Genomic DNA, 57,671 nt, shown 5'->3' with positions numbered 1-57,671 from the left:
GCAGTGCGCAGCTGTTCGTGAACCCGCCCGACGGCGAGCCCTTGCGCGTCTTCGTCGACCCTGCGAACGCCACCGTGCTGGGTTCCTTCGTCTATCCGAAGACGCTGGTCGGGTTCGCCGACATCGCCCATGGGTCGCTGTTTCTGGGCGACGTCGGCGATGCGATCGTGGAGGTGGCTTCGTGCTGGGCCGTGGTGCTGGTCGTGACGGGGCTGTATCTCTGGTGGCCACGTGGACGGGAGCGCATCGGCGGCGTGCTGGTGCCGCGCCTGGGCGCCAAGGGCCGCAAGTTCTGGCGCGATCTGCACAAGGTCACCGGGCTCTACGCCGCCGCGTTGATCCTGCTGTTGCTGCTGACCGGATTGCCCTGGGCCACGGTCTGGGGCGACCAGTTCTTCCGACCCATCGTCAATAGTCTCGGCTGGGCCTACGCGCCGGGTGATCGCCACAACGGCGGCAGCGTCAGCCGCTTGCCGGCGACGCCGATCAGCGAGGCCGAAGGCGCGCCGTGGACCGTGCAGCAGGCGCCGCATCCGCAGTCCCGTGTGCCGGCCGTGGCCGCGGGGCATGAAGAACATGCGGGACATCTGCACATGCAACCGCAGGCCGCGCTCGCGCCGGGCATCGACGTCGACACCGCCGCTCGCGTGCTGGCCGAGAACGGCTTCGACGGGGCTTATCGACTGTCGCTGCCGCAAGGACCGCTCGGTACCTATTCCGCATACACCTACCCGGCGCAGCCGCAGGGGCAACGCAACATCCATATCGATCGCTACAGCGGCGCGGTCATCCATCAGGCCGGATTCGGCGACTACGGACCGGCTGCCAAGCTCATCGAGTTGGGCACGGCGATTCACCTCGGCAACTACTTCGGCCTGCTCAACCAGATCGTGATGCTGCTGACCTGCATCGCGATCACTCTGCTCGTGGTGACCGGACTGGTGATGTGGTGGCGGCGAAGACCGGCGGGCGGCCTGGGCGCCCCGCGCACGCTGGCTCCGCTGACGCTGCGTGCGGTGGCGCTCATTACGATCACCATGGCGATGCTGTTTCCGCTGGCGGGCGCGAGCCTCGTCGTCGTTCTCGTGCTGGACAGGCTGTTCAAGCCAGGCGCCAGCCGGCAGGCGGCCTGATCGGCATGGCACGACGTGCTTCGGCCCGCTGCAACGACTGCTCCGAGATCTTCGGAGCATGCGGATGAGTCGGTTGCGCGGGCTGCTGCTGCCGAGGCTGCTGGGCGTCTTCGCGCTCATCTGTCAGCTTTTACTGCCTCAGGCGCATGCCGCAGCGTGGGCACAGCGCCATCGCGATCCGCTGCTCTATGCGTTTTGCGGCAGCTCGCCGGAAACCATCGCACGCTTGCGTGCCAGCGCCGCTGATCTTCCCTGGGTACAGCCGCAGAACTCCAAGCCAGACGCCAAGCTCGACTGCAAGTTCTGCAGTGGTTTGGGTGGCCCCCATCTGGCGGGGGCAACGTCTCAGGCGCTTCATTCATGGATCGTTGAACGCAGCGTAAACCGCACTTATCCAATCGCGGCTCCGAGCGCGCGGAATACGGGCGTCATCGCCGAACCTCGCGGGCCACCAGGCTCCCAGCCTCAATAGAAAAGCAGCGGCCTTCCCAGGCCTGGATTTTCAATGGGCCACGATATCGGTGGCTGGGAGTTTCACGTGAATACTTTCAATCGGACCTTCGGTGGTCCGGCGCTTGCGGCCGCGTTGCTGTCGGCCGCATCTCAACCCGCAATGGCCTGTTCCACCTGCAAATGCGGCGACTACACCATCACGCTCATGGGAACCGAGAAACCCTACGGCGGGCGACTGCGCTTCGCATTGGATTACCTGCATCGATCCGAATCCCAGGGCTCGGGAGTCAACCGGCAGGAGACCGACGAACAGCGCGCCTTGTTCGGCGTTTCGTACAGCGTCAGTGAAGACCTCGCGCTGGCGATTCAGGTGCCCTGGGTGCGCAAGGAGATCGAGCTCGGAAACCTTGCGCGACAGGAAGCCAGGGGTCTCGGCGACATCGACCTGAGCGCTCGCTGGGTTCTGTATCGCAGCGACGAAGGCGTCAGCGGGCGCCATCTGGCGGGCCTGCGCGGCGGCGTTCGTCTGCCGACGGCCGAGCAGATCAAGGACAGCGCAGGACAGCGTCTCGACATCGACGCCCAGCCGGATGCCGGCGCGACGGTTCCAAGCCTGGGCGCCTGGTACGGCTACTACCGCTTCCCGTGGTTCGCCACCGTTTCGGCGACCTACTTCAAGTACGGCGAGGGCCACCAGAACTTCCACGGCGGCGACGTCGGCCTGGTATCCGCGCTCGCGCAGTACGGGCTGACCACTTCGTTCGCGCTGCAGCTTGGAGTCGACGCCCGGCACACCGCGAAGAACGAGTTCTCCGGCGCTGCGGACCCGAACTCCGGCGGCACGCTGGCGATGGCATTCGTCGGTGTCGCCAACCGGTTCGGCGAAGACTTTCTGCTCAGCGCGGGCGTGCAACTGCCCGTCATCAAAGACCTCAATGGCGCACAGACGGAAGACGCCAACTTTCGCATCGGCATCGCGTACGACTTCTGACGCCTGAAAAACAATCAAGGGATATGCAATGAACGCTACGACATTCAACACGCTGCGGGCCGGCGCCATCGCCTGCTTCGCCGTTCTGGGGCTCAATGCCTGCTCCGACACGGGTGAGCGCGAGGAAGGTATCTCGATCGCCATCAAGGCCACGCCGCTGGCCACGGCGCACACCCACGGCCATGACGCGGCGGATGCCGCCATCGCCAAGCACAGCGAGGCGGCGTACGCGACATTCCGCCGCAGCGACGGAGTGCGGATCGATCTGCAGCTCGGGCTGCTCAACCTGGTTCCCATCGAGCTGGAGGCTTGCCCTTCTTCCGCCGCCGCCAGACTGCTGCAGGTCGCCCGGCAGCTGAGTCCGATCGCCAGTGCGCAGGCCCACGCGGGCCACGACGGTGAGGCCCCCGAAGGCGCGATCAGCGTGACGCAGGGAGAGGACACCGATCTTGGCACCCTGATTGCCGCACCGGGCCGCTACTGCGCGCTGATCGTCGAACTGCAGCCGGGTGCCGCCGCGAAGAACATCGCCAAGCACGGCGATGAACTCGACGCCAGCCTGGCGGGGGCATCGATCAATGTGGCGCCCTGTTATTACCCGGCAACGGTCGGGCTGTCCGACGCCGAAGCCAATGCGGCGACCGCACACGCGTGCACGCAAGCGAAGTACACCGGTGAGGCGCGCCGTGTCCGGCTTCCGTTGATGGCGCCGATCACGCTCGGAGCCGACCAGCGTGCTGCCGATCTGACGATCGCGGTGCGATTCGAAGAGTGGTTCGAAGGAGTGGACTTCGCCACCTTGAGCGGAAGCGCGACCCAGCAGGCCCGGGTCGCGGACAACGTGGCGGCATCGCTGCAACTGGTCTCGAATGCCGAGAACCTGGTCAACCTCGCATTCAAGCTCGAGGTGGGCGGGCAGGAAGCCAAGTGCGGCGGCATCTACCACGGCCTGGGCAGCACCTCTCAAGCGCTGAGCATGCAGGGCTTTCGCTTCTACGCAAGCGAGTTCGCGCTCGAGAATGCGGCGGGCAGCGTGCCGGTGACCCTGGCCACCAAGCCGAACGGAACGGTTTATCAGGGCGCCGACGCGGGCGTCGTACTGCTCGGCCACGCACAGGGCTGCGACAGCACCGTACCGGTTCGCAATCTGGCTTTGACCGGCACTGCGCCGGCCGGAGAGTACGAGCGCCTGTGCTTCACGCTGGGAGTTCCGTTCGAGCTGAATCACAGCGACGTCGCCACTGCGCCGACTCCCCTCAACGTCACCGGGCTCGGGTGGAACTGGCTGTACGGCCGCATGTTCCTGCGCTTCGATTCGCTGGTCGCAGGCGGCGGAGACGGCGGCGCTCACATGGAGATGGCCACCGCCAGCGTCGGCTCCAAGCATGGCGAGGGCGGGCACGAGCCCGAAGCAGAAGCCGAGACCCCCGAGCTGACGCAGAATTTCTTCGTGCACCTGGGCAGCACCGGGTGCAGCAATGGGGCCAGCGAGTTCGGTGCCGCGCCGGACAGCGAGTGCGTCTATCCGAATCGCTCCCGCATCTGCCTGAGCTATCCGCAAATCGCCGCAGGGCATCCGATCGTGGCCGACATCGCGCCGGTGATCTCCGAACTCGACATCACGGTCAACACCGCCGACACGGCGCCGGGCTGCATGTCGTTTCCGGGCGATCCGGAATGCACGACCATCATTCCGAAGCTGGGGCTGGACTTCGCACTGTCGCCCGACAACTTGATCCCGCGTCGGGAACAAGCGCTGTTCACTGTCGGCGAATGAAGACCTCACTGCTCAAGATCGGCGGCCTCGCCGCCGCAGCGCTGCTCGTCAGCGCCTGCGGCGGTGGAGGTGGCGGCGACGAGTCTACGGTGGTGATCCCGCCGGAGGACTACGTGTTCGACCTGCCCGCCGGATTCCCAGCCCCCAAAGTGAGCGCTGACGCGCCTATTTCGCAGGCCAAGGTCGATCTCGGCCGGCACCTGTTCTACGACTCGCGTCTGGCGCTGACCGGCAACGGGAGTTGCGTGAGTTGCCATGAGCAGCGGCTGGCATTCACCGATGGCCGCGCCAGAGCGCTCGCGCCGGGAGGAAGCGCTCATCCAAGGAACTCCATGAGCCTGACCAACGCGGTTTACAACGCGAGGCAGAACTGGGCCAATCCGAATATCAGGACACTACGCGAGCAGGCGAGCCTGGTGCTCTTGAACCAGGATCCCGTCGAGCTCGGCTGGGCAGGACACGAGGTGGAGATTCTCGGCCGCTTCCGCGCCGACGGAGACTATGTGGCGCGTTTTGCCGCGGCATTTCCGGACCAGGCCGATCCCTACACCCTGAACAATGTCGCCATTGCGCTGGCCGCATTCACGGCGACCTTGATTTCAGGAGATTCGGATTACGATCGGCGGGTGTTGAGCGATGCCGCGCGGCGTGGCGAGGTGCTTTTCTTCTCCGAGCGCCTGGAGTGCAACCATTGCCACAACGGGTTCAACCTCGCCAACTCGGTGGTGCACGCCAACACCACGTTGGACAACATCGAGTACAAGAACAACGCGCTCTACAACATCCCAGGCCCTGCCAGCGGCTATCCGCTGGCTTCCGGAAACTATCCGGCAGGCAACCAGGGGCTCTACGGGTTCACGTTCAGAGCCGGTGACATGGGCCGCTTTCGTCCGCCCAGCCTTCGCAACATCGCGCTGACGGCACCGTACATGCACGACGGCTCGATCGCGACGCTACGAGAAGTCGTCGTCGATCATTACGCCAAGGGAGGACGCACGATTGCCGAAGGCCCGTATGCCGGAAACGGAGCGACGAGCCCCAGCAAAGATGCGCTCATGATCGGCTTCACGATCTCCGACGCCGAAACCGATGACTTGCTCGCGTTCTTCGACAGCCTGACCGACTGGCGCTTCATCTGCGATACCCGCTTCAGCGATCCGTTCGGCCATGTGCCGATGCATGAGCGCTGTGCCACGCACTGATCCCGGGCGGGCTGCACCCGTGCATGTCGACGGGTGCATCGTCGGCGGCTGTCGGGCCGCCTGTGTTCTCCGGCAGCGGGTTTTCGCTCTTGGCGCCCCATCCTGCGCGAGCGCATGTGCAGGGCGATTGCCCCACGTGCCTGCCGAAGGCGACGCTGCAAGCGCGGGGCGCTCCATGGTCCCCGCGCTCGCAGGCTTCGAGAATCGACAGATGGCGATCGCGGAGCTGCGGCCGGCATCGGCGCCGGCTGCGCGATTCGCCTGGCGCGAGAGGGCATCGCGGTCGGCATCCGGGATCTCGACGTGGAGCGCTGCGCCGACACCGTGGGGCGTCTCCAGGGCGCGGGCGGACGCGCGCTCGCCCCGGGAGCCGATATTTCGGAGCGCATGCAAGTCGAGCGAGCTGTATATCGGCTGCAAGCGATGCTCGGCCCCATAGATATTCTCGTGAACAACGCCGCGATCACGGCCTGCCATCCGTTTCTCGACATGACCGAGGCGCAGTGGGAGAGAAATCCTGCGGATCAACCTGACCGGCACCTTCATCGTGACGCCGCTCGTGCTGCCCGGCAGGGTCGCCGCTCAATGGGGCCGAATCATCGACATCGCTTCCTCGGCCGTGCAGGCCGGAGCGAAGAACATGGCGCACCACGCCGCGTGCAAGGGCGGGGTGATCGTGCTGACGCGCACGTTGGCGGTGGGGCTCGGGCCTGGTGGCATCACGGCAACGTGATCCCGCCGCGGTTCATCACCGGTACCATCATGTCCGAGCCTTCGTTTGCCGAGTCGCGCCAGCCGATGAATCCCGAGGCGCTCGCGCTAGCGGGCCCGATCCGGCGTGAAGGCCGGCCCGAAGACATCGCAGGCGCGGTGGCCTGGCTCGCGTCGGATGAAGCAGGCTTCGTCACCGGGCAGGTCATCGCGGTCAAGGGTGGCCGCGACATCTGAACCGGGGAATCCTGCCCAGGCCTCGTGAGCGGACGCGGCTCGCGACGAAGCGTCGCCGGGGACGTTCATAGCGAGCTGCAGAGATGCCCGCCGTCGACGACGATTTCCGATCCGGTCATGTAGGCGCCCGCGTCCGACGCGAGCAACAGCAGCGGGCCATCGAGGTGCTCGTACTGGCCGAAGCGGCGCACCGGAATGCGATTGCACAGCTTGATGCCCGCGTCGCTGGCCAGGAAATCGCTATTGAGCTCGGTGGCGACGTAGCCCGGTGCGAGGCTGTTGACGCGAATGTCGTAGCGCGCGAGTTCGAGCGCGAGCGCCTGCGTGAGATGCTTGAGCCCGGCCTTCGACGCGCAGTACGGCGAGACGCCGCCGGCCGTGCGATTGGCGAGGATCGAAGTGACGTTGATGATGCTGCCGGGCTTGCGGGCCGCCGTGAGTCGCCTCGCGACTTCTTGCGCCACGATCCACGAGCCGGTCAGGTTGGTACCGACGATCGAGTTCCAGTCGTCGTCGCCGTAGTCGAGCGGACGCTTGGTATCCGAGACTCCCGCATTGTTCACGAGCACGTCGACGACGCCGACCTCCGAGGCGATGGTATCGAGCGCTGCGATGACGCTGTCGCGGCGGGCAACGTCGATCGACACCGCGAGCGCGCGTCCGCCGTCGGCGTTGATCTGCGCGACGACCTCGGCGAGCTTGTCGGCCCTGCGTGCTCCGGCCGCGACGATCGCTCCGGCGCGTGCCAGCGTCTGCGCGAAGTGGCGCCCGAGCCCGCTCGATGCGCCGGTGACGAGTGCGATGCGACCTTCGAGGCTGAACGTCGGAAGCGCAGAGGTCATGGCATGTCCTCAGTGCTGGGCCGCGAGCAGCTTGCGCGCGATGCTGTGCCGATGCACTTCGCTGGGGCCGTCGTAGATACGGAAGGAGCGGATGTCCCGGAAAATGCGCATGACCACGGTTTCACTGGTGACGCCGCGGCCACCGAGAATCTGCACGCTGCGATCGACGATGCGCCAGACCGCTTCGGACACCGCGACCTTGCTCATGCTCGATTCGAGATTGCCCTTGTGGCCCTGGTCGAGTACCCAGGCCGTGTGCCAGATCGACAGTCGCGAAGATTGAATGTCGAGCTCGTTGTCGGCGAGCTGAAAGCCGACGCCCTGGTGCTCGCCGAGCGTCTTGCCGAAAGCCTCGCGCTCGCGTGCATAGGCGAGCGCGGTGTCGTGCGCGCGACGTGCCTGGCCGAGCCAGCGCATGCAGTGCGTGAGTCGCGCGGGGGCGAGACGAACCTGCGCATAGCGAAAACCCTTGCCGATTTCGCCGAGCACGTCGCTCGCCGGCACGCGCAGGTTCTCGAAATGCAGTACGCCGTGGCCGCCCGCGAAGGCGGTGTCGAGCGAATCCATCAGGCGTTCGAGCCGAATGCCGGGCTTGTCCATGTCGGACAGGAACATCGTCGCCGATCCGTCTTCCATCTTCGCCATGATGATCGCGAAGCTCGCGCCTTCGGCGCCGGTGATGAACCACTTGGTGCCGTTGATGAGGTAGTCGTCACCGTCGCGAACGGCGGTGGTCTTGAGCATCGACGGATCGGCGCCGGCGCCGGGCGCTGGTTCGGTCATCGCAAAGCAGGAGCGGGCTCGGCCTTCGACGAGCGGCTTGAGCCAGCGCTCCTTCTGCGCATGCGTGGCGACCACTTCCATCAAGTGGATATTGCCTTCATCGGGCGCGTGGATGTTCAGCGCGGCAGGGCCCAGATGCGAGTAACCGGCTTCTTCGAAGACGATGGCCTTCTCGATGTGGGTCAGCCCGAGCCCGCCGAGCTCGGTCGAGGCATGCGGCGTGAGCAGGCCGGCCGCGCGCGCTCGGCTCACGAGTTCTTCGCGCAATGATTCGGTGATGCCGTGCGAGGTCTGCCGCGCATCGCCTTCGAGCGGAATCACGTCGTCGAGAATGAACCGGCGGGTGCGCTGCTGAAGATCGAGCAGCCTGGGGGAGAGCGAGAAGTCCATGATGGGATCGTGATGAGGTGAAATCAGAAGCGGCGCTGTGCCGCGATGTCCTGCGCGAATTCGAGCAGGCCTTCGGCCTGGCGCCGTTTCCGCTCGTCGCGGCCTACACCGCGAGCAAGACCGCCATCGAAGGTTTCTCGGCTTCTCTCGAACTCGAGATGAGGTCCGTCGTAATCGGCGTCAAACTCGTGGAGCCCGGTTATGGTCCTTCGACCCGTTTCACCGAAAACGGGCAGCAACGCATGCAAGGGCTGGTTCCCGAGGCGTATGCGCCGTTTGCCCGGAGCGCGTTTGCGGCGCTCGCCGTGAACAAGCAAACCACCGCGGCAGCGGATGTGGCGGAGGCGGTATGGCGCGCCGTGCACGACGTTTCGGGGCGGCTGCATTTTCCCGCGGGCGCCGATGCGCTTGCGCTGGCGAGTCGACGATCGACTTCGAACGAGACGGCCGTCTGAACTCGCCCGTGCGGTCAGTCTTCGGTCCGAACGCCAGTCTGGATTGAAGACGGTCGCCGGGCGTTAGGCATGCAGACAGGTGCGGCGGGCAACATCGGCGCTCACGAGTTCAATCATGAGGAAGCTGCCCGTACGTGACTCCAATCGTTCGCCCCCAGGATCGACAGGCGTGGCTCGATCGCCAGCGCCAGTTCAAGATGGCGCGATCGGCACACGCCTACGTGCGTGGCAACACCGCCAGGTTCTACGATTGGCTGACGCAGGTCGATACCGCGCGCCTGCCATCCGGGCCTCCGGTCTGGATCTGCGGTGACTGTCATAGTGGCAACATCGGCCCGGTCGGCGGCATCAGCGGTGACATCGAAATCCAGATCCGGGATCTGGACCAGACCGTCATCGGCAATCCGGCTCACGATCTGATTCGCCTGGGGCTGTCGCTGGCGATGGCGGCACGTGGTTCGGATCTGCCGGGCGTGACGACGGCGCAAATGCTGGAGCAACTGGTCGACGGCTACGAGGCCGCGCTGAGCGCCGACGGCGAGGACGAAAAGATGCAGCCGCCTGATGCCATACGCGTCGTCATGAAGGACGCGCTGAAGCGTCGCTGGAAGCATCTGGCGAGAGAGCGATTGAAAGCATCCAAGCCGCGCATCAGGCCGGGAGGCCGCTTCTGGCCCGTTCTCAAGAAAGAACGCCATGCCATCGACGCGCTGTTCTCGACCGAGGCGGTCCGAACGCTGATCACGCGCCAATGCCATCGCGACGCCGACGCGCAGGTCGAAGTGCTCGACGCCGCATTCTGGGTGAAGGGCTGCAGTTCGCTGGGCAACCTTCGTTTCGCCGTCCTGGTACGCGTGGGCGGCGAGCTCGATGATCCCTACTGCATCATGGATATCAAGGAGGCCGTCAAGGCGGTTTGTCCTGGCTACGCGGATGCGCAAATGCCGAAAGGCCACGCGGATCGAGTCGTCGAAGCGCCCGAAAGCTGTCTCCACATCTGGGCGAGCGCATGCTGTCCGCACAGTTCCTGGACCGCGACGTATTCGTGCGCGAGCTGTTTCCACAGGATCTCAAGTTCGATCTCGACAGGCTGACTCAGAGCGAGGCCGGGTTGATTGCGGGCTATCTCGGCGGCGTCGTGGGGCGCGCTCATGGTCGCCAGATGGACGCTTCGACGCGAAGCCGGTGGCGCAGCGAGTTGAGTCGAAACTGGTCGCGCACGCTCGAGGCGCCGTCGTGGCTGTGGACCAGCGTGGTCGAACTCGTCGCCACCCATGAAGTGGGCTATCTGACCCACTGCCGGAAGTTCGCCGTCGAGCGAGCCGGATCCTGAGTCCGCAAGACCGCGGCTTCCGTGACCGGTGTTGCGAGGCACGAGGGCGACGCTCGTATCCCCTCCTTATTTATATAGACATAAATCCCGGTGGCCGGACAGGAAGGGGTGCGCCGTCCGGGCGATCGCGGGCGCGCACCTTAAAAGGTGTGCTCATTAGGTGCGATCGGTATCGGCAGGCTCCAAAAGTGGGCACGGCAGCTTCGATCGAGCCCGTCGTCTGAGGCAGGAATCCGGTCTCAGGCAGTCTCGCGACGCCGGACTTAAGTAGAAGAACGTAGAACCTCCCGGCGATTCGGGCGGGCAATGTCATCGGAAGGCTCCGGAACATTGCCTTTTCTTTATGAATAGACTTTTGGCACTTCTTTTGTATAGAAGAAATGGACGCCGCAGACCGTGCTGTTTCGGTTCGAGGGAAGGCGACAGCGCGGCGCTCTCCAAAGTGCCATCGGCTGCTCGCTTCGACCCTCTGGCGGTACGCACTTTTCTTAGGGAGGGAGTCGAGCTCAATGGTTCCGGTCAATTCGAAGTTGTTGAAGCAGGGCGGTGGGTCGCTCGTGGCGGGCTTGCTGGGAGTGGCATCGCTTTCGGTGCCGCAGTCGGCGCTGGCGCAGTCGGCGCCCGCGGAAAGCGAGGCGGTCGAGGTTGCCCAGGCGGCGGCGCCGGCTGCCGCCACCGCCGCGGAATCCACGGCGGCGATAGAAGAAGTGGTGATCACCGGTACGCGCGTCGTGCGCGACGGTTACCAGGCGCCGACTCCGGTCAGCGTGATCGGCGTCGAGCAGATGCAATCGTTCGCCTCGCCGAACATCGCCGATGCCGTGCGCACGCTGCCGGCCATTTCGTCGGGCTCCTCGCCGACGACCTCGGTCTCCACGGCCAGTACCGGCAACTCCAACATCAACGCGCTCAACCTGCGCTCGCTCGGCGAGAACCGCACGCTGGTGCTCGTCGATGGCCAGCGCTCGGTGGCCTCGTCGCTGTCCGGCCTGGTCGACGTCAACCTGATCCCGCAGGATCTCGTGCAGCGTGTCGAAGTGGTCACCGGCGGTGCGTCCGCGCAGTACGGTTCCGATGCGCTCGGCGGTGTCGTGAACTTCGTGCTCGACAAGAAGTTCACCGGGCTCAAGACCAACACGCAGTACGGCGCGACCACGCATGGCGATGGTGACAACGCGCTGGCCAGCCTCACCTACGGCACGCCGTTCGGCGAAGGTCGCGGTCACTTCATCTTCAGTGGCAGCTACCGCTGGCAGGACGTGATTCCGGTCAACACGCGTGACTGGAACCTCGAAGGCTGGCAGTTCATGAACAACCCGACCTACAGCGTCGGCGGAGTCTTGACGGGCCAGCCGCAGCGCCTGTTGCTGGACCGGGTGTCGTGCAGCACCTGTATCGCGGGCGGCATCATCGTCGGTGGCCAGCAATGGCAGACCAACGCGCAGGGAAATCGCGTTCGAGTCAACGTCCCGACTTCGCTGCGCGGCACGGCCTGGGGCCAGGGTGGCACGCCCTACCAGTTCGAGTTCGGCGACCTGGTGTCCGACCCCGACATGCGCGGTGGCGACTGGCAATCCACGCAGGTTCGCGGATCTCCCGCCGGCACCAGCCTGAGCGGCGGTTCGCGCACGGCCAGCCTGTTCACGCGTGGTTCGTGGGCGCTCACGGACAGCATCAACGTGTTCGCACAGGCCGCCTATGCGCGCGACAAGAACCGCAACTACTCGTTCTCGACCGAAGACACCGGTGGCATCACGCTGGCGCGCGACAACGCGTTCCTGAGCGACGAGATCAAGTCGGTCATGGCGGCGCAGAGTCTGGACTTTATCCGCATCGGTTCGCAGCATCCCGACATCCCGATCACCCAGCCGACCAATACGCGTGAAGTGACGCGCCTGGTGCTCGGGGCCGACGGCAAGTTCGGCGATGGCTGGAGCTGGGATGCCTACTACCAGCACGGCATCTCCAAGCTCGAGAACGTGGCGAAGTACATCACCGCCAACGCCAACATGACGCGGGCCTATGACGCCGTCATCAACCCGGCCAACGGTGCCATCGTCTGTCGCTCGACGCGCGATGTCGATCCCAACAACGGTTGCAAGCCGTACAACCCGATGGGCTTCGGCGTGAACACGCAGCAGGCCATCGACTACGTCACCGGCGACGGCCAGCAGATGTGGCGCGAGCAGCAGCTGACGCAGAACGTCGCGGCCTTCGCCGTCAGCGGTTCGCCGTTCTCGACCTGGGCCGGTGACGTTTCGGTCGCCACCGGTATCGAATGGCGTCAGGAAGAGGTCGGCAAGGGCAAGAACGACGCGATCTCCAACACCGGCCCGGCTGGCGGCTGGTGGGTCGGCGGTTACCGTCCCTCCAAGGGTGGCTATACCGTTCGCGAAGCCTTCGTCGAAACCGTGGTGCCGGTGCTCAAGGACTTGCCGCTGTTCCAATACGTCGATCTGAGCGGTGCGGTGCGTGCGACCGACTACAGCACCTCGGGCAACGTCGAAACCTGGAAGGTGGGCCTCAACTGGACGCTGATCGACGATCTGCGCTTCCGTGGCTCGCTGTCGCATGACATCCGCGCTCCGAACCTCGAAGAGCTGTACAGCAACGGCAGCGGCGGCGCGCCGGCCATCACCAACCCGTGGATCCTGGACAACGGCGCTCCGATCACCGAGTCGATCTCGTCGCCGCGTATCGGCAACCCGGAGCTGACGCCGGAAATCGCCGACAGCTACGGCCTGGGCTTCGTGCTGTCGCCGCGCTTCCTGCCGGGCTTCAACTTCTCGGTGGACTACTGGCACATCGACATCGAGGATTCCATCGGCTTGCCGACCACGCAGGACATCATCAACGGCTGCTTCAACGGCCAGACCGATTTCTGCTCGGCCATCAGCTTCGCCGACGGCTCGCGCAACATCCTCGCGGTCAACCGCACGCCGTTCAACTACACCTCGCAGGTGGCCAGCGGCATCGATCTCGAGGCCAGCTACGTGTTCGACCCGAGCGCGATCATCGCGAGCATCCCGGGCACGGTGCAGCTGCGTGCGATGGCGACCAACTACCGCAAGAACGCGACGACGATCAATGGCGTGGTCAATGACACCGCCGGCGAGAACACCTCGGTCGGCCCGCCGAACTGGAAGTGGAATGCCTCCGTCAACTACTCGCTCGAGAACATCCGTGCCTCGGTGATGGCGCGTGGCATCAGCGCCGGTGTCTACGACAACGACTGGATCGTCTGCAGCAGCAACTGCCCGGCGTCGGATCCGAAGTTCGTGACGGTCAGCGACAACCGCATCCCGTCGGCGATCTTCTGGGATACGTCGTTCACCTACGGCTTCGACTACGGCAGCAGCAAGATCGAGGCTTACCTCAACATGCGCAACGTGTTCGACCGCGATCCGCCGATCGTCGCGGCTGCCCCGGGTGGCTTCAGCTACACGATCGCCCCGGCCAACGCGCAGCTCTACGATGTGCTCGGCCGCACCTTCACGGTCGGCTTCCGTACCAGCTTCTGAGTGATGCGGTCCTGACGGATGCAGGTGGCGAAGGCCGCCTGCATCCGGCTCTTTTGTGCTTGCGCGGACGCATCATGCGTTTGCGCCGCTACCGAGAAACGCTTGTTATGAGACGCTCGACGATCCGATCGACACTGTGTTGGCTGGCGCTGATGCTGGCGCCCCTGAATGTGCAGGCCGCTGCGCCCGCGGCGGAAAAAGTGCCCGAGTACGCACTCGACCCGACCTGGCCCAAGCTGCCGCTGCCGAACCACTGGGCGCTCGGCCTCATCAACGGCATCCACGTCGATGCCAAGAATCATCTGTGGCTGTATCACAGCCCCGAACTCGTTCCCAAATACGCGCTCGGCGCAGCGCAGACTCCGCCGACCGGCAAGTGCTGCGTGGCGGCGCCGGCGATCATCGAGTTCGACGAAGCCGGCAACGTCGTGCGCGCCTGGGGCGGCCCAGAAGACGCCAAGAAGCAAGGCTACGACTGGCCGTCGGCCGGTCACGGCCTGTATGTCGATTACAAGGGCAACATCTGGATCGGCGGCAGCCAGACGCGCGTCGGCGCCGACGGCAGCCAACCCGACGGCCTGTATCTGAAGTTCAGTCCGGATGGAAAATTCCTGCTGCAGATCGGCGGCCCTGGACCATCCAAGGGCAGCCTGGATACGACGCAGCTCAGCGGCGCCGCGGCCGTCGACGTCGACCCGGTGACCAACGAAGTCTTCATCGCCGACGGCTACGGCAATCACCGCGTGATCGTGTTCGATGCGGACACCGGCAAGTTCAAGCGCCAGTGGGGCGCTTACGGCAAGCCGCCGACCGACGAGAAACTGCCGCGCTACGACGGCGGCCCCGAGCTGCCCAAGCAGTTCAATCTCGTGCACTGCATCCGCAGTGCGAAAGACGGTTTGCTGTATGTCTGCGATCGCCTCAACAACCGTCTGCAGGTGTTCAAGAAGGACGGCACTTTCGTGGCCGAACAAGTCTACGAGCCGATGACCAAGGGTTCGGGCTCGGTCGGCAACGTCAGCATGTGGCCGGATGCGAAGAACACTTTCATGGTCATGAACGATCCGGGCAACTTCGAGACGGTGATCCTGCGTCGCTCCGACCTCAAGGAGCTCAGCCGCTTCGGTCACTACGGTACTTATGCCGGCGAGTATCAGCGCAACCATCAGATGGAATTCGACCTCAAGGGCAACATCTTCACGTCGGAGGATTTCCGCGTGCAGAAGCTCAAGATCGTCAACGGCGTCAAGCCCTGAGACGGCGCTAGTCCACGCGCCCCGAATGGTCATCGGCGATCCGATGGCCATTCGGGGTCGCGCTACCGATCCCAATTCATCCAGGCAAGCCCAGGCCGATCCTGCACCGGGCCGCTGCCCTGCTGCCGCACTGCGCCTCTCATGCGTCGGCACGCATTCGCTTCAACCGTCGTGGCCGGCGCCACGGCGTTCCCAAACCGACTCAGCAAGAAAGAGCGGAGAAAATAGTGAAAGTCGATGAACCCGGCTCGCCTCAGGCCGAGCCGTACTACAACCCGCATGTCGCCGCTCTGCCGAAGTACAACGCAGGGCTCAATCTCGCCGCCGCCAAGGCGGTCAGCGGGCTCGATCAGATCGCGCGACTGGCGAGCAACGAGAATCCGCATGGTTGTTCGCCGGCCGTGAGCCGTGTGCTCAGCGACGGCAGCGTGGAGTTCTGGCGCTATTCGGATCCCAACTGCGAACTGTTGCGAGCGACCCTGGCGGCCAGGCTCGAGGTCGACGCGAACGAGATCGTGATCGGCAACGGCTCCGAGGAAATGATCGCCGCGGCCTCGCGCGCCTTCCTGACCGAAGGCGCGAGCGCCTTGACTGTCGCTCCGTGCTTCGGCCTGCACGAGATCGAGCCGCTCGCGGTCGGTGCGAGCGTCGTCAAGGTGCCGATGACGGCGGACTTCGATTTCGACGTTCCCGCCATCGCAGCGGCCTTGTCGAGCGGGCCGAACATTTTCTTCCTGCCGTCGCCGTGGAATCCGGTCGGTGCGGCGCTCGATCACGCAGGGCTCGCACGCGTGATCGAAGCCACGCCGAAGACGAGCTTGTTCGTGCTCGACGAGGCCTATCACGAGTTCGTATCCGACGCGATTCCCGATGGCCTGGCGATGCTCAAGAAGGCGCAGCGCCCGTACATCGTGCTGCGCACTTTCTCCAAGGCGTTCGGGCTCGCCGGCCTGCGAGTCGGTTATGCGGTTTGCTCGAGTATCAAGATCGCCAAGATGCTCTCGGCCGCCAAGACGCCGTTCAACGTCAACGCCGTCGCGCAGGCCGCGGCGGTCGCCGCGCTCGGCGACGAAGCCTGGATGCGCGAAGCCGTCTCCAGGATTCGCGTGGAGCGTGATCGCGTTGCGGCCGCGCTGGGCGCCATGGGCCTGCGCGTGGCGCGATCGGAGGGCAATTTCCTGTTCTTCGATTCGGGCCGCGACAGCGCGGAACTCGCGATCGATCTGCTCAGGGCCGGCGTGGTGGTGAAGCCCTGGCTCGAGCCGAGCTATCGGACTTTCGTGCGGGCATCGATCGGCACGGCGGCCGAGAACGACCAGCTGCTGGCCGCGCTGTCGGCCATCCTGCAGGCCTAGCCCTGATGGCTCAGGGCTTGATGCGGTAAAGCTCGATCAGGCAAACGGACGCGGCGGCCGTCGCCCTCGCGTCCGAGCGCAGCTCGAACAGGGCCGTGGTTTGGCTGAGCAGCAGGCAATCCCAGGTATCGAGCGCGATCTCGGGATCGTTCGCGAGCCTGCAGCGGACATTGCCTTGCTCGCAGAACAGCAGCGTCCAGTTCGCCATCGAGCCGACCGAGATCGGCCGTGGCTCCAGCGGTAGCCGACGAACGCTGTGGCGATAGCGCTCGCGGCGCGACATCACGTTCAGATCGGTGATCGCGCCGTCGAGGAGCCGTGCCTGCAGCGGCCTGTCCGCCGCGAACTCGAACGGAGCGCTCGTCGGCGTGACGGTCTTGATGCCGCCACCGGAGCCGAAATCGAGTTCCATCCCAGCGCCTTCGAGCACGCACAGCGTGCGATCGATGCCGGGGAAGGATGAGAACGGGCCGTCCTGCGCGACCACGGCCATGCTGACGCGCCACTCGAGCGTGTCCAGGCTCGCGGCGGACGGAAAGATCGCGATCTCGCGCGTCTCTCCGCCGCCGTTCTTCCAGGGCATGCGCGCATAGGACTTCGCGCGCAGAACCTTGAAGCGATCCGGGCTTGCGTGCATCAGTCGGTGATGCCCGGAAGATCCAGTCCGCGCGTGCGTGCGCAGTCGATCGCGATGTCGTAGCCGGCATCGGCATGACGCATGACGCCGGTACCCGGATCGTTCCAGAGCACGCGGGCGAGGCGCGCATCGGCTTCGGCGGTTCCGTCGCAGACGATGACCATGCCCGAATGCTGCGAGAAGCCCATGCCGACGCCGCCGCCGTGATGCAGCGAAACCCAGGTCGCGCCCGATGCGGTGTTGAGCAGCGCGTTGAGCAGCGGCCAGTCGGAAACCGCATCCGAGCCGTCCTGCATCGCCTCGGTTTCGCGATTCGGCGAAGACACCGAGCCCGAATCGAGATGATCGCGGCCGATCACGATCGGCGCCTTGAGTTCGCCCGAGGCGACCATCTGGTTGAACGCGCGGCCCAGGCGATCGCGATCGCCGAGACCGACCCAGCAGATGCGCGCGGGCAGGCCCTGGAAGTGAATGCGCTCGCGCGCCATGTCGAGCCAGTTGTGCAGATGCTTGTCGTCCGGAATCAGCTCCTTGACCTTCTGGTCGGTCTTGTAGATGTCTTCCGGATCGCCCGACAGCGCGGCCCAGCGGAACGGGCCGACGCCACGACAGAACAGCGGACGGATGTAGGCCGGAACGAAGCCCGGAAACGCGAAGGCATCGGTGACGCCACGATCGAAAGCGACCTGGCGGATGTTGTTGCCGTAGTCGAAGGTCGGAATGCCCTGCTTGTGGAACTCGAGCATCGCCTTGACGTGCACGGCCATCGAATCCTTCGCGGCCTCGGCGACGGCTTTCGGATCGCTTGCGCGCTTCGACTCCCATTCCTCGACCGTCCAGCCGAGCGGCAGGTAGCCGTTGACCGGGTCGTGAGCCGAGGTCTGGTCGGTGACCGCATCGGGCTTCACGCCGCGCTTGAGTAGCTCGGGCAGCACTTCGGCCGCGTTGCCACGCAATGCGACCGACAGCGCCTTGCCCGTGCGCTTGCAGTCTTCGAGGATCGCCAGCGCCTCGTCGAGATCCTTGGCGCAGACGTCGACGTAGCCCGTGCGCAAGCGGAAATCGATGCTCGACTGACGGCATTCGATGGCCAGGCAGCTCGCGCCGGCCATGGTCGCGGCGAGCGTCTGCGCGCCGCCCATGCCGCCGAGGCCGGCGGTCAGGATCCAGCGGCCCTTGAGGCTGCCTTCGTAATGGCGGCGGCCCATTTCGACGAAGGTTTCGTAAGTGCCCTGCACGATGCCCTGCGAGCCGATGTAGATCCACGAGCCGGCGGTCATCTGGCCGTACATCATCAAGCCCTTCTTATCGAGCTCGCTGAAGTGCTCCCAATTGGCCCAGTGCGGCACCAGGTTGGAGTTGGCGATCAGCACGCGCGGCGCATCGCGGTGCGTGCGGAACACGCCGACCGGCTTGCCCGATTGCACGAGCAGGGTCTGGTCATCCTCGAGCCGCCGGAGGGCGGCGACGATGCGATCGTAGCTGTCCCAATCGCGTGCGGCGCGGCCGATGCCGCCATAGACGACGAGCTCTTCAGGCCGCTCGGCGACGTCCGGGTCGAGATTGTTCATGAGCATGCGCAGCGGCGCTTCGGTGAGCCAGCTCTTGGCGCTCAGCGTGCTGCCGTGCGCTGCACGGATGGTGCGGGTCTTGTCGATTCGACGCATTCGGAATACCTAGAAGTTCAGGCTTGAGGGCTTTGTGCGAACTCGATGCAGCGCGAGAGCACGGTATGCAGGACGGAGCGCAGCGGCGCTGCGAACTCCGCGTCGTAGGGTGTCGGCCAGTTGTCGGAGGACACGGCGCCGATGGGTTCTTCGATGTAGCCGCGGCAGGCCAGCTCCATCTGCAGCGCATGAACGCCATCCTGCGGGCGACCGTAGTGGCGCGTGATGTAGCCGCCCTTGAAACGGCCGTTGAGCACGTGGCTGTAGCCGGAGCTCGCACAGGCGCCTTGTGCTGCGATGCTCAGCGCCGGATCGCAGGACTGGCCGCTGTTGCTGCCGAGATTGAACTGCGGCAGTTCGCTCTCGAACAGGCGCGGAATGCGCGAGCGGATCGAATGGCAATCGTAGATGACCACGCGCGCATGCAGCTGGCGCAGGCGCGCAAGCTCTTCGCGCAAGGCGGCGTGATACGGATCGAAGTAGCGTGCGCGGCGATCGTCGATCTCGGCCGTACTCAGCGGCGTGGCGTCGCGATAGAGCGGCTCACCATCGAAGGTCGTGCTCGGACACAGCTCGGTGGTCGCCATGCCTGGATAGAGCGAGATTCCCGATGGGTCGCGATTGACGTCGATGACGCTGCGCGAAACCGTGGTGCGCACGATCGTCGCACCGAGCGCCGTCGCGAACGAATACAGATCGCCGATCCACCAGTCCGCATCCTTGCGCGCGAGCCAGGGCGAAACGAAGCGTGATTCGACTTCGCGCAGGTCGGTGCCGGAATGCGGAATGCTCAGCAGCAGCGGCGCGTCGCCGCGCGTGACGGACAGCCAGTCGCTCATGTCGCTCAACGAGCCTCCGGCAGGACCTGCGGCAGTCGAACGCCGACCGCGTTGGCGATCGCACCGCTGCGCACGAGCGCGGTCGCATTCTCCATGTCCGGATACAGGTAGCGATCGTCTTCGAGCGTGGCGACGCGCTCGCGCAGCGCCGAGCGCGCCGCTTCGAGCGGCGAACTCGACTTCAGCGGCGCGCGGAAGTCGCAACCCTGCGCGGCCATCAGCAATTCGATCGCGATGACCGCGGTGGCGTTCTCGACCATCGGCAGCAGGCGGCGCGCGCCGTGCGCGGCCATCGACACGTGGTCCTCCTGGTTCGCCGAAGTCGGAATCGAATCGACGCTCGCCGGGTAGGCGCGCTGCTTGTTCTCGGAGACCAGCGCGGCCGCGGTGACCTGCGGAATCATGAAGCCCGAGTTCAGGCCCGGACGCGGCGTCAGGAACGCCGGCAGGCCGGAAATGCCCGGATCGATCAGCATGGCGATGCGGCGTTCGGCGAGCGAGCCGATTTCGCAGACCGCGATCGCGATCATGTCGGCGGCGAAGGCGACCGGTTCGGCGTGGAAGTTGCCGCCCGACAGCGCTTCGTCGTTCTCGGTGAAGATCAATGGATTATCGGAAACGCCGTTGGCCTCGGTTGCGAGGAAACTGGCGGCATTGCGCAGCAGATCGAGGCAGGCGCCCATCACCTGTGGCTGGCAGCGCAGGCAGTAGGGGTCCTGCACGCGATCGTCGTCGACCAGGTGCGAGGCGCGCAGCGCGCTGCCGGCCATCAGTTCGCGCAGGGCTTCGGCCGCCTCGATCTGGCCTTGATGACGGCGCAGCGCATGGATGCGCGGATCGAACGGCGTGTCGGTGCCGCGCGCGGCGTCGGTGGTCAGCGCGCCGGTGACCAGCGCGCTCTGGTAGAGCACCTCGGCTTCGAACAGGGCGGCGAGGCCGACGGCGGTCGAGAATTGCGTTCCGTTCAGCAGCGCGAGGCCTTCCTTGGGCCCGAGCGTGAGCGGCTGCAGGCCGGCGAGCGCCAGGCCTTCGACGGCCGGCAAGCGGCCCGAGGGCGTGTCCACTTCACCGACGCCGATCATCGCCGCGGTCATGTGCGCGAGCGGAGCGAGGTCGCCCGAAGCGCCGACCGAACCTTGCGCCGGAACCACCGGAATGATGTTCGCGGACAGCATGGTCTCGAGAAAATCGAGCGTGGTCGGGCGTATGCCCGAAGCGCCCTGGCCGAGGCTGGCGAGCTTCAGCGCCATCATCAGGCGCGTGATGTGGGTCGGCAGCGGCGCGCCGGTGCCGGCCGCGTGCGAGAGCACGATGTTCTGCTGCAGCCGTTCGAGATCGGCGTTCTCGATGCGCACCGAAGCGAGCTTGCCGAAGCCCGTGTTGATGCCGTAGACCGGCTCGCCGCGCGCCAGGATGCGCGCGATCGCCGCGGCGCCGTTTTCGATTGCGCTGCGGCAGGAAGCATCGAGCCTCGGTACCGCGCCGCGATAAATCTCGCGCCAGTCCCCGAGCGTCGTCGAGCCAGGCTTGAGTACGATCGCGATCATTGTCCCCTCCAGATGCGGGAATGTAGTGGGTTGAAACCAATCCGGTAGACGAGTTCCGCCGGATCCTGAATGTTCCAGATGGCGAAGTCGGCGAACTTGCCGGCTTCGAGCGTGCCGATGTCCTGCTGCATGCCGAGCGCCTGTGCTGCGGCGCGGGTGGTGCCGACCAGGCACTCTTCGACGGTGAGCCGGAACTGCGTCGCCGCCATGTTCATCGCCAGCAGCAGCGAGGTCATCGGGGAAGTGCCCGGGTTGCAGTCGGTGGCGATCGCGATCCGCGCGCCGTGGCGACGCAGCAACTCGACCGGAGGCAGCTGCTTCTCGCGCAGGAAATAGAAGGCGCCCGGCAGCAGGACGGCGACGGTGCCCGCACGCGCCAGCGCTTCGACGCCGGCCTCGTCGGTGTACTCGATGTGGTCTGCCGACAGTGCCGAATACCGTGCGGCCAACGCAGCACCGCCGAGATTGCTGAGCTGATCCGCATGCAGGCGCACGCGAACGCCGAGCGCGGCCGCGGCGTCGAACACGCGTCCGATCTGAGCCGGCGAGAACGCGATGCCCTCGCAGAATCCATCGACCGAATCGACGAGACCATCGGCAGCCAATGCGGGCAACATCTGCTGGGTTACGGCCTCGATGTAGGCATCGGCATTGCCGGCCATTTCGGGCGGTACCGCATGTGCGCCGAGAAAAGTCGTGTGCACATGAACGGGGCGCAATGTGGCGAGCTTGCGTGCCGCGCCGAGCATGCGACGTTCGGATTCGAGGTCCAGTCCGTAACCCGATTTGATCTCGATCGTGGTGACGCCCTCCGCGATCAATGCATCGAGTCGCGGCAAGGCCTGCTCGATCAGCTGATCGATGCTCGCTGCACGCGTAGCGCGCAGGGTCGACAGAATGCCGCCGCCCGCTGCGGCGATCTCCTGATACGAGGCGCCGTTCAGGCGCATCTCGAATTCCTTCGCTCGATTGCCGGCGTGCACGAGATGCGTGTGGCAATCGATCAGGCCGGGAGTAATCCAGCGTCCTTCGCAATCGAGGGTTTCGCAGGCGCTGGCGTCGAAGGCGGGAAGATCGCTCTCGGCGCCTGCATGCACGATGCGATCGCCACGCACCAGGATCGCAGCCTTGGAAGCGACGTCTGCAGGGGCGCCGATGCCACTCGCCATCGTGGCGAGCCTGGCATTGCGCCACAGGCGCAAGGAGCTTTGATCTGGTGTTGCGGAAGGCATGAAGTTTGAAGAGCGGGTTGCGCGTACTGTCCGATGTGCGGTTAATGTATAGTCATAATAACTTTCAACGCAAGATCCATCCCAGGTTTCACTGAAGTCTTTCACCGAGGTTCGAGAACATGACGGTTCTTTATGTCGAGCAACTGTTGACGACGGATGGTTGGCAGCAATCCGCTCGCGTGCATCTGCAGGGCGAGCGCATCGCGAAGATCGAGGCGGACGCGGCGATGCAGCCCGGCGACGAGCGCCATGCCGTCGTCGTCCCGGCGATGTCGAACCTGCACAGTCATGCGTTTCAGCGCGGCATGGCGGGGCTCGCGGAGGCGCGCGGCCCGAGCACGGACGATTTCTGGAGCTGGCGCGAAACCATGTACCGCTTCGCTTCGCGCATGACGCCCGATCAGTTGCAGGCGGTTGCCGCGCAGGCCTATGTCGAGATGCTCGAGGCCGGTTATTGCCGCGTCGGCGAGTTCCACTATCTGCATCACGACGCCGATGCACGCCCGTTCGCCGATCCGGCTGAAATGGCCGGGCGCATCGCCGCGGCTGCGGGCGAGACGGGCATTTCGCTGACGCTGTTGCCGGTGTTCTACGCGCATGCGTCGTTCGGCGGTCGGCCGCCGAACGCCATCCAGCGCCGCTTCGTGCATGGACTCGATGACTATCAGCGCTTGATCGAGCGCTGCAAGGAGCTGCTGAGCCATCAGTCGGGGAGCGTGCTCGGGGTGGCTCCGCACAGTCTTCGGGCAGTGACCCCGGACGAACTCACCGAAGTGGTGCAACTGCTGCCGGAATCGCCGGTGCACATTCACATCGCCGAGCAGCTCAGTGAAGTGCGCGACTGCATCGCATGGTCCGGACTTCGTCCGGTGCAATGGCTGCTCGACAATATCGAGGTGGACGCGCGCTGGTGTCTGGTGCACGCGACGCATGTCGACGAGGCCGAGATCATCGGCATCGCGCGCAGCGGGGCCATCGTCGGTTTATGCCCGATCACCGAGGCGAACCTGGGCGACGGCATCTTTCCGGCGACCGAATTCCTGGCTGCCGGCGGGCAATTCGGGATCGGCACGGACTCCAACGTCTGCATCGGCGTGGCCGGCGAACTCTCGCTTCTGGAGTACACTCAGCGCCTGTCCTGCAAGGTCCGCAACGTGATCGGCCTGCGGACGCATTCGACCGGCATGGCCTTGTTTCAGCGCGCGCTGTCCGGTGGGGCGTCGGCGCTCGGTGCTGCCGACGCGGGCATCGCAGAGGGTAGTATTGCGAATCTTGTGAGCTTGGCGGCCGATGAGCCGGCCATGATCTGCCGTCGGGGGGATGCCTTGATCGACTCCTGGCTGTTCGCGGGCGTCGGCGGCATCGTGGATTGTGTCTGGGTCAGGGCCAGCAAGCAGGTCGAACAGGGGCGACACCGTCGACGCGAGTCGATCAGGCGTGCTTATCACCAAGCGATGAAGGAGTTGTGTGCTTGAAGGAAAATGGGGGACGGCCAGTCGTCAGGAAAATGCAGCCGGCTTCAGCTCGAAAGGGCACGCGCTCCGGGCAGGTTCTGACGTCGTTGCACCAGCGCATCCTTGCGGATATCCAGGGCAACATTCTGTCGGGCCGGTGGGAGCCGGGACGTCGGATCCCGGTCGAACATGAGTTGATGCAGCAGTACCGCTGTTCGCGCATGACGGTGAACAAGGCGCTGACGCAACTCGCTCGCGCCGGTGTCATCGAGCGGCATCGCAAGGTGGGCAGTTTCGTCAGCACGCCGCAGTCGCAATCGGCCGTGCTGTCGATTCAGGACATCAAGAACGAGGTCGTCGCGCTCGGCCTGCCGTATCGGTTCGAAGTGGTCGAACGCCGCAAGCGTCGTTCGACGCGCGATGACCGCGCCCTGCTGCATGCGGACGAAGTGGTGCCGGTGCTCGAACTCACCTGCCGTCATTTCGCCAAGGATCAGCCGTTCTGCGACGAGTACCGGCTCATCAACCTGCAGGCAGTGGCCGATGCGGCTTCCGAGGACTTTTCCGCAATTTCGCCGGGCGCCTGGCTACTGCGTCAGGTGCCCTGGGCGGTGGCCGAACATCGCATACGGGCCTCGGGGTCCACGCCGGAGGTTTCGGCGCGCCTCAAGATCAAGGTCGGCACTCCGTGCCTGATCGTGGAGCGCACCACCCGCACCGTGGCCTCGCCGATCACCTTCGTGCGATTGACGTATCCGGGCGCGCTGCACGAGCTGGTCGCGACGTTCACGACGCTGAGCTCCGAGACGCCTTGATCCTCGCGCGCTGCGTTCAAGCGCGTTTCGAGGGCGGCATTTCCGAGCCTGCCGACAGCTCCTGCTGCTGGCGGCCCGCGGCGATCAGGGCATTGCGGAAGTCGGCGCAGATCGGCCTGTCGAGCGTGTCGCGCTCCCAGGCCAGGAAATAGGATTCGGGCAGGTTCAGCGGCCGGTTCACGGGCACGGCGAGGCGGCCGCGGCGCACGTGTTCGGCGATGATCGACACCTGCCCGAGCACGAATCCGCCGCCGTCCTGCGCGGCGTCGATCGCGGCCCCGGCGAGCGAGAACGTCAGCTGACTCGACTGACGCGGAGGCGACAGCCCCACGGACCAGGCCCAGTCGGCCCACGACGGCGGCGGGCGATGGCGGTTCTCCCAGGCGATTTCGATCAGGGGATGCGAAAGCACGTCGCCCTCACTTTTCACCGGATGGTCGCGCAGGAATTCGGGCGAGCACGCGGGAACCACCGCATCGCGGAACAGCTCGGAGAAGCGATCGTAGCGACGCGCATCGGTGCCGTAGCAAAGCCGGAAGTCGATGCTTTCGTCGAGCAGCGCCGGCTCGCGTTCCGAGCCGATCATGCGCAGGCTGACCGCCGGGTTCGCTGAACTCCATTGCAGTATCGGCCGCTGCAGCCAGATGGCGAGCGACGGCGGCGCGCTGATGGCGATGCCCGTTCTGGCGCGCGCGATCTGCAGCCGATGCTGTCCGCGCCGCAGCTCGTCGAAGGCCGTACGTACTTGTTCGTAGTAGATACGGCCCCACGAGGTCAGTGTCAGCGAGCGGCCGTCGCGCTTCAGCAATTTGACGCCGAGCTCGTGCTCGATCTTGTGCAACTGCTGGCTGATCGCCCCAGAAGAGACGCCGAGCTCATCGGCGGCCGCGGCGACGCTCCCGCATCGGACGATGGCTTCGAATGCCTGTATGGCGCGCACCGGCGGCAGCATCGCCACCGTCGTATCCGAAGGGTCTCGAGGAGGGCTGGACATGGCGTGCAAGTCGCTGATGGGTGGCGCGGCGGGAAAGGGAAACCTTGGCGATGTCTTCGCTTGGGAAATTTAATGTACAGTCAAAAAGATTTGTTTGTATAGACTAAAACGGGCTTGGAAATTGCAGATGGAAGCGCCGGGCGGTTTGCGCCTGGTAAGGGAGTTGCGAATGTTCGTGGTAAAGCTTGCTCCTCGCTTCGTCCTGGGCTTGTCGCTCTGGGCGTTGCTGTCTTCCGCAAGAGCGGAGCCGCAGGTCGATCGGGGCGAGTATCTGGTTCGCGCAGCCAATTGCGTCAGCTGCCATACGACTCCGGGCGGCGCCGTGTTCGCCGGCGGCGTGCCGTTCGCGACCGACTTCGGCACGATCTATTCGACCAACATCACGCCCGATAAGGACACCGGCATCGGCAGCTGGAGCTTCGATCAGTTCGAAGCGGCCATGCGCCACGGCGTGCGTCCCGACGGCGAGCATCTCTATCCGGCTTTTCCGTATACGAACTTCACCAAGATCGACGATGCCGATCTGCATGACCTATACGCATATTTCATGAGCCTCAAGCCGGTCAATGCGCCGGCGCGGCCGAACGAGATGCGCTTTCCGTTCAATCAGCGCGCCCTGATGGGCGTCTGGAAGGCGCTGTATTTCAAGCCGGGGCGCTACGTGAACGACGCGAGCCGATCCGAGCAATGGAATCGCGGCGCCTATCTGGTCGAGGCGCTCGCGCATTGCAGCGCCTGCCATTCGCCGCGCAACGCGCTCGGCGCCGAAAAGACCGGCGCGCTGTACACCGGCGGCGTGCTACAGGAGTTCGACGAAGAGCGTGGGCCGGTACCCCGCGCAGCGCCGAATCTCACCGCCGCTCCGTATGGCCTGGGCGCCTGGTCGGAGGCCGACATCGCCGGCTACCTGAAGCCCGGCATCAACACGCGCACGCGTCTGATGGGCACCATGAACGAAGTCGTGCTCAACAGTACGCGCTATCTGAGCGATGCCGACGTGCAGGCCATGGCCGTCTACCTGAAGGGGCTGCCGGCCGCGGGCGACACCGGCCGCCGCCCGAGCAAGGCGGTGATGGAACTCGGCGCCAAGCAATACGACATCCATTGCGGAACCTGCCATCTGCCGACGGGCCTGGGCTCGGACGATACCGCGCCTCCGCTGGCCGGCAGCGCGCTCGCACAGGCGCCCGATCCGTCTTCGCTGATCGACCTGGTGATCAACGGGCCGCGGCTGCCGCAGGAGGCGCCATCGAGCCAGTGGCGCATGCGGCCCTGGCAGTCGATGACGCCGTTCGCGCAGAAGCTCAGCGACGAGCAGGCCGCCGCCTTGCTGAGCTATGTGCGGAACTCGTGGGGCAACGCGGCCGGCGAGGTCAAGCCGAGCGACATCGACCGGCTGCGCTAAGCTTTCAAATGGTGCGCCATTTAGGGCGGCGCACCGCATTTGTGCGCAAGCACAGCGTTTAGCCCTGCTAAATCGTAACCACCCCAGGCTCATTGATTCGAACTTCGATGAGCCGGTAAACAGACTCAGGAAATTGCGCTTATGGCAACGCCAAGCATGACGCTGAAACATGAAGGGAGATTGACTGCTGCGCCGACACGCAAGGGGCAGGGCAGCGTCGATTCGCGGGCGGCTGCGCTCGCCGGCCGGAGCCGCTGAAATGGACTTGCTCGTCATCGCGCTCTACATGGCCGGCATGATCGGCATCGGCTGGTACGCCAAGGCGCGCGCCAAGACGCAGGCCGACTTCCTGGTCGCGGGCCGTCGCCTCGGCCCGGTGCTCTATGCCGGCACGCTGGCGGCATTGGTCATGGGCGGCGGCGCCACGCTCGGCGGCATCGGCCTGGGCTACCAGCACGGCCTGTCGGGTGTCTGGCTGGTGTTCTCGATGTCGGCCGGCGTTGCGCTGATCAGCCTGATCCTGGCCCCGATGATCAACCGGCTCAAGGTCTACACCGTGAGCCAGATGCTGGAACTGCGCTACGGTGACATGGGCACCAAGGTCTCCGGCATCGTCATGCTGAGCTACACGCTGATGATTGCGGTGACCTCGACGATCGCCTACGGCGCGATCTTCTCGGTGCTGTTCGACATCGGCAAGGTGCCGGCGATCCTGATCGGCAGCAGCGTCGTCATCGTCTATTCGGTGCTCGGCGGCATGTGGTCGATCACGCTGACCGACATGGTGCAGTTCGTCCTCAAGACCGCGAGCATCTTCTTCATCCTGCTGCCGATGGCGCTGCTCAAGGCCGGCGGCTTCGAGGGACTGCATGCCAAGCTCGACGCCCAGGCCTTCGACTTCATGAAGCTCGGCGCCGGCAACATTTTCACCTATGTGATTCTCTACGTGCCGACGATGGTGATCGGTCAGGATCTCTGGCAGCGCGTGTTCACCGCGCGCAGCGATTCGGTCGCGCGCTGGGCGGGCCTCGCCGCCGCAGGCTATGGCTTCGCGTATGGCCTTGCGGGCGCGCTGATCGGCATGTCGGCCAAGGTGCTGCTGCCGGGCCTGGTCGGCCGCGATGCGGTGTACACCGAGATCGTGCGCCTGCTGCTGCCGGCCGGCGTCGCGGGACTGGTGGTCGCCGGTGCGCTGTCCGCGATCATGTCGACCTCGAGCGGCTGCCTGATCGCCACCGCCACCGTCGCCAAGGAAGACGTGCGCGGTCGCCGCCGCGACAGCAGCGCGCATGACGAGATCGGCCAGAGCCGCTTCTACATCGTGGTGTTCGGCATCGCCATGGCCGCCATCGCCTGCCTGCTGCAGGACGTCATCGCGGCGCTGACGATCGCGTCCGACATTCTCGTCGGCGGCCTGATGGTGGCGGTGCTCGGCGGCATGATCTGGCGCCGCGGCACCGCGCGCGGCGCGATCGCGAGCATCTTCGCGGGCATGGCCGGAACGCTCGGCACCATGGCCGTGCTGCGCGACATCTACGCCAACCTGCCGATCTACATCGGCCTCGCCGGCAGCCTGGTCTGCTTCATCGTCTTCAGCCTGCTCGACAAGCCGACTTCGACGGCCGTGCTCGCCCGCTGGGATGCGCGCGTCCGCAACTCGAAAGCAGCCGGGTCGAACGCGGCGATCAACGATGCCGTGACGGCGTCGCGCGCGCAGCCGTGAAACACGCCGCGATCGCCCTGCTGCTGATGCTCGCGTTGCCGCTCGCTGCGGCAACGCCGGAGCCTGAGCGCATCGATGCCTGCGCGCTGCTCGATGCGGCGCAGATCGAGCGCGCGATCGGGCATGCGGTCGAGCCGGGTGCTCGCGACGACGCCGGTATGGAATCGAACGGCGCGTGGTCGTCGTCCTGCGTGTGGGCGTTCACGCAGCAGGCCGGCGAGCCGCAGGGCCGCCGCTTCGTGATCCTCAACGCCATGCAGTGGCCGCCCGGCAGCGGACGCGCGCACGAATTCCTGGATTCGTTCCGCGAAGCCGCGGCGAGTGGCGTGCTGGCGCGTCAGCCGAGCGCTCGCGCGTTCGGCGACGAAGCGTTGTGGTGGGGAGACGGACTCGCGGTGCGCAAGCGCGATGCGAGTTTCGGGCTCTCGGTGTTCTGGCCGCGGTCGCCTGCAAAGACGCCGGGCCTGTTGGAAGAGCGCCTGGCGCCGCTGGTGTTGAGCCGGCTCGATCGCCATCAGGCGGCGCTGTCGAAGCACTGATGCATAGCTGATTCCGAGAGGTCGAAAGAGTGCAAGAGTCATCCAAACCCCTGTCAGCGCCGGCCACGCGCAAGCGTTCGTGGTCCACGCGCGCCGTTGCCGCGACGCTGGCCGCCGGCCTGGTCGTCGGCCTGGTCGCCTGCAAGCCTGCCGAGCCCGAGTCCAAGGGCACGCCGGCCAGCCTGCGCCTGCTCACCGAGCAGCAGTACCTCAACACGCTGTCCTACGTGTTCGGGCCCAACATGAAGCCCACCACGCGCTTCTCGGCGCTGCCGCGAACCGACGGACTGCTCGCGAGCGGGGCGGCGATGGCCGGCCTCACCGATACGCAGCTCGAGATGTATCAGAAGACCGCGGCCAAGGTGGCGACGCAGATCATCAGCGAGGACAGCCGCGCCTACCTGATTCCGTGCACGCCCAAGGCGAGCAATGCGGCCGACGCCGACTGCGCGCGCAGCTTCGTCACCGAAACCGCGCCGCTGCTGTATCGCCGCGCGCTGCCGGCCGAGCGCATCGAGGCGCTGGTGACGCAGGCCAACGAAGCGGCCGATGCCCTGCACAGCTTCTACGACGGCCTCGGCGTGGTGATCGAAGGCATGCTGCTGAGCCCCAACATGCTGCTGGTCGCCGAGGTCGCGGAACCCGACCCCGAGCAGCCCGGAACCGAGCGTCTCGACAGCTGGTCGCTGGCGACGCGGCTGAGCCTGTTCCTGTGGAACGCCTCGCCCGACGCCGAGCTGCTCGCGGCCGCCGAAAGCGGCTCGCTGCAGACGCGCAAGGGGCTCGCCAGGGAAGTCGATCGCATGCTCGCGAGCCCGAGGCTCGAAGACGGCGTGCGCGCCCTGTTCGACGACATGTTCGAGTTCGAGAACTTCGGCGTGCTGACCAAGGACGGCACCATCTACCCGAGCTTCACGGGCGAGACGGCGGTCGATGCGCGCGAGCAGACGCTGCGCACGGTGGTCGATCATCTGGTGACGCGCCGTGGCGACTATCGCGATCTGTTCACCACGCGCCAGACCTTCATGTCGCAATCGCTGGCGCCGATCTACAAGGTGGCCGCGCAAGGCCCGGGCTGGACGCCGTACGAGTTTCCGCCCGACAGTCCTTACGCCGGCCTGCTGACGCAGGTCAGCTTCCAGGCCCTGCATTCGCATCCGGGCCGCAGCTCGGCGACCCTGCGCGGCAAGGCGCTGCGCGAGGTCATGCTCTGCCAGGTGGTGCCGAAGCCGCCCGCGAACGTCGATTTCTCGGCCGTGCAGAACCCCGACGGCAACGTCAAGACGGCACGCGAGCGCATCGCCTTCCATCTCAAGAATCCGTCCTGCGCGGGCTGCCATCGCATCACCGATCCGATGGGCCTGCCGATGGAATCCTTCGATGGCGCAGGCCAGTTCCGCCATCAGGAAAACGGTGTCGACATCGATACCAGCGGCAACCTCGACGGCGTCGAGTTCACCGACGTGATCGGCCTCGGCAAGGCGCTGCACGACAATCCGCAGCTGCCGTGGTGCGCGGTGCGCAGAACCTTCGCCTACGCCACCGGCACGCCGAGCGACAGCAACAACCGCCGCGTACTCGAATTCCTGTCGGAACGCTTCACCGACAGCGGCTACCAGCTGCCCGACCTGCTGCGCGAGATCGCGCTGAGCAGCGCCTTCCGCAAGGTCTACGAAAAGCCGGTGCGCAAGCTTCATCCCTTGCCCGACCTGAAATCGGCCCGCTTGCCGGAACCGATGACGAGCAGCCTGTCGGCCCCGCTCGTTCCGAAACTGTGAACGCTCATTGAGGATTGCTTCGATGCTGATCAAAAAGAACCTGAGCCGCCGCCGTGTACTGCGCGGCATGCTCAATGGCGGCGTGGTGACGGTGGGCCTTCCGCTGCTCGATTGCTTCCTCAACGACGGCGGCAACGCCTACGCGAGCGGCGCGCCGATGCCGCTGCGCTTCGGCACCTGGTTCTGGGGGCTCGGCGGCAACAACAGCATCCTGGTGCCCGGCAAGACCGGCACCGACTACGACATTCCGCAGCAGCTCGCGCCGGTGGCGCGTGTGCGCGAGCACGTCAACCTGATCACCAACCTGACCGCGTTCCGCGACGGCGAGCCCAACCTCTGCCATTACTCGGGCTGGATCATCGGCCGCACCGGCAAGGCGCCGGCCGGCAGCGGCGAGCGCCCCGGCGAAACCATCGACGTCACCATCGCCAACGAAGTCGGCCGTTCGACGCGCTTCCGCACGCTGACCGCTTCGGCGACCGGCGATTTCCGCAACACCGTGAGCTACGAGAACGCCAACTCGCCGAACCCGCCGGAGATTTCGCCGCTGGAGTTCTATTCGCGCCTGTACGGCTCCGATTTCCAGGATCCGAACTCGCCGACGTTCACGCCGAGCCCGCGCGTGATGGCGCGCCGCAGCGTGCTGTCGGGCGTGATGGACGAGATCAAGTCGATCGAGAAGACCGTCGGCGCTGCCGACAAGCAGCGCCTGGATCAGTATTTCACCGGCCTGCGCCATCTCGAGAAACAGTTCGACCAGCAGCTCACCAAGCCGGCTCCGATCGCGGCCTGCCATGCGCCGCCGGTGGTCTCCGAAGACCCGAGGATGGGCGTGGACGTGGACATGGTGCAGAAGCGCCATCGCATGCTGACCGACCTCATGGTGATGGCGGTCGCCTGCGATCAGACGCGCGTCTTCAACATGGCGTATTCGAACGCACAGGCCAACACCGTGAAGGCCGGCTACGAAAAGCCGCACCACACCACCACGCACGAAGAGCCGATCGACGCGCGTCTGGGCTACCAGCCCAACCACGCCTACTTCGCGTCGCGTGCGATCGAGGAATGGGCTTACTTCGTCGAGGCTTTCAGCAAGATCAGGGAGGGCGGCGGAACCTTGCTCGACAACATGCTGATCTACGCCAACACCGATCACGGTGATGCGCGCGTGCATGCGCTCGACAAGCTGGTGTCGTTCACCGCCGGCCGTGCGGGCGGTCGCGTGAAGACCGGCCTGCATATCGATGCCGGCGGCTCCGGCGTCACCCGCGTCGGCTATACGGCCCTGCGCGTCATGGGGCTCGAAATCCCGGCCTGGGGCGTCAAGAGCAACCGGACTTCCAACCACTTCAGCGAGATCGTGGCGTGAGGTTCGATCAATCCGCCAAACGATGCTCCGTGAAGCATCTGCTGCTGCTGTGCCTGCTCGGAACCCCGGCTCTCGCCGCTGCGTCCGGCGTTTCGGCCTGGCCGGACAAACCCGGCGAGAAGGAGCAGTTCGAGCCGGTGCCGATGCCGCCGGGCTTCCAGGTCGTCGTCACCGGGCAGGAAGGCCCGGTGTTCGCCGATTCGCGCGGCCACACGCTGTATCAGTGGCCGGTGCGCCAGTTGCGCAACGGCCCGGTCGGTGAGCGCAAGAGCCAGCCGAGCTGCGACAAGACCGTCTACACCGTCAATGCGGGGCTCATGAGCCCGTATCCGGCCGGCTTCGAACTGCCCGAAGTCGCGACGCGCCCGAGCTGTCTCGACGTCTGGCCCGCCGTGCTCGCGGACAAGGACGCCAAGCCGGTCGGCAAGTGGACCATCGTCGAGCGCAAGGACGGCCTGCGCCAATGGGTCTACGACGGCTACGCGCTCTACACCTCGGTGCTCGACGAGCAACCCGGCGAAGTCAACGGCGGGCATTCCGGCAACCCGGGCGAAGTCGGCGTGCGCAAGCCGGTCGAAGCGCCTTCGATGGTGCCTCCGCAGTTCAAGGTCGAGTCGACGCTGCTCGGTCGCATGCTCATGACGAGCGAGAATTTCTCGGTCTACGCGAACGCCAAGGATGCGGCCGGCAAGCCGAGCTGCGCCGGAAAGTGCCTGGATGAATGGAAGCCGATCCTGGCGCCGGCCTACGCCAAGCCGCGCGGCGAGTTCGCGATCGTCGAGCCGTCTCCGGGCATCCGTCAGTGGACCTTCCGCAAGCAGCCGCTGTACACGCACGTCGGCGAGCCGTTCTTCAAGATGTACGGCAGCGACGTGCCGAGCTGGTACAACGTCTACACGCAGCGCACGCCGAAGCCGCCGGCCGACTTCACCGTGCAGGAAAGCCCCACGGGCCTGGTTCTGGCCGACAAGAGCGGCAAGACCGTCTACGTCTACAACTGCGCCGACGACGCGCTCGATCAGCTGGCCTGCGATCACCCGGATTCGCCGCAGGCGTATCGCTTCACGGTCTGCGGTGGCGGTGATCCGAAAGCCTGTCTGCAGCGCTTTCCGTACGTGCCGGCCGCCAGGGATGCGAAGAGCGACAACCTGAGCTGGACGACGATGTGGATCGACCCGATGACGGGCAAGCAGGCCAAGCCCGAGCAGGCCGGCGCGCTGCACGTCTGGGCGTACCGCAAGCGTCCGGTCTACACGCACTTCCGCGACAAGGGGCCGGGCGACATGACCGCCGACCAGTGGGGCGAGTTCTACGGCTATCGCAACGGCTACAAGGCTTTCTGGCTGCGTTCTGATTTTGGACGAGGTGCACCATGACGACATCGACCCGAGCTGCCAAGGCTTCCTTCACGCTGCGCTCGCTGGGTTCGCATTGCGCTGCACTGGCGCTGCTGCTGCCGGTACTGCTGCCGGTACAGGGCAATGCCGCCGAAGCCGGTTCGTCGGTGAAGTCGGAGCATTCCGCCCTGCCCACGCCCAAGGCTGCGCCGCCAGCCGTGGCGAAGGACTGGGCGCCGCCGGACGGCAAGATCGGCTACGTGCTCTGGCATGAAGTTTCGTGGGGTTTGCGCGAGACCGCCGATCACAAGGAAGAGTGCCCGAACGGCTTCAACATCGGGCCGCGCGAGCAATTCGCCGAGGAATTCCCCAACGACGGCAAGAAGCGCACGCTGCTCGAAACCCAGCTCAAGCGCGAAGCCGAAATCTGGATGCCGGACACCTCGCCGGACAAGTTTCCGTTCTATGAGGCCACCGGCAAATACGCGATCGGCGTCGATCTCGACGGCAAGACCACGCCGGAAGATTTCGAGAGCGACGACGGCCGCAAGGGCATCGACAACCAGCTGTTCCGCGTCGTCGGCTGCGTGCGCAATTACCGTCAGGAAGGCGAGCTCGGCATCATCACCACCAAGTGGCGCGCGCAGAAGGCCTTCAACCGCGTGACCTTCGAGATCACCGGCGTCGACAGCCTCACCAACGATCCGGACGTCACCGTCTCGTACTACCGCACGCTCGACACCCTGCTCGCGGGCCCGACCGGCAACTTCGTTCCGGGTGGCTCGCAGCGCGTCGATGCGCGCTGGGGCAAGCGCTTCATCATCAGCGCCAAGGGCAAGATCGTCGACGGCGTGCTGACCACCGAGCCGTTCAAGGAAGTGCAGGTTCCCGAAGACGGCATGGGCGATCCGGCGATCAACATCTTCAAGAGCGCGCAGCTGCGCCTGAAGCTCAAGCCCGATTCGGCCGAAGGCGTGCTCGCCGGCTACATCGACGTGGAGCAGTGGTACTACGCGATGAACACCGCCTGGGCCACGCATCATGCCGCCTACGGACAGGCTTCGGCGGCTTCGATCTACAAGGCCCTGCGCCGTCTCGCCGATGGTTATCCGGACCCCAAGACCGGCGAGAACACCGCCATTTCGGGCGCGATGGACATCAAGCTCGTGCAGGCCTACGTGCTGCATCCGGAGACCGAGAAAGTGGCGAAGACGCCTTGAGCCCGGTGTCGCATCGCCTCGCGACGCTCGCCGATTTCGAGGCCGTCTATGCGATCTACATGGCCGACGAAGTCATTCCGTACCTCGGCTTCGACCCGATGTCCCGCGCCTCGTTTCTCGGCGTGATGCAGGGGCTCGTTGCCAGTCGCGCGTTCTACGTCGTCGAGCGCGAGGGCCGCGTGCGCGGCTTCTACCGCGCGTCGCGAGGCGAGGGGCGTGCGCGCCATGTGGCTCGCCTGGGCACGCTGGCCGTCGCGCCCGAAGAGCAGGGCAGCGGACTGGCGCGGTCGATGATCGAAGCCGCGATCGCGACGCTGTACGCGGACGGCGTCACCCGCATCGAGCTGACCGTGGAAGCCGACAATCCGCGCGCGCAGCGCTTCTACGGCAAGCTCGGTTTCGAGCTCGAAGGCACGATGCGCCACGCCTACAGGCGATCGGACGATTCCGGATACGTGGACCAACTGCTCATGGCGCGGCTGTTGTCTGCAGCCTCGCCCGGGTGACGGCAAGCGCGAATGCATCCATGCGCGATGCGAGCCGCTTTCCGCGGCTAGCGCCGGGCCAGCGAGCGGATTGCTTCGCTGATCTGCCGGACGCCGTTCGAATCGTCCGCGTCGAGGCGGACTACTGCGAGATCACGCGCACCGCTCTGGCCGCGGCCGAAGCCCGGTTCTCCACTCCGAGCTTCTCGAAAACCTGCTCCAGGTGCTTGTTCACCGTGCGCGGGCTGATGTTCAGAATCTCGCTGATGTCGCGATTGGCCTTGCCCCGGCTGATCCACAGCAAGACCTCGGCTTCGCGCGCGGTGAGCGCGAGCGCCTGCTGCAATTGCAGCGTCTGCGCCTGCTGAACGGCTTCCGGGTCGGCGACCTCGCGCAGGCGGTACAGGTACTCGTCGGGCCCGGTCGAGCTCACGAACGAGAATTCGAAACGCCGACCGCCGAGCGCGAGCACCTGCGTCTGCTGCTCGCCGCGCAAGCTTGCGAGCCTGGCCGCGAATTCGGGCGTGAAGCCCTGCGCCGCGGGCATGAGCTCGTGCAGCAGCTGCTCGGCGCGCGGCGTGCTCCACAACAGCCGGCCGCTCGCATCGGTCGACACGAGGTAGCGGCCGGTCGCATCGAGCGCCGTGCGTGAGGCATGCGCCATGCGCGCGTTCGCCAGATGCACGCGAATCCGCGCGAGCAGCTCGCCGACGACGATGGGCTTGGGCACGTAATCGACGCCGCCGGCCTGCAGCCCGCGCACCACGTGCTCGGTTTCGGTGAGCCCGGTCATGAAGATCACCGGCACGTGCGACAGCAGCTTCTCGCGCTTGAGCCGCCGGCAGGTTTCGAAGCCGTCGAGGCCCGGCATCACCGCGTCCATCAGCACGAGATCGGGCGTGATCTCGTCGAGCAGGGCGAGGCAGTTTTCGCCGCTCGTCGCGACGAGCACGGTGATGCCCTCGCTTTCGAGCGTATCGGTCAGAAAGCTCAGGCTCTCCGGCGTGTCGTCGACCACGAGCACGACGTCCCGGCGCGCACCCGCTGCGTCACTCATCCTGGCTTTCCTCCTGCTCCGGCAGCTTGCTGCGCGCGGATTCGAGCATCCGCAGATAAGACGGCAGATCGAAACGGGTCACGGCCTCGCGCAGGCGCGCGATGAAGGCGCGACCCTCCGCATGCTGGCTTTCGAGATCGCGCAGCCGGGCCTGGATGCCGCGCACGTGGCCGATGCGGCCGAGCTGGCGCAGGGCGTCGAGATGCGGGCGCAGCGACACCGGCACGTCGAGGCCATCGGCCGGCGGCGGCGCCAGCTCGGACGGCAGGGCCTCGTATTGCCATTGCAGCCGCAGCAGGCTGCCGACGCGTTCGAGCAGCACTTCGACGTCGAACGGCTTGGTCAGGAAGAAATCGTGCAGGCCGGCGCTGGCGATGTCGCTCTGCAGGTCGTGCGCATTGGCCGAGACCATCAGGATCTTGAGTTCGCGCCTGCCCTGGGCGCGCAGGCGCTCGGCGACCTGCCAGCCCGAAAGACCGGGCATCGTCACGTCCAGCGTGATCAGGTCGGGCTCGGTGCGGCTCGCGATCTCGAGCGCCATTTCGCCGTCGCGCGCGGTCATCAGCTCGAAGCCGAGCGGCTTGAGCAGCGCTTCGACGAGCTCGACATGCGCCGGATCGTCGTCGGCGATCAGGACGCGCTTGCGCTCGCCCGCGTAGCCGCTGATGCGATGCCGCGGACGCCGGTCGTCGCGCGTCTCGCTGGTCTCCGACAGCAGCAGGCGCACGGTGAACGTGCTGCCGGCGCCCGGCGTGCTGCGCACCACGATCTCGCCGCCCATGATCTGCACGAGCACTTTGGTGATCGTGAGTCCGAGCCCGGCGCCCGGAACCGCGCGGGCGCCCGGCATGCCGCCGCGCTCGAACGGCTTGAAGATCGATTCCATGTCCTGCAGCCGGATGCCGATGCCGGTGTCGGAGATTTCGAATTCGGCGACCTGGTTGCGGTAGCGCACCGCGAGCGCCGCATGTCCCTCGCCGGTGAACTTGATCGCGTTCGACAGCAGGTTGATGAGCACCTGGCGCAGGCGCTTCTGATCGGCGTGCACGAGCTTGGGCAGATTGGGCGCGCGCTCGTAGCGGAACTCGATGCCTTTGGCCGCCGCCTGCACGCGGAACATGTCGACGAGCTGGTCGAGCAGCTCGTGCAGGCGGATCTTGTCGCGCGAGAGCCGGATCATGCCGCTCTCGATCTTGGAGATGTCGAGCAGGCCGTCGACCAGGTTCGACAAGTGCTCGGCACTGCGGCGAATCACGCGAATGGCGTTCTCGGGCGGATGCTTGGGCTCGCGCTCGAGCAACTGCGCGTAACCGAAGATCGAATTGAGCGGCGAGCGGATCTCGTGGCTGATGCCGATCACGTAGCGGCTCTTGGCCTCGTTGGCCGCTTCGGCGACTTCCTTGGCTTTTTGCAGCGCCGCGTCGGTGCGCTCGTGCGCCTCGATCTCCTCCATCAGCATCGCGGTCTGCCGGGTCGATTCGATCACCGCCGAGTTGCGCGACTCGTGCGCGAGCACGAGCAGCCACGACGCCACGCCGGAGACGATCAGCAGGCTCAGGAACACGATCCACAAGGTGTTGGCGATCACTTCGCGCTGCGCGGGCGCCTGCGTCGCGTACTGCAGGTAGATGAAGGCGAGCAGGCAGCCGATCGCGACCGTGAACAGCAGCAGGATGCCGAGGAACTGGCCGATGCTGCCGAGCCGAACGGTCTGCTGCAGCGGCTTGGGCAGCAGGCCGCGCAGCAGCGCCGCGATCTGCTGGCCGAAGCGGCTCTGGTCCTTGCAGAGATCGTGGCAGCGCGCCTCGAGCGTGCAGCAGAGCGAGCAGATGTAGCCGTCGTAGGCCGGGCAGGCGGCCATGTCGCGGCGCTCGAACAGGTTCTCGCAGATGCTGCAGCGCAGCTCGCCGGGCTCCTGCAGCTCGGGCGCGGGCTGGCGCGCGAGGTAGTAGCGTCCGCGCGTGCCCCAGGCGATCAAGGGCGATGCCACGAACGCCACGCCAAAGCCCACGAACGGCGCGAGCGCCTGCGCGAGATGGCCGAACAGGCCGAAGAACGCGGCGGTCGAAATGACGATCGACGCCAGCATCGCGCCGACGCCGACCGGGTTGATGTCGTACAGGTGCGCGCGTTTGAATTCGATGTACGAGGGCGAGAGCTTGAGCGGCTTGTTGACGACGAGGTCCGCCGTCAGCGCGCCGATCCAGCCGACCGCGAAGTTCGCGTAGAGCACGAGGATGCTCTCGATCACGCTGAAGATGCCGATCTCCATGAGCAGCAGCGCGAGCAGCACGTTGAACACCAGCCAGACCACGCGCCCCGGATGCGCATGCGTGAGCCGCGAGAAGAAGTTCGACCAGGCGATCGAGCCCGCGTAGGCGTTGGTGACGTTGATCTTGAGCTGGCAGGTGACGATGAAGACGCCGGTCAGCGCGAGCGCAACCGAGGGCGAGCCCAGCATTTCACCGAAAGCGACGAAGAACATCTGCGTGGGCTGCGTCGCTTCGGATGCCGCGACGCCATGCTGGATCGCGAACACCGCGAGCAGGCCGCCGGCCGCGAGCTTGAGCCCGCCCATGAACACCCAGCCGGGCCCGGTGGCGATCAGCGCGCTCCACCAGCGCCAGCCGCCGACGGTCTTGCGGTCGGGCAAAAAGCGCAGGTAATCGGCCTGCTCGCCGATCTGCGGCAGCAGCGACAGCAAGGTCGACGCCGCGACCGCGAACAGCAGCACGTCGGGCCCGCCGCCGGTGCTGCCGTGCGCGCCCGAGAATCCGGTCCAGGCTTCGATCGCCTCGGGCCTGGCGATCGCGATGTAGAGCAGCGGCGCGAGCTGCAGCAGCAGCCAGACCGGTTGCGTCGCGATCTGCATGCGGCTGATCAGGCTGATGCCGTACAGCGCGATCGGAATCACCACCAGCGCGCTGATCAGGTGCGCGATCCACAGCGGCAGGCCGGTCACCATGTGCAGGGCCTGCGACATGATGCTGGCTTCGATCGAGAACAGCAGGAAGGTGAACGAGGCGTAGATCAGCGAGGTGATCGTCGAGCCCATGTAGCCGAAGCCGGCGCCGCGCGTCAGCAGATCGATGTCGAGGCCGTAGCGCGCCGAATACGCCGCGATCGGCAGGCCGATGACGAACATCAGCGCACAGACCAGCGCGATCGCGAGCATCGCGTTGGTGAAGCCGAACTGCAGCGTCAGGCTGCCGCCGATCGCTTCGCAGGCCAGGAACGAAATCGCCCCGAGCGCGGTGTTGGCGATCACGAACGACGAGCGCTTGCGCGCGCTCGACGCGGTATAGCGCAGCGCGTAATCCTCGAGCGTCTGCGTCGCCACCCACTTGTTGTACTGGCGACGCTCGCGAACGATGCGCTGGCGGGGATTCTGGACCACGAATGTTCCTTGGGGAGCTTGCTTAGCCCAATGCGAGCCCCGCACCGACGACGACGCCGAGCCACCCCGTCGCACGCGCGAAACGGGAATCGCGACGCTGCGCATAGGCTCCGAGCGCAAGCCCGACGATGTGCAGCGCCGCGGTCTGGATCAGAAAGCCGCTCGCGTAGAGCAGCGGATGCGCCAGCTGCTGCAGTTCGATCCCATGCGCCGCTCCATGAAACAGCGCGAACAGGCCCACCAGCGGAATCGCGATCGGCAACGCCGCCCGCCAGGCCAAGGCGACGGCCAGCCCCAGCGCGAGCAATGAGACGACGATGCCGCCCTCCATCGTCGGCAGGCTCGCGGCGTGCAGCGTCAAGGCGCCGACCGCCATGAGCGCGACGAAGCTCGCCGGCAGCCACACTCGCGCACGTCCGCCGATCTGCGCGGCCCAGACGCCGACGATCAGCATGGCGAGCAGGTGATCGAGCCCCAGCAGCGGATGCACGAGCCCCTGGAAGAAGCTCAGCGACGCGGGCTCGTGTCCCGGATGCGCCTGCGCGAGCGGGCCGACGAGGCACAACAGCGCGAACAGCGAACAGCGGTGGACGGCTTTCACTCGAACAGTTTTCACTCGAAGTCTCTCCGGTCGGCGGCTCATGCGGTTTTAGAACGTCTCGGGCAGTTCGCGCGGCACCAGCCCGCCGGCCTGCGCGATGAAGCGCGCAATCTCGTGCACGCCCTTGTTGGCCTTCAGGTTGGTGAAGATGAAAGGCCGCTCGCCGCGCATTTTGCGGGCATCGCGATCCATCACCTCGAGCGAGGCACCGACCAGCGGAGCCAGATCGATCTTGTTGATCACCAGCAGGTCCGAGCGCGTGATGCCCGGGCCGCCCTTGCGCGGAATCTTGTCGCCGGCCGAAACGTCGATCACGTAGAGGGTGATGTCCGCGAGTTCCGGCGAGAACGTGGCGGCCAGGTTGTCGCCGCCGCTCTCGACGAAGATGAGTTCCATCGCCGGGAACTTGCGGTGCATCTCGGCCACCGCCGCGAGATTGATGCTCGCGTCCTCGCGGATCGCGGTATGCGGGCAGCCACCGGTTTCCACGCCCATGATGCGCTCGGGCACGAGCGCGCCGGCGCGCGTGAGAAACTCAGCGTCTTCCTTGGTGTAGATGTCGTTGGTGATCGCGGCCACGTCGTAGACCTGGCGCATGAGTTTGCAGAGGCGTTCGGTGAGCGCGGTCTTGCCGGAGCCGACCGGGCCGCCGATGCCGACGCGCAAGGGGCCGTGCGAAGGAAGGGATATCGACTTCGTCGTCGACAGCGGAGCGGCCAGCGGACTGTTCATGAGCGGAAGAGCCTCGTGTATTGGGTTTCGTGACGCAGAGAGCAGAATTCGAGTTTCGGGGCCGACGTGCCGAGCTCGTCGAGATCGGCTTCGAGCGCGCGTGCGGCGGTGCCGGCGACGCAGCCGGCCAGGGTGGCCAGCGTGATCTGGCCATCGGTCTGGCCGAGTGGAACCAGGCGCACGCCGGCCGATACCAGGTTCGCGACGGTGGCATGCAGGAAGGCACCGAGCGCGGGTTCGAGCGCGATGCCATGCGCGGCGCAGGCCAGCGCCATCGTCACCGCCTGTACGACGGGCGCATCGCCCTGGCGCTCGGCAAAGGCATCGAGCAGCGCATGCGGCCAAGCGCGCCGGGTGACGAGCAGAAACGCAGCGCCCTGCTGGCGCGCTTCGAGCGCGGTTTCGCTACTCGCACGAAACGCGCTCGCGAGCTCGCAGATTTCGTCGAGCTTGCCTGCATCCTGTGCGCAGCGGTAAGCCTGAGCGAACAGCACCGCATCGATCCAGCCGCCACCGCGCGAAATGACCGTGCTCACGAAATCGACGAGCGTCGCGACATTGCGCACGCTGCCTTCCTCGACGGCCCATTCGAGGCCATGGCTGTAGCTGAAGGCGCCGATCGGATAGCTCGGCGAACTCCAGACCAGCAGGCGATAGAGGTCGGCCTCAGTGGCCATGCGAGGCGCCCGTGAACACGAACGGATGCTCGTGCTGCTGTGCATGCGAATGCGCGTTCGCGTAGGCGCCGGACTCCGGCGTGAACGGAGCCTGCAGATGCCGCACTTGCGCGCCGAGACCGATCAGCATGTCGGTGATCACATGGTCCTCGCGGATCAGGATGCGATCGGCTTCGAGCTGTGCGGGCAGATGTCGATTGCCGATGTGCCAGGCGAGCCTGACGAGCTCCTGCGCGCTGCCGGCCCTGACTTCGGTCAGCGATTCGGGCGCCGCGATGACTTCGACGATACGGCCGTCGTCGAGGGCGAGGCCGTCCCCATGATGGAGCACGGTGGCGCGCGCGAGGTCGAGCAGGAAGTCGGTGCCGGCGCTGGCGACGTAGCGGAAGCGGCGACGGTGGCGGGCGTCGTAGTCGAGGGCGATCTGGTCGCTGGCGGTGGTGTTGGGCCAGGTTCCGGCGGGGAGGATTTCTTGGGCTCGGTTCATTTTTAGTTCCTGGCGCAGTTGAGCACTGAGCGCTTTTGACCTCGCCGTCTTATATCTCGCTGAGGCAAAAGCAAGTGGCAAAGCCGAGATTGCTGTCGATTGTCCCCTCTCCCGCTTGCGGGAGAGGGTGGCGCGTAGCGCCGGGAGAGGGAGAGCTCGAAGAGGGAGCTCACCTTGCGGACAAACCCTCTCTCCCCGCCATTGGCGGGACTCTCTCCCGCAAGCGGGAGAGAGGACAAGCCTGCGACTTTCAACTGCTGCGCGGACTTCGGGGCCTGCGCTCGATGCCCGACCGACGGCATCAATGTCCTCGGGCTGGCGCACGCTCCGATACTCACGAACGCAAACATCAAAACAAGAAATACCGCTGCGCCATCGGCAAGACTTCCGCCGGCTCGCAGGTCAGCAACTCGCCGTCGGCACGCACCTCGTACGTCTCCGCATCGACCTCGATCACCGGCATCGCATCGTTCAGCACCATCGAGCGCTTGCCGATGCCGCCGCGCGTATTGCGCACGGCAACGACCGGTCGCGACAGGCCCAGGCGCCGGGCGCCGTCGGATGCGGCGAACGCCCCGCTCACGAACAACAGTGAAGATTCGATCCCCGCGCGCCCGAGCGTGCCGAACATCGGCCGGTAGTGCACCGGCTGCGGCGTCGGGATGCTCGCGTTCGGATCGCCCATCGGCGCGGCCGCGATCATGCCGCTCTTGAGCACCAGGTCCGGCTTCACGCCGAAGAACGCCGGTGACCACAAAACAAGGTCGGCGAGCTTGCCGACTTCGACGGAGCCGACGTGATCGCTGATGCCGTGCGCGATCGCCGGGTTGATCGTGTACTTGGCGATGTAGCGACGCGCGCGAAAGTTGTCGGCGCCATCGCGGTCGGGCGCCAGCAGGCCGCGCTGGACCTTCATCTTGTGCGCGGTCTGCCAGCAGCGCAGCACGGTTTCGCCGATGCGGCCCATCGCCTGGCTGTCGCTGCTCATCATCGAGAACGCGCCGAGATCGTGCAGGATGTCTTCGGCCGCGATGGTCTCCTTGCGGATACGCGATTCGGCGAACGCCACGTCCTCGGCGATGCGCGGATCGAGGTGATGGCAGACCATGAGCATGTCGAGATGCTCGTCGAGCGTGTTGCGCGTGTAGGGCCGCGTCGGGTTGGTGCTCGACGGCAGCACGTTCGGCAAACCGGCGACGCGAATGATGTCGGGCGCATGGCCGCCGCCCGCGCCTTCGGTGTGGAACGCGTGAATCGTGCGGCCCTTGAACGCCGCGATGGTGGATTCGACGAAGCCGCTTTCGTTGAGCGTGTCGGTGTGCAGCGTGACCTGTACGTCGAGTTCGTCGGCCACGCTCATGCAGCAGTCGATCGCGGCCGGCGTGGTGCCCCAATCCTCGTGCAGCTTGAGGCCGCAGGCGCCGGCCATCACCATTTCCTCGAGCGCGGCCGGCTGGCTCGCGTTGCCCTTGCCGAACAGGCCGATGTTCATCGGCAGCGATTCGCAAGCCTGCAGCATGCGCGACAAGTGCCAGGGCCCCGGCGTGCAGGTGGTGGCGAGCGTGCCGTGCGCGGGGCCGGTGCCGCCGCCGAGCATTGTCGTGATGCCGGCGTACAAGGCCTCGTCGACCTGCTGCGGGCAGATGAAGTGAATGTGCGTGTCGATCGCGCCCGCGGTGAGGATCTTGCCTTCGCCGGCGATCACCTCGGTGCCCGGGCCGACGATGATGGTCACGCCCGGCTGCGTGTCCGGGTTGCCGGCCTTGCCGATCGCGACGATGCGCCCGTCCTTCAATCCGACGTCGGCCTTGACGATGCCCCAGTGATCGAGAATCACCGCGTTGGTGACGACGGTGTCGACCGCGCCCTGCGCACGCGTGATCTGCGACTGGCCCATGCCGTCGCGAATCACCTTGCCGCCGCCGAACTTCACTTCCTCGCCGTACAGGGGCTGGCCGTCCGCGAGACCGGCGGTGTGATCGTGCTCGATGCGGATGAACAACTCGGTATCGGCCAGGCGGATGCGATCGCCGATGGTCGGTCCATACATGCCGGCATAGGCGCGGCGCGTGATCGTGTTGGCCATGTCAGTTCTTCACATCGAGCGGACCCATCACGTCGCCGCGAAAGCCGATGACGATGCGCGATCCCGAGTAGGCGACGAGTTGCACCTCGCGCGATTGTCCGGGCTCGAAGCGGATCGCGGTGCCGGACGGAATGTCGAGCCGATAACCGCGAGCCGCGATGCGATCGAACTGCAGGCCCGGATTCACTTCGGCGAAGTGATAGTGGCTGCCGACCTGCACGGGCCGATCTCCGGTATTGGCGACGGTCAGCGTGATGCAGGCACGCCCGGCATTGAGCGTGATATCACCGGCTTCGGTCAGGATTTCACCAGGTGTCATGAGAGTGATTCCACGATGGGGTGCGATCAGCGGATCGGCTGATGCACGGTGACGAGTTTGGTGCCGTCCGGGAAGGTCGCTTCGACCTGGATCTCGTGGATCATCTCGGCGACGCCTTCCATGACCTGCGCGCGCGTGAGCACCTGTCCGCCGGCCTGCATGAGGTCGGCGACACTGCGGCCGTCGCGCGCGCCCTCGACGACCACGTCGGTGATCAGCGCGATGGCTTCGGGGTAATTGAGCACGACGCCGCGCTCGAGGCGGCGACGCGCAACCTGGGCCGCCATCGCCACGAGCAGCTTGTCCTTTTCACGCGGGGTCAGATTCATCGGTGCCGTGTTCTCGTTCGGACATCATTTCGTCAGCAGGTCCAGACGCGCGGTAGCGCATCGGGCAATCCCAGGGCCAGGCTGCGCAGTATCGCCGCGATGCGCTTGAGCGCCTCGCGCAAGCGCGCCGCATCGGCCGACAGCATCCGCACGATCAGCAGGCCATCGAAGCTCGTCGCCGCTGCGATCTGCGCATCTTCTTCACTCAGGCGCTCGCGCAGCGCGGGCAGCAGCGCGGCCGCATCGTCTCCGGCATAGAGCAGTGTCGCGCAGGCCGACGCATCGCCGACTGCGAAGGCGGTTTCGCGATGCGCGCGCATGGGCCCTTCGAGATGCAGCGCATCGGCCCAGACCAGCCGGCCGTTGCGCCGCACCCTCCAGGCCTCGTGCAGGCGTCCGCTCTCGTAGCGCTCCCCCATCGCGCTACGGCCGAAGACCACGCTTTCGGTCGCGAGCAGCCGCGCATCGGTCGACAGCTCCACGTCGATCCGGCGGCGCAGTCGCGAGCGATCGAACAGGATGGTCTCCTGCGCGAGCCACTCGAGCGTGGCGCCCGGCTCCACGCGAAGATTCACCGCGACCTGCGCATCGGGCTCCCCCGCAAGCGCCCGATAGAGCTTTTCGGCGGCCTGCGTGCTGACCGTGAGGCGGCTGCCTTGACGAGCGACGATGTCGATGTCGAGCCGATCGCCGCTGGTCAGGCCGCCGCTGGTCGTCAGCAGCACGGCCTGCGGTGGTTCGTCGGCCTCGACATCGGGGAACAGCACGCGACAGGGCGCCCGCTGATACAGATCGGCCAGCCGCGTGCGCCCCTGCGCGTCGCGCGCGTAGGCGATGCGCAGGGCGCCATGCACGCGCTGGTGCGCGGGCGGGGCCAAGCTGATGGGCGTCAGCAGCATGCAGCGTCCTGAGTCATCGGCCTCCCGGCCTGGTCTGTCTTGTCGATCGTCCGCCAGAGTCGTGCCAGCTCCGGCAGGGCGAACGCATCTTGGCACCGGTGGCATACGCAAGCCCTACGTCAAACGCCCCATACCCAAGCCTTCGCTTGCTTCCCTAGCCTGAAAAAGAGCTCACGGCGCCCAGGCAACAGGGGAGGCGCCGAAGCCCAAACCGGCGCCCGCTCAGGACGGTGCCGGCTCTCCACACGAAGAAATCCGGGGGTCGCATGAAGGGGCACAACAGGCAGCACGGGGGCATTTCATCCAGCTTCAAACGCATGGCGTCGGGCGCGGCCGTGTCGGCTTGCGTGCTCGCGGCCGGCCAGGCCGGCGCAGCCGAGATCACGCTGCCGCCGACATCGGTCACCGCAGCGCTGCGCTCGAGTTTCGTGAGCACCAACTACGACGGTCCGGCCGACGACGTCAACGACTTCGTCCTCGACAGCGTGCGCCTGCAGATCGGCGGCAAGGTGACCGACACCATCGGCTTCTCGTTCAACACCGACTACAACAGCGTGACGAGCGAAGTGGTGGTGATCGACGCGATCGGCCAGTTCACGTTCTCCGACCAGTTCAACATCTGGGCCGGCCGCTTCCTGCCGCCGTCGGATCGCGCGAACCTGCACGGACCGTACTACGGAAACGCCTGGGGCTTCGCGATCGACGGCATCCAGGACGGCTATCCGTTCTTCGCCGCGGGCCGCGACAACGGCATCGCGTACTGGGGCGACTTCGATCGCGTGAAGGTTTCCGCGGGCGTGTTCGACGTGCCCTCGACCTCGGCCGCCAACGGTGGCGACGGCAAGGAAGTGGTCTACGCGGCGCGCGTGCACGTGTCGCTGTGGGACATCGAGAAGGGCTACTACCTCAACGGCACCTACTACGGCGACAAGGACATCCTGTCGTTCGGCGCGGCCACCCACAGCATCGACGGCGATACCTCGTTCACGATCGACGGCTTGATGGAGAAGAAGCTGCCGAGCGGCGGCGTGGTCAGCATCGAAGGCGAATGGGCGAGCTACGAAGGCAAGTCCGGTGGCTACATGCCCGGCGGCGTCGGCGGCTTCGACAACAGTGACGGCGGCTTCGGCCTGCTGGCCTACCTGTTCCCGCAAAAAGTGGGTATCGGCCAGATCCAGCTGCTCGGCAAGTACGCGACCAACACCTACGAGTTTCCGGCGAGCCCCGACGTCGATCGCGACCAGATCGAGTTCGACGTGAACTACGTGATCAAGGCCTTCAACGCGCGCCTCTCGCTGTTCTACATCGACAACAGCTTCAGCGGCGCCCCGATCGCGGATTACTCGCAGGTCGGCGTCGGCATGCAGCTGCAGATCTGATCCTCGGGCACTCACCCACCTATCACTCCAACAGGTGAAACATGAAATTCGCAAAGCAGTTTGAAGGCATGAAGAAGGCCGGCATCGCCGCGACAGGGCTGGCGATGTTCGCGCTGTCGGCGATGGCGCAGGCCGCCGATACGATCAAGGTCGGCGTGCTGCATTCGCTGTCCGGCACGATGGCGATCTCGGAGACCACGCTGAAGGACACCGTCCTGATGATGATCGACGAGCAGAACAAGAAGGGCGGCCTGCTCGGCAAGAAGCTGGAGCCGGTGGTGGTCGATCCGGCCTCGAACTGGCCGCTGTTCGCCGAGAAGGCGCGCGAGCTGCTCGCCAAGGACAAGGTCGACGTGGTGTTCGGCTGCTGGACTTCGGTGTCGCGCAAGTCCGTGCTGCCGGTGTTCGAAGAACTCAACGGCCTGCTGTTCTATCCGGTGCAGTACGAAGGCGAAGAGTCGAGCAAGAACGTGTTCTACACGGGCGCCGCGCCGAACCAGCAGGCGATTCCCGCCGTCGACTACCTGATGAACGAAGTCAAGGTGAAGCGCTGGGTTCTGGCCGGCACCGACTACGTGTATCCGCGCACGACCAACAAGATCCTCGAAGCCTACCTGAAGGCCAAGGGCGTGAAGTCGGAAGACATCATGATCAACTACACGCCGTTCGGTCATTCCGACTGGCAGTCGATCGTCGCCGACATCAAGAAGTTCGGCAGCGCGGGCAAGAAGACGGCGGTGGTTTCGACCATCAACGGCGATGCCAACGTTCCGTTCTACAAGGAACTCGGCAACCAGAAGATCTCGGCCGAAGACATTCCGGTGGTCGCGTTCTCGGTCGGTGAAGAAGAACTCGCGGGTCTCGACACCAAGCCGCTCGTCGGCCATCTCGCGGCCTGGAACTACTTCATGAGCATCGACACGCCCGAGAACAAGAAGGAGATCGCGGCCTGGCACAAGTTCATCAAGAACGACAAGCGCACCTTCAATGATCCGATGGAAGCGACGGTGATCGGCTTCAACCTCTGGGCCAAGGCGGTCGAGAAGGCCAAGACCACCGACGTCGCCAAGGTCTCCGACGCGATCATCGGCCTGAAGACGCCGAACCTCACCGGCGGCACCGCCGAGATGCTGCCGAACCACCACCTGACCAAGCCCGTCTTCATCGGCGAAATCCGCGACGACGGCCAGCTCGACGTGGTCTGGAAGACCAAGGCCGAAGTGCCTGGCGACGCCTGGTCCGACTATCTCGAAGGCAGCAAGGACATCGAAGCCGACTGGGTCAAGCTCAAGTGCGGCAACTACAACACCAAAACCAAGAAGTGCTCGGGCCAGAACTTCTGATCCGCGTGTCGAACTGGATTCAGTAGCGAAACATTTCCCTGAGGTCTTTTGCCCCGGGCGCAAGCCCGGGGCTCTCTTGATCCCGAGGCAGGAAGCTCTGATCAAGCGTTGTGAGCGAACGCGAGATGCGGAGCGCAGCAACTTGATCAGAGTTTCCTTCAGCCAACGAGAACGACGTGGATATGCGATCCGTCTTCTGCGCCTGTCGAGCCAGCTTGCTGTCCGCGCTGATTCTCGTCGGCCCCATTGCCCATGCGCAGGATGAACCTGCGCCCCAGCCCGCTGCAGAGCCCGCCGTCGAAGCGGCGGCCGCAGCACCACACGATTACGCGGGCTATGTGCATGCCTTGCCCGAGGCGAGCTACTCCGAGAAGCAGGAGCTGCTAAGGCAGATCGTCGAAACGCGCGACGACAGGGCCGGCGGCCTGTTGAAAGCCTTGCTCGACGGTCGCCTCTATACCCACGGAGAAAGCGCCGATGTCGTCATCGCCGATGGCGAAGGCGACACGCTGGCGCTGAGCGATGCGATCAGCGGCGAAGCCGCCGGAACCGCGAGCAGCGACGCACTCAAGAAGATCGGCACCAACAACGCACTGCGCAAGACACTGCGCGGGCTCGTCGCGCAGTTGCAGCTCGCCAGCGAAGACGATGCCGTTCGCCTCGCCGCGGTGCGCGAGATGATGCGCAGCCTCGACGACAGCACCGTCGAAGTCCTGCGCGCGCATCGGGTCAGCGAGACCGATGCGTCCGTGCAGGAGGCGATCGACGTCGGTCTCGCGCTCGCCGACCTGCAAAGCGGCGATCCCGAAGTTCGCCTCGCCGCGGCCGAGCATCTCGACGGCCAGCTCGCGAGCGAGGTCTACAATGCCTTGCTGCCGCTGACCGAGAAGAACGAAGACGGCAGCTACGCCGAACCCGATGCGCGCGTGCGCGCTGCCGCGCAGTCCGCGGTGCGCAGCATCGAAGGCAAGCGAAAGTTCTATGGCGCGGTCGAGACCCTGTTCTTCGGACTGTCACTGGGCTCGGTGCTCGTGCTCGCCGCGATCGGCCTCGCGATCACCTTCGGCGTCATGGGCATCATCAACATGGCGCATGGCGAGCTGATCATGCTCGGCGCGTATACGGCCTACGTGATGCAGCAGCTGATGCCGCAGCACATCGCCGCCGCGACCCTGCTGTCGATTCCGATGGCCTTCGTCGTCTCGGGGCTCGCGGGTGTCGCCATCGAACGCGGCATCGTGCGCTTCCTGTACGGCAGGCCGCTCGAAACCCTGCTCGCCACCTTCGGCCTCTCACTGATCCTGCAGCAGCTCGTGCGCAGCGTGTTCTCGCCGCTCAACCGCAGCGTTTCGACGCCGGAGTTCATGAGCGGATCGCTGGTGGTCAACGATGCGCTGTCGCTGACCTACAACCGGCTCTACATCGTCGTCTTCATGTTCGTGGTCTTCATTGCGCTGCAGACCTTGCTCAGGCGCACCTCGCTGGGGCTCAAGGTGCGTGCGGTCTCGCAGAACCGCGGCATGGCGCGCGCGATGGGCGTCAAGAGCGAGTGGGTCGATGCGGCCACCTTCGGCCTCGGCTCGGGCATCGCCGGCGTGGCCGGTGTTGCGCTGTCGCAGCTCACCAACGTCGGGCCGAATCTCGGGCAGGCCTACATCATCGATTCGTTCATGGTGGTGGTGTTCGGCGGCGTCGGCAATCTGTGGGGCACGCTGATCAGCGGCATGTCGCTCGGCGTCATCAACAAGTTGCTCGAGCCTTATGCCGGGGCGGTGATGGCGAAGATTCTGGTGCTGGTGTTCCTGATCATGTTCATCCAGAAGCGGCCGCGCGGATTGTTTCCGCAGAAAGGCCGGATGGCGGAGGGCTGATCGTGAATCCCAAACCTCGCGGCTCGTTCATCGGCCAGCTGCTGCGCAGCGACCTGGGCAGCCGCATCTTCCTCGCGCTGTTGTTGCTCACGGCGGTCCTGGTTCCGGCGCTCAACCTGCTGGCGCCAGAAGGCTCCGCCCTGCATGTGCCGATCTACACGGTGACGCTGCTCGGCAAGTACATGAGCTATGCGCTGCTCGCGATCGCGGTCGATCTGATCTGGGGTTATTGCGGCATCCTGAGCCTCGGCCACACGGCGTTCTTCGCGCTCGGCGGCTATGCGATGGGCATGTACCTGATGCGTCAGATCGGCCCGCGCGGCGTCTATGGCGACCCGGTATTGCCGGATTTCATGGTGTTCCTGAACTGGAAGCAGCTGCCGTGGTTCTGGCAGGGCATGGACCTGTTCTGGTTCGCGATGCTCATGGTCGTCGTCGCGCCCGCGCTGCTGGCCTACGTGTTCGGATGGTTCGCGTTCCGCTCGCGCGTGACCGGCGTGTATCTGTCGATCATCACGCAGGCGCTGACATATGCCTTGCTGCTCGCCTTCTTCCGCAACGAGATGGGCTTTGGCGGCAACAACGGGCTGACCGATTTCAAGGATCTGCTCGGCTTCGACCTGCAGGCGCGCGGAACCCGCATCACGCTGTTCCTGACCACCGCGCTGTTCCTCGGCCTGGGCTATGCGGCCTGTCGCTTCATCATCGGATCGAAGCTCGGCCGCGTGGTCGAGGCGGTGCGCGATGCCGAAAGCCGCACGCGCTTCATCGGCTACCGGGTCGAGAACGTGAAGCTCTGGCTGTGGACGTTCTCGGCGATCCTCGCGGGTATCGCAGGCGCGCTCTACGTGCCGCAGGTCGGCATCATCAACCCGGGCGAGTTCGCGCCGATCAATTCGATCGAGGTGGTGGTCTGGGTCGCGGTCGGCGGGCGCGGCACGCTTTACGGCGCCGCGCTCGGCGCGCTGGTCGTCAACTACGCCAAGACCTGGTTCACCGCCGCGTTGCCGGAGATCTGGCTCTACGCGCTCGGCGCGCTGTTCGTCGGCGTGACGCTGTTTCTGCCGCAGGGCATCGTCGGCCTCGTCGCCAAGCTCGCGGCCAAGAGGAAAGCCTCATGAATGTCGGTCGCCTGCTCGGCCAGGGCCAGGGCCAGCGCTCGCGCGCGCCCAAGCTCGATCTTTCGCACAACATCATCCTGTATCTCGAAGACATCAGCGTGAGCTTCGATGGCTTCAAGGCGCTCAACAACCTCAACCTCTACATCGAAGCCGGCGAGCTGCGCTGCATCATCGGCCCGAACGGGGCCGGCAAGACCACCATGATGGATGTCATCACCGGCAAGACGCGGCCCGACGTGGGCAGCGCCTGGTTCGGACAGACCGTCGACCTGCTCACCTTGAGCGAACCCGAGATCGCCGCCGCCGGCATCGGGCGCAAGTTCCAGAAACCCACGGTGTTTCCGAATCACTCGGTGTTCGAGAACCTGGAACTCGCGATGGCCGGCGACAAGTCGGTCTGGAAAACACTGATCGCCAAACTGTCGGGCGAGCAGCTCGGACGCATCGACGAGGTGCTCAAGATCATCGGCCTCACCGAACGCGTCGAAGCGCTGGCCGGTGGCTTGTCGCATGGACAGAAGCAGTGGCTGGAGATCGGCATGCTGCTCATGCAAGACCCGGAGCTGCTGCTCGTCGATGAACCCGTCGCCGGCATGACGCCGCAGGAGACCGAGAAAACCGCCGAGCTGCTGACCTCGCTTGCTGGAAAACACTCGGTGGTTGTCGTCGAGCACGACATGGCGTTCGTGCGCTCGATCGCGCGCACCGTGACGGTGTTGCATCAGGGTTCGGTGCTCGCCGAAGGCAGCATGGATCAGGTGCAGAACGATCCGAAAGTGATCGAAGTTTATTTGGGTGATTGAGCGATGCTGACGATCAAGGGCCTCAACCAGTTCTACGGCGGCAGCCACACGCTGTGGGATATCGACATGCGCATCGAAACCGGATCGCGCACCTGTCTCATGGGCCGCAACGGCATGGGAAAGACCACGCTGCTGCGCTGCGTGATGGGCCTGGTGCCGGCGGCGACGGGTGAAATCAGCTTCGATGGCGGAACCGACCTGCGCAAGCTCTCGGCCGACCAGCGTGCGAGCCTCGGCATCGGCTTCGTTCCGCAAGGGCGCGAGATCTTCAGCCAGCTGTCGGTGGAAGAAAACCTGCGCATGGGGCTCATCGCCAAGCGCGAGCGACCCGCCGATGCGCTCGATCGCGTCTACGCGACGTTTCCGATCCTCAAGCAATTCCTGCGTCGCCGCGGTGGCGATCTGTCGGGCGGGCAACAACAGCAGCTCGCGATCGGCCGCGCCCTGCTGCTGCAACCCAAACTGCTGATCCTCGACGAACCCTGCGAAGGCATACAGCCGAACATCGTCCACGAGATCGGCGACCTGATCCTGCGGCTCAACGAAGAAACCGGGCTGACCGTGCTGATCGTGGAGCAGAAGCTGCCGTTCGCGCGCCGCGTGGCGAGCGACTTCCGCATTCTCGACAAGGGCCGGCACGTGGCGCAGGGGCCGATTGGCGATCTGAGCGACGAGATGGTGAGGCATCACCTGACCGTCTGAGGCCGCGCTCCTTCGGCGGTGCGTGCCGACGGTGCCGGGGCTCGGAGGTTCGGCAAGAGTCGTGGCCCGACGCACGCCACTGCCGTCGAATGCGCCGCCGCTCGAGTCAGAAAGCTGCCGTTCGGCAAGCCCAGTGCCAAATCGCCGCCCTGAGTATGGTGACGGGGCTTCCAAGATGATGTTCATAAATTACCGGGACGCCGATGAGGCCCCCTCGAGCGAAGCAAAAGCCATGATGCTGATCGCGGACTTGCAGGCGGCGGCGCAGCGCTTGCTGGATCACAGCCCGGGCGCCGACGTGCTGAGCGTGCCGGTGGCGGCCGGCATCGTGCTGCTGGTCGGACGCAAGGACGCGGTGAAGGACGAAGCCCTTCGACTTCAGGCCGCCGAGTCCGGCTCGCACTAGCGAGCCGCGTCTGGCGATCGAGCGATCGCGCGAAGAAGCGACCCGGGTCGCTTCTAACTCGCAGGCTGCAACAAGTCCCGCCGCTGGAGCACCAGCGAATAACGCGTCGCCCTGGCCTCGTCGATCGCCTGCTCGAGCAGGCGGCGCACACCCGGTTTCATGCCCGCCGAACGTGGCAGCATCGATTCGAACGAACGCTCGTAATGCTCGCGCGGCGCGACTTCGGCACGCAGCTCCAGCCGTGCGCCGTTCGGAACGAGCGCGGGCAGCGTCGCATGCAGCACTCTCGATGCGCCGGGCGCGAGCCGGGTGTCGAAGTTCTCGTGCTGCAAGGACACATCCACATCCCAGCCGATCGTGTCCTGCGCCAGCCGCGTGCCGAGCGGCGACGATGCTTCGATCAGCCAGAGCTCGATGTGCAGCTTGGGCACCATGTAGGTCGGAACCGAATGCCCGGCGCCGGTGTTGGTCACGCTCGCGCTCACTTGCCCTTGCGCGTCGACCTCGATGCGCGTGCTCAGGGCGCTGCGAACCATCTCGGGCGAATGGATGCCCGGCCAGCGATGCTCGCGATCCGGCATGTGGCAGGACTGGCAGCTGCGGCCCTCGGCGGCGTAGCGGCTCTGTCGCCATTGGTTGAGCGTGTCTTCGCGCAGCTTGTTCGCGGTGCGTGGCCCGTCATCGGGAAACTGATGGCAGGTCGCGCAGAACCGGCTGTCCTCGAAGGCCGACGATGCGGTGAATCCGCCATGCGGCGCCTGGCTAGGCGAGGGCGTGGAGGCGCTACGCGATGGCGGGCCGAAGCGTGCGTGCTCGCGCACGTGGCAGGCCGCGCAAACCAGTCCGTCGTGGCCCAGCGTTTGCGGCACGTAAGCCGGCGGCGCTGTCGCGGGCGCGGCGGGCCAGTGGTGCGATCGGGCCATCAGCGCCTTCTGCTCGGCCAGCGGCGCATGGCAATCGAAGCATAGGTTGGCGTCGTCCTGCGGCATCATCTGCAACTGCCAGAGGATGCCTGCGCCCATGGTCTGGCTATGCAGGCTCTGCTTCCAGCTTTCGAACTGCGCGACGTGGCATTGCCCGCAATTGCGCGGGTCCAGCGAGGCTTCGAGTGCGGAGAAATTCGCCGGAGGAGCGCCTTGCGCGGCCAGCGGTTTTTGCCAGTGCCGCGCAAGGAATTCGCCTGCGGGATCGGATGGCGTGCCCGGCAGCAACCGCCATGCCGCGCCCACGCCGACGACGCCGACAACGAGCAGCAGCGCCGCCAGGACGATGGATCGCCTGCGGATCACGCCTTGCGGATTCTCCAGGTGAAGGTTCCGGCGTCGTTCTTGTCTTCGGTCAGCGCATGGCCTTCGACCTTGCAGATGAAGGCGATCGACGATCCGGACGACGGATTGTCGAAGATGATTTCGAGCTCTTCACCGCTGCTGAGTTTCTTCAGCGCTTTCTCGGTGTAGATCTGCACGTGCGGGCAGCCGTAGCCCACGGCATTGAGCTGATAAACGCCATCGTCGCGCTTCACGAAACTGATATTGGCAGCTGCCACGAGCCTTCTCCTGCTGGTTCAAACGGGTTCAAAGATCCAGACCGCTGCGCGACAGGCGCCAGTCTATCCACATCCTGAGCAGCTTCACCGACACGTAGCCGCCCAGCGTCATGCCGGCCAGGAATACCCATCCGCTGAGGTCGCCGTTGGTGACGGTGGCGAAGAACGCACCGATGTTGCAGCCCATGCCGATGCGCGAGCCGAGCCCCATCAGCACGCCGCCGCTGATCGCGAGCACGGCCGTCTCGGTGTTCGGCCACTTCCATTTGAACTCGCCCGAGATGTTGGCGAGCACTGCGGCTCCGACGATGATGCCCACCGACATCATGCCCGGCGCGTTGAGCAGGGGATTGGGGATGCCGTTGTCGAGTCCGAAGAACAGGTTGTCCATCGTGTCGATGCCGGCGAGCGACATCAGCCAGCCGCCCCACTGCGCTTCCTGCGTGGTGATGTACCAATAGCCCGGATCGAACACGCTGTCCTGGATCGAAAGCCCGTCGACATAGCCCATCGCCGAGAGCAGTTCGCCGAAATTGAAGATGCCGTAGTGCTCGCGCAAGCTGCCCGTGACGAGCATCTGCAGGCCGGCGAGGATGCCCAGCCCCAGGCCAGCGAGCGCGGTGTTCTTCGATTGCGTGAGCATCGACCAGATGCCTGCGAGTTCGTCACGCATCGTCATCGGCGCGCTCGTCGCACGCTGGCGCAGGTAGAGCTTGCGGTAGTTCTTCGCATAGATCAGCACCAGCAGCATCAGCGAAGGCACGATCGCCACGAGCAAAGCATTGCCGAACAGATAGCTCCACAGCGTCGCCGGCAGTTTCAGATGATCGGCGACGGTGGTGCCGGCGAGCTGCCACAGATAGCCCGCGGTGAACTGGTCGAACCATCCTTGGGTGATCGACAGCTGCGCCGGCATGTCCTGTGCGGCGGCCCGGGTGGCCCACGACGCCGGAACCAGCACATCGATCCAGCCGTCCGCGGTGACGAACCAGGCTTGCGAGAACGCGATCGAAAACAGCACGAGCGCCGAGGCGAGGTTGCCTTCTCCGCTCTTGTACAGCGAACTCGATGCGCAGCCGCCCGACAGCACCATGCCGAGCCCGAACACAAGTCCACCGACGAGCACGTGCAGGCCGAGCGGATGCGGTTGGAAGCTGTTGATGCCGGTGCTCTGGATCGCAGCCGAGATCAGCGAGTACAGCATCACCGCCACCAGCACACCGACCGCCATTCTGGGCACGCCGACCGCGAACAGGTCGCGCACCGCCGAAGCCATGCAGAAGCGCCCGTACTGCAGCAGCAATCCATAGCCGATGCCGAACCAGGCATAGACCAGCAGATAGCTGAAGCGCGTATCGATGCCCAGGTAAATCGCCGAAGCCAGCAGCGCGCCGAGCAGCAACAGCGCGGCGGTCAGCGGCCCGGAGCGGCGCGAAACCGCAGTGCCTGTCGGCGCTGCGGATCGGGTGATGGTCGATGAGCTCATCGCAACCCGGTCACAGGATGAATTGCAGGCCGAGAATTGTCTGGAAGTTGTCTTGCAGGACCGGATTCGTCGGATTCGGATTGGCGTAGTCGATACGCTGGTGCTCGAGCGTCAGCTTCAGCTGCTGGCCGTTGAGGTAGTAGTTGAAGCCCGCCGCGTTGATGCGACGGTCCAGCGCGCCGCCCGGCAGCTGATACTCCGAGCCGTTGTGGCGTGCGAAGAACTGCAGGCGTCCCGGGCCCACCGGTGACGGCAGCAGATAAGCCGCCTTCACGTAGAAGCCTTCGAGTTCGGTGTTGACCGGCAGCGTCGGGTCCGGGTCTTCGTTGATCGCGTTGCCGAGCGAATAATTGAAGTACGCGCCCGACACGGTGTAGGTGCCGCTGCTGAACGGATATTCGGCGAAGCCGTCGACCGTCCAGGCCTTGTAGTCCTTGCTGTTGCTGAGCTGCGTGTAGTTCGCGTACGCCGCGTCGGCCTGATAATCGTAGGCGGCGCCGATGGTGAAGACGCGCTGCGTGCCGAGATAGGTTCCGCGGTAGCCGTAATCGAACTCGGGATCGAGCGGGCTCCAGTGCACGCGCGCGGTCACGCGCGGCGCTTTCTGCGGCACGTTCTCGCCTTCGCGTCCATCCATGATCGCAAGGCGATACTGGAACGCGGCGTCGGCGAGGTTGCCCCAGATCGCCACACCGGTATCGCGCGTGCCCGCGAACGGCGTGTACGAGATGTCGGAGCGATCGATCGTCAGCGGCTCGAGGCAGGCTTCGAGGTTTTCGCGCGAGAAGGTGTTCTTGAAGCGCCCGGCGATGAAGCGGACTTCGTCGCGAAAATCGAAGGTCAGGTAGGCGTCGCGATAGAAGACATCGCGATCGTCGACGCCGCCACGGCTGTCACCGGTGGCCTCGAGCTGCACGTAGTAGCCGATGACGTCGTTGTACTGGCCGAAG

The 57,671-nt window shown here is 65.6% G+C and carries 48 protein-coding genes and 2 pseudogenes (2 of these 50 cut by a window edge); 28 read left to right on the top strand and 22 right to left on the bottom strand.

Annotated elements, in window-relative coordinates; all coding sequences use genetic code 11:
* The 6 genes from WQQ_RS05225 to WQQ_RS25390 form a co-directional block, all read left to right on the top strand.
* Nucleotides 1-1,133, top strand: partial view of a PepSY-associated TM helix domain-containing protein gene (locus WQQ_RS05225; protein WP_007184036.1) — the 3' portion only. Its footprint begins 280 nt before the window's first position; 1,133 of the gene's 1,413 nt are visible here — the last part of the coding sequence; its start codon lies off the left edge, out of view; it ends in the stop codon at nt 1,131-1,133.
* Between the two features lie 64 nt (nt 1,134-1,197).
* A complete protein-coding gene (locus WQQ_RS24220; protein ID WP_157534511.1) occupies nt 1,198-1,605 on the top strand; it encodes a DUF2946 family protein in 408 nt (135 codons plus the stop codon).
* 66 nt (nt 1,606-1,671) lie between these two features.
* Complete coding sequence (locus tag WQQ_RS05220; RefSeq protein ID WP_157534510.1) at nt 1,672-2,577, top strand: hypothetical protein; 906 nt, start codon at nt 1,672-1,674, stop codon at nt 2,575-2,577.
* Between the two features lie 28 nt (nt 2,578-2,605).
* Nucleotides 2,606-4,354 (top strand): MbnP family copper-binding protein, encoded by a 1,749-nt coding sequence (locus WQQ_RS05215; protein ID WP_007184034.1) that lies wholly within the window; start codon nt 2,606-2,608, stop codon nt 4,352-4,354.
* A complete protein-coding gene (locus WQQ_RS05210; protein ID WP_007184033.1) occupies nt 4,351-5,556 on the top strand; it encodes a methanobactin export MATE transporter MbnM in 1,206 nt (401 codons plus the stop codon). Before WQQ_RS05215 ends, WQQ_RS05210 begins: the two co-directional genes overlap by 4 nt.
* 114 nt (nt 5,557-5,670) lie before the next feature.
* Nucleotides 5,671-6,504 (top strand): SDR family NAD(P)-dependent oxidoreductase, encoded by an 834-nt coding sequence (locus WQQ_RS25390; protein WP_083844432.1) that lies wholly within the window; start codon nt 5,671-5,673, stop codon nt 6,502-6,504.
* Between the two features lie 65 nt (nt 6,505-6,569).
* Here the strand turns inward: WQQ_RS25390 and WQQ_RS05200 are convergent, their stop codons facing one another.
* Both WQQ_RS05200 and WQQ_RS05195 read right to left on the bottom strand, forming a co-directional pair.
* Complete coding sequence (locus WQQ_RS05200) at nt 6,570-7,346, bottom strand: SDR family NAD(P)-dependent oxidoreductase (RefSeq protein ID WP_007184030.1); 777 nt, start codon at nt 7,344-7,346, stop codon at nt 6,570-6,572.
* Between the two features lie 9 nt (nt 7,347-7,355).
* A complete protein-coding gene (locus tag WQQ_RS05195; RefSeq protein ID WP_007184029.1) occupies nt 7,356-8,519 on the bottom strand; it encodes an acyl-CoA dehydrogenase family protein in 1,164 nt (387 codons plus the stop codon).
* Nucleotides 8,520-8,596: 77 nt separating this feature from the next.
* Between WQQ_RS05195 and WQQ_RS05190 the strand changes: the two are divergent.
* The 5 genes and pseudogenes from WQQ_RS05190 to hisC all read left to right on the top strand — a co-directional run.
* Nucleotides 8,597-8,974 (top strand): annotated as a pseudogene (locus WQQ_RS05190) (SDR family NAD(P)-dependent oxidoreductase); the annotation flags it as partial.
* A gap of 197 nt (nt 8,975-9,171) precedes the next feature.
* Nucleotides 9,172-10,307: pseudogene (locus WQQ_RS05185) on the top strand (DUF2252 family protein).
* Between the two features lie 509 nt (nt 10,308-10,816).
* The gene (locus tag WQQ_RS05180) at nt 10,817-13,828 is read left to right on the top strand and encodes a TonB-dependent receptor plug domain-containing protein (RefSeq protein WP_007184025.1); all 3,012 of its coding nucleotides are present in this window, start codon (nt 10,817-10,819) and stop codon (nt 13,826-13,828) included.
* A 152-nt stretch (nt 13,829-13,980) separates the two neighbouring features.
* Nucleotides 13,981-15,084, top strand: a complete 1,104-nt coding sequence (locus tag WQQ_RS05175) for an NHL repeat-containing protein (RefSeq protein ID WP_192812947.1) — start codon at nt 13,981-13,983, stop codon at nt 15,082-15,084.
* Between the two features lie 227 nt (nt 15,085-15,311).
* Complete coding sequence (hisC, locus tag WQQ_RS05170; RefSeq protein ID WP_007184022.1) at nt 15,312-16,439, top strand: histidinol-phosphate transaminase; 1,128 nt, start codon at nt 15,312-15,314, stop codon at nt 16,437-16,439.
* A gap of 10 nt (nt 16,440-16,449) precedes the next feature.
* Here the strand turns inward: hisC and WQQ_RS05165 are convergent, their stop codons facing one another.
* Genes WQQ_RS05165 through hutI form a run of 5 tightly spaced genes read right to left on the bottom strand, consistent with a single transcriptional unit; the run spans nt 16,450 to nt 22,298 of the window.
* Nucleotides 16,450-17,076 carry a HutD/Ves family protein gene (locus tag WQQ_RS05165; protein ID WP_007184021.1) on the bottom strand — a complete coding sequence of 209 codons (627 nt, stop codon included), beginning with the start codon at nt 17,074-17,076 and terminating at the stop codon, nt 16,450-16,452.
* The gene (gene hutU, locus WQQ_RS05160) at nt 17,076-18,743 is read right to left on the bottom strand and encodes a urocanate hydratase (protein ID WP_007184020.1); all 1,668 of its coding nucleotides are present in this window, start codon (nt 18,741-18,743) and stop codon (nt 17,076-17,078) included. The genes WQQ_RS05165 and hutU overlap by 1 nt, the downstream gene beginning before the upstream one ends.
* 17 nt (nt 18,744-18,760) lie before the next feature.
* Nucleotides 18,761-19,582 carry an N-formylglutamate deformylase gene (hutG, locus tag WQQ_RS05155; protein WP_040453588.1) on the bottom strand — a complete coding sequence of 274 codons (822 nt, stop codon included), beginning with the start codon at nt 19,580-19,582 and terminating at the stop codon, nt 18,761-18,763.
* Nucleotides 19,583-19,587: 5 nt separating this feature from the next.
* Nucleotides 19,588-21,129 carry a histidine ammonia-lyase gene (gene hutH / locus WQQ_RS05150; RefSeq protein WP_007184018.1) on the bottom strand — a complete coding sequence of 514 codons (1,542 nt, stop codon included), beginning with the start codon at nt 21,127-21,129 and terminating at the stop codon, nt 19,588-19,590.
* Nucleotides 21,126-22,298 (bottom strand): imidazolonepropionase, encoded by a 1,173-nt coding sequence (gene hutI, locus WQQ_RS05145; RefSeq protein ID WP_237715013.1) that lies wholly within the window; start codon nt 22,296-22,298, stop codon nt 21,126-21,128. The genes hutH and hutI overlap by 4 nt, the downstream gene beginning before the upstream one ends.
* Nucleotides 22,299-22,480: 182 nt before the next feature.
* On the opposite strand from hutI, the gene WQQ_RS05140 reads away from it, so the two are divergent.
* Both WQQ_RS05140 and hutC read left to right on the top strand, forming a co-directional pair.
* Nucleotides 22,481-23,836: a formimidoylglutamate deiminase gene (locus WQQ_RS05140; protein WP_007184016.1), complete on the top strand. Its 1,356-nt coding sequence runs from the start codon at nt 22,481-22,483 to the stop codon at nt 23,834-23,836.
* Between the two features lie 32 nt (nt 23,837-23,868).
* Nucleotides 23,869-24,630 carry a histidine utilization transcriptional repressor HutC gene (hutC, locus tag WQQ_RS05135; protein ID WP_040453038.1) on the top strand — a complete coding sequence of 254 codons (762 nt, stop codon included), beginning with the start codon at nt 23,869-23,871 and terminating at the stop codon, nt 24,628-24,630.
* Between the two features lie 16 nt (nt 24,631-24,646).
* Here hutC and WQQ_RS05130 read toward each other — a convergent pair whose 3' ends face one another.
* Nucleotides 24,647-25,624: a LysR family transcriptional regulator gene (locus WQQ_RS05130; protein WP_157534509.1), complete on the bottom strand. Its 978-nt coding sequence runs from the start codon at nt 25,622-25,624 to the stop codon at nt 24,647-24,649.
* A gap of 169 nt (nt 25,625-25,793) precedes the next feature.
* On the opposite strand from WQQ_RS05130, the gene WQQ_RS05125 reads away from it, so the two are divergent.
* From WQQ_RS05125 to WQQ_RS05090, 8 genes are all read left to right on the top strand, one after another.
* Nucleotides 25,794-27,029, top strand: a complete 1,236-nt coding sequence (locus WQQ_RS05125; RefSeq protein ID WP_007184012.1) for a cytochrome c — start codon at nt 25,794-25,796, stop codon at nt 27,027-27,029.
* 259 nt (nt 27,030-27,288) lie between these two features.
* Nucleotides 27,289-28,752 carry a sodium:solute symporter family protein gene (locus tag WQQ_RS05120; protein ID WP_007184010.1) on the top strand — a complete coding sequence of 488 codons (1,464 nt, stop codon included), beginning with the start codon at nt 27,289-27,291 and terminating at the stop codon, nt 28,750-28,752.
* The gene (locus WQQ_RS05115; RefSeq protein WP_007184009.1) at nt 28,749-29,291 is read left to right on the top strand and encodes a hypothetical protein; all 543 of its coding nucleotides are present in this window, start codon (nt 28,749-28,751) and stop codon (nt 29,289-29,291) included. Before WQQ_RS05120 ends, WQQ_RS05115 begins: the two co-directional genes overlap by 4 nt.
* Before the next feature lie 29 nt (nt 29,292-29,320).
* A complete protein-coding gene (locus WQQ_RS05110; protein WP_007184008.1) occupies nt 29,321-31,069 on the top strand; it encodes a DUF1592 domain-containing protein in 1,749 nt (582 codons plus the stop codon).
* Between the two features lie 22 nt (nt 31,070-31,091).
* Nucleotides 31,092-32,438, top strand: coding sequence for a DUF1552 domain-containing protein (locus WQQ_RS05105; protein ID WP_007184007.1), 1,347 nt, complete (start codon nt 31,092-31,094; stop codon nt 32,436-32,438).
* 29 nt (nt 32,439-32,467) lie between these two features.
* The gene (locus WQQ_RS05100) at nt 32,468-33,814 is read left to right on the top strand and encodes a COG4315 family predicted lipoprotein (RefSeq protein WP_007184006.1); all 1,347 of its coding nucleotides are present in this window, start codon (nt 32,468-32,470) and stop codon (nt 33,812-33,814) included.
* The gene (locus WQQ_RS05095; RefSeq protein ID WP_007184005.1) at nt 33,811-34,995 is read left to right on the top strand and encodes a hypothetical protein; all 1,185 of its coding nucleotides are present in this window, start codon (nt 33,811-33,813) and stop codon (nt 34,993-34,995) included. Before WQQ_RS05100 ends, WQQ_RS05095 begins: the two co-directional genes overlap by 4 nt.
* 5 nt (nt 34,996-35,000) lie before the next feature.
* Entirely contained in the window at nt 35,001-35,501 is a 501-nt protein-coding gene (locus WQQ_RS05090) for a GNAT family N-acetyltransferase (RefSeq protein WP_007184004.1), read from the top strand.
* A gap of 121 nt (nt 35,502-35,622) precedes the next feature.
* On the opposite strand, the gene WQQ_RS05085 is transcribed toward WQQ_RS05090, so the two are convergent.
* From WQQ_RS05085 to WQQ_RS05040, 10 genes are all read right to left on the bottom strand, one after another.
* Nucleotides 35,623-36,537: a response regulator transcription factor gene (locus tag WQQ_RS05085; protein ID WP_007184003.1), complete on the bottom strand. Its 915-nt coding sequence runs from the start codon at nt 36,535-36,537 to the stop codon at nt 35,623-35,625.
* Complete coding sequence (locus WQQ_RS05080) at nt 36,530-39,934, bottom strand: hybrid sensor histidine kinase/response regulator (protein WP_007184002.1); 3,405 nt, start codon at nt 39,932-39,934, stop codon at nt 36,530-36,532. The genes WQQ_RS05085 and WQQ_RS05080 overlap by 8 nt, the downstream gene beginning before the upstream one ends.
* 22 nt (nt 39,935-39,956) lie before the next feature.
* Nucleotides 39,957-40,550, bottom strand: a complete 594-nt coding sequence (locus tag WQQ_RS05075; protein ID WP_007184001.1) for a HupE/UreJ family protein — start codon at nt 40,548-40,550, stop codon at nt 39,957-39,959.
* A 33-nt stretch (nt 40,551-40,583) separates the two neighbouring features.
* Entirely contained in the window at nt 40,584-41,267 is a 684-nt protein-coding gene (gene ureG, locus WQQ_RS05070; protein ID WP_007184000.1) for an urease accessory protein UreG, read from the bottom strand.
* Nucleotides 41,264-41,944, bottom strand: a complete 681-nt coding sequence (locus tag WQQ_RS05065; protein ID WP_007183999.1) for an urease accessory protein UreF — start codon at nt 41,942-41,944, stop codon at nt 41,264-41,266. Before WQQ_RS05065 ends, ureG begins: the two co-directional genes overlap by 4 nt.
* Nucleotides 41,934-42,431 (bottom strand): urease accessory protein UreE, encoded by a 498-nt coding sequence (gene ureE / locus WQQ_RS05060; RefSeq protein WP_007183998.1) that lies wholly within the window; start codon nt 42,429-42,431, stop codon nt 41,934-41,936. Before ureE ends, WQQ_RS05065 begins: the two co-directional genes overlap by 11 nt.
* A 349-nt stretch (nt 42,432-42,780) precedes the next feature.
* Nucleotides 42,781-44,517 (bottom strand): urease subunit alpha, encoded by a 1,737-nt coding sequence (gene ureC, locus WQQ_RS05055; protein WP_007183996.1) that lies wholly within the window; start codon nt 44,515-44,517, stop codon nt 42,781-42,783.
* 1 nt (nt 44,518) lies between these two features.
* The gene (locus tag WQQ_RS05050; protein WP_007183995.1) at nt 44,519-44,836 is read right to left on the bottom strand and encodes an urease subunit beta; all 318 of its coding nucleotides are present in this window, start codon (nt 44,834-44,836) and stop codon (nt 44,519-44,521) included.
* 26 nt (nt 44,837-44,862) lie between these two features.
* Nucleotides 44,863-45,165, bottom strand: coding sequence for an urease subunit gamma (locus tag WQQ_RS05045; protein ID WP_007183994.1), 303 nt, complete (start codon nt 45,163-45,165; stop codon nt 44,863-44,865).
* A gap of 32 nt (nt 45,166-45,197) precedes the next feature.
* Nucleotides 45,198-46,064 carry an urease accessory protein UreD gene (locus WQQ_RS05040; RefSeq protein WP_007183993.1) on the bottom strand — a complete coding sequence of 289 codons (867 nt, stop codon included), beginning with the start codon at nt 46,062-46,064 and terminating at the stop codon, nt 45,198-45,200.
* 317 nt (nt 46,065-46,381) lie between these two features.
* Between WQQ_RS05040 and WQQ_RS05035 the strand changes: the two genes are divergently transcribed.
* The 7 genes from WQQ_RS05035 to WQQ_RS05005 all read left to right on the top strand — a co-directional run bounded on the left by WQQ_RS05035 (nt 46,382) and on the right by WQQ_RS05005 (nt 53,689).
* Nucleotides 46,382-47,443 (top strand): porin, encoded by a 1,062-nt coding sequence (locus WQQ_RS05035; RefSeq protein ID WP_007183992.1) that lies wholly within the window; start codon nt 46,382-46,384, stop codon nt 47,441-47,443.
* 68 nt (nt 47,444-47,511) lie between these two features.
* Nucleotides 47,512-48,786, top strand: coding sequence for an urea ABC transporter substrate-binding protein (gene urtA / locus WQQ_RS05030; protein WP_040453583.1), 1,275 nt, complete (start codon nt 47,512-47,514; stop codon nt 48,784-48,786).
* A gap of 182 nt (nt 48,787-48,968) precedes the next feature.
* On the top strand, nt 48,969-50,657 hold the full coding sequence (gene urtB, locus WQQ_RS05025; RefSeq protein ID WP_083844430.1) for an urea ABC transporter permease subunit UrtB: 1,689 nt from the start codon (nt 48,969-48,971) through the stop codon (nt 50,655-50,657).
* A gap of 2 nt (nt 50,658-50,659) precedes the next feature.
* The gene (gene urtC, locus WQQ_RS05020) at nt 50,660-51,778 is read left to right on the top strand and encodes an urea ABC transporter permease subunit UrtC (RefSeq protein WP_007183989.1); all 1,119 of its coding nucleotides are present in this window, start codon (nt 50,660-50,662) and stop codon (nt 51,776-51,778) included.
* On the top strand, nt 51,775-52,581 hold the full coding sequence (gene urtD / locus WQQ_RS05015; RefSeq protein WP_007183988.1) for an urea ABC transporter ATP-binding protein UrtD: 807 nt from the start codon (nt 51,775-51,777) through the stop codon (nt 52,579-52,581). Before urtC ends, urtD begins: the two co-directional genes overlap by 4 nt.
* Nucleotides 52,582-52,584: 3 nt before the next feature.
* On the top strand, nt 52,585-53,283 hold the full coding sequence (gene urtE, locus WQQ_RS05010; protein WP_007183987.1) for an urea ABC transporter ATP-binding subunit UrtE: 699 nt from the start codon (nt 52,585-52,587) through the stop codon (nt 53,281-53,283).
* A 232-nt stretch (nt 53,284-53,515) separates the two neighbouring features.
* Nucleotides 53,516-53,689, top strand: coding sequence for a hypothetical protein (locus WQQ_RS05005; protein ID WP_007183986.1), 174 nt, complete (start codon nt 53,516-53,518; stop codon nt 53,687-53,689).
* Nucleotides 53,690-53,742: 53 nt separating this feature from the next.
* Here WQQ_RS05005 and WQQ_RS05000 read toward each other — a convergent pair whose 3' ends face one another.
* The 4 genes in view from WQQ_RS05000 to extI are tightly spaced (at most 28 nt apart) and all read right to left on the bottom strand, a layout consistent with a single transcriptional unit that may run on beyond the window.
* Nucleotides 53,743-54,978, bottom strand: a complete 1,236-nt coding sequence (locus tag WQQ_RS05000; protein ID WP_007183985.1) for a multiheme c-type cytochrome — start codon at nt 54,976-54,978, stop codon at nt 53,743-53,745.
* The gene (locus WQQ_RS04995) at nt 54,975-55,235 is read right to left on the bottom strand and encodes a sulfurtransferase TusA family protein (RefSeq protein WP_007183984.1); all 261 of its coding nucleotides are present in this window, start codon (nt 55,233-55,235) and stop codon (nt 54,975-54,977) included. The genes WQQ_RS05000 and WQQ_RS04995 overlap by 4 nt, the downstream gene beginning before the upstream one ends.
* Before the next feature lie 28 nt (nt 55,236-55,263).
* On the bottom strand, nt 55,264-56,721 hold the full coding sequence (locus WQQ_RS04990) for a YeeE/YedE family protein (RefSeq protein ID WP_007183983.1): 1,458 nt from the start codon (nt 56,719-56,721) through the stop codon (nt 55,264-55,266).
* A gap of 10 nt (nt 56,722-56,731) precedes the next feature.
* A protein-coding gene (gene extI, locus WQQ_RS04985) for a selenite/tellurite reduction operon porin ExtI (RefSeq protein ID WP_007183982.1) crosses the window boundary here: on the bottom strand, nt 56,732-57,671 show its 3' portion. Its footprint extends 245 nt past the window's final position; 940 of the gene's 1,185 nt are visible here — the last part of the coding sequence; the start codon falls outside the window, past its right edge; it ends in the stop codon at nt 56,732-56,734.

Origin of the sequence: Hydrocarboniphaga effusa AP103 (genome assembly GCF_000271305.1) — a bacterium.
Classification (GTDB): domain Bacteria; phylum Pseudomonadota; class Gammaproteobacteria; order Nevskiales; family Nevskiaceae; genus Hydrocarboniphaga; species Hydrocarboniphaga effusa.
Note: the sequence above shows the minus strand (reverse complement) of the source record. Positions and strands in the feature narration are given on the sequence as shown.

Bases quoted from the DNA above. Each gene is read 5' to 3' on its own strand.
- ureE (WP_007183998.1), bottom strand. From the start codon at position 42,431: ATGAACCGAGCCCAAGAAATCCTCCCCGCCGGAACCTGGCCCAACACC.
- WQQ_RS05210 (WP_007184033.1), top strand. From the start codon at position 4,351: ATGAAGACCTCACTGCTCAAGATCGGCGGCCTCGCCGCCGCAGCGCTG.
- hutH (WP_007184018.1), bottom strand. From the start codon at position 21,129: ATGATCGCGATCGTACTCAAGCCTGGCTCGACGACGCTCGGGGACTGG.
- WQQ_RS05125 (WP_007184012.1), top strand. From the start codon at position 25,794: ATGTTCGTGGTAAAGCTTGCTCCTCGCTTCGTCCTGGGCTTGTCGCTC.
- hutU (WP_007184020.1), bottom strand. From the start codon at position 18,743: ATGCGTCGAATCGACAAGACCCGCACCATCCGTGCAGCGCACGGCAGC.
- ureG (WP_007184000.1), bottom strand. From the start codon at position 41,267: ATGAACAGTCCGCTGGCCGCTCCGCTGTCGACGACGAAGTCGATATCC.
- hutG (WP_040453588.1), bottom strand. From the start codon at position 19,582: ATGAGCGACTGGCTGTCCGTCACGCGCGGCGACGCGCCGCTGCTGCTG.
- WQQ_RS05120 (WP_007184010.1), top strand. From the start codon at position 27,289: ATGGACTTGCTCGTCATCGCGCTCTACATGGCCGGCATGATCGGCATC.
- WQQ_RS05165 (WP_007184021.1), bottom strand. From the start codon at position 17,076: ATGCACGCAAGCCCGGATCGCTTCAAGGTTCTGCGCGCGAAGTCCTAT.
- WQQ_RS05050 (WP_007183995.1), bottom strand. From the start codon at position 44,836: ATGACACCTGGTGAAATCCTGACCGAAGCCGGTGATATCACGCTCAAT.
- WQQ_RS05175 (WP_192812947.1), top strand. From the start codon at position 13,981: ATGCTGGCGCCCCTGAATGTGCAGGCCGCTGCGCCCGCGGCGGAAAAA.
- WQQ_RS05045 (WP_007183994.1), bottom strand. From the start codon at position 45,165: ATGAATCTGACCCCGCGTGAAAAGGACAAGCTGCTCGTGGCGATGGCG.
- WQQ_RS05215 (WP_007184034.1), top strand. From the start codon at position 2,606: ATGAACGCTACGACATTCAACACGCTGCGGGCCGGCGCCATCGCCTGC.
- WQQ_RS05040 (WP_007183993.1), bottom strand. From the start codon at position 46,064: ATGCTGCTGACGCCCATCAGCTTGGCCCCGCCCGCGCACCAGCGCGTG.
- urtA (WP_040453583.1), top strand. From the start codon at position 47,512: ATGAAGAAGGCCGGCATCGCCGCGACAGGGCTGGCGATGTTCGCGCTG.
- WQQ_RS05065 (WP_007183999.1), bottom strand. From the start codon at position 41,944: ATGGCCACTGAGGCCGACCTCTATCGCCTGCTGGTCTGGAGTTCGCCG.
- hutI (WP_237715013.1), bottom strand. From the start codon at position 22,298: ATGGCGAGTGGCATCGGCGCCCCTGCAGACGTCGCTTCCAAGGCTGCG.
- WQQ_RS05085 (WP_007184003.1), bottom strand. From the start codon at position 36,537: ATGAGTGACGCAGCGGGTGCGCGCCGGGACGTCGTGCTCGTGGTCGAC.
- ureC (WP_007183996.1), bottom strand. From the start codon at position 44,517: ATGGCCAACACGATCACGCGCCGCGCCTATGCCGGCATGTATGGACCG.
- WQQ_RS05180 (WP_007184025.1), top strand. From the start codon at position 10,817: ATGGTTCCGGTCAATTCGAAGTTGTTGAAGCAGGGCGGTGGGTCGCTC.
- WQQ_RS05130 (WP_157534509.1), bottom strand. From the start codon at position 25,624: ATGTCCAGCCCTCCTCGAGACCCTTCGGATACGACGGTGGCGATGCTG.
- WQQ_RS04990 (WP_007183983.1), bottom strand. From the start codon at position 56,721: ATGAGCTCATCGACCATCACCCGATCCGCAGCGCCGACAGGCACTGCG.
- WQQ_RS05095 (WP_007184005.1), top strand. From the start codon at position 33,811: ATGACGACATCGACCCGAGCTGCCAAGGCTTCCTTCACGCTGCGCTCG.
- hutC (WP_040453038.1), top strand. From the start codon at position 23,869: ATGCAGCCGGCTTCAGCTCGAAAGGGCACGCGCTCCGGGCAGGTTCTG.
- urtE (WP_007183987.1), top strand. From the start codon at position 52,585: ATGCTGACGATCAAGGGCCTCAACCAGTTCTACGGCGGCAGCCACACG.
- WQQ_RS25390 (WP_083844432.1), top strand. From the start codon at position 5,671: ATGTGCAGGGCGATTGCCCCACGTGCCTGCCGAAGGCGACGCTGCAAG.
- WQQ_RS05105 (WP_007184007.1), top strand. From the start codon at position 31,092: ATGCTGATCAAAAAGAACCTGAGCCGCCGCCGTGTACTGCGCGGCATG.
- WQQ_RS24220 (WP_157534511.1), top strand. From the start codon at position 1,198: ATGAGTCGGTTGCGCGGGCTGCTGCTGCCGAGGCTGCTGGGCGTCTTC.
- WQQ_RS05200 (WP_007184030.1), bottom strand. From the start codon at position 7,346: ATGACCTCTGCGCTTCCGACGTTCAGCCTCGAAGGTCGCATCGCACTC.
- urtB (WP_083844430.1), top strand. From the start codon at position 48,969: ATGCGATCCGTCTTCTGCGCCTGTCGAGCCAGCTTGCTGTCCGCGCTG.
- WQQ_RS05035 (WP_007183992.1), top strand. From the start codon at position 46,382: ATGGCGTCGGGCGCGGCCGTGTCGGCTTGCGTGCTCGCGGCCGGCCAG.
- WQQ_RS05005 (WP_007183986.1), top strand. From the start codon at position 53,516: ATGATGCTGATCGCGGACTTGCAGGCGGCGGCGCAGCGCTTGCTGGAT.
- WQQ_RS05140 (WP_007184016.1), top strand. From the start codon at position 22,481: ATGACGGTTCTTTATGTCGAGCAACTGTTGACGACGGATGGTTGGCAG.
- urtD (WP_007183988.1), top strand. From the start codon at position 51,775: ATGAATGTCGGTCGCCTGCTCGGCCAGGGCCAGGGCCAGCGCTCGCGC.
- WQQ_RS05195 (WP_007184029.1), bottom strand. From the start codon at position 8,519: ATGGACTTCTCGCTCTCCCCCAGGCTGCTCGATCTTCAGCAGCGCACC.